Below are 57,671 nucleotides of genomic sequence, written 5' to 3'. Positions count from 1 at the left end.
CCTCGACTTATGGAAAACTCCGCCGTTCGAACCAACAATTCGCGATGAAAAGATCTACGCCCGTGGTTCTTGCGATGATAAAGGTCAATTCTATATGCACGTCAAAGCTTTCGAGCTTATGATGGAGACTAATACCTTACCCTGCAATATTAAATTTATGATAGAAGGGGAGGAAGAAGTTGGTTCTGCCAATCTGGGGATTTTTGTTGGGGAGAATAAAGAGCGGCTAAAAGCGGATGTGGTCCTGATTTCTGATACATCTATGATCAGTCTAGAACACCCTTCTTTGGAAACCGGACTGCGGGGTTTATCATATGTTGAGGTCGAGGTTACCGGGCCGAATCGTGATTTACATTCTGGTGTGTACGGCGGTGCAGTTGCAAATCCTGCCACCATCCTGGCAAAACTTATTGCCTCAATGCATGATGAAAATAATCACATTACTATCCCAGGATTTTACAAAGATGTAGCGGAGCTATCCGCACAGGAAAGAGAGGATCTTAACAAAGCTCCTTACGACGAGGCTGAATATAAAAAGGACCTGGAAGTTGATGAACTTTGGGGTGAAAAAGAGTATAGTACTTTGGAAAGAACTGGTACCCGTCCTACCCTTGAAGTAAATGGAATATGGGGAGGTTATATTGGCGAAGGGGCAAAAACCGTTTTGCCTTCGAAAGCTTACGCAAAAATTTCCATGAGGTTGGTGCCGAATCAAAATTCGGATGAAATTACCAAGCTTTTCCAGGATCATTTTGAGAAAATAGCACCAAAAAGTGTAAAAGTTAAGGTTAGCCCTCACCACGGTGGTGAACCTGTTGTAACCCCGACTGATAGTGTGGCATACAAAGCAGCACAAAAAGCAATTTTACAATCTTTCGGTAAAGAACCGATCCCAACCAGGGGTGGGGGAAGTATTCCCATTGTTGCCTTATTCGAAAAGGAACTTGGTATTAAAACAGTTTTAATGGGATTTGGACTTGATAGCGATAATTTACATTCTCCGAATGAGAAATTTGATATCGCGAATTTTTACAAGGGTATCGAAACAATTCCACTGTTTCACAAATATTTTGCTGAGCTAAGTAAGTCGTAGAGGTGAAACCTTAGAGGTGATAATAGGGAGTTGAGAGTGGAGAGTTGCGAGTGAACATACAGAGTTTAGATAACTCTCGATTCTCAACTCTCCACCTTCAACTTATACACTGAACTTTTCGCAGGTTTTCAGGAATTCCTCATCCGCGTCGGCACCGATTCCGGGATTATCAGGAAGATCCAGAAAGTACCCCTCGTAAGTGAGTCCGCCCGTTACGGGATCGACCAAATGCCCCAAAAGGCAAGTGTCAAGGTCGAAAAATTTAATATTCTTGCAGGCGTAGGCAAAATGTAAATTTGCAGTTAGGGCAATTCTGCTTTCCAGCATACTTCCGATCATGCAGGGAATACCGGCCTTAGACGCTTGGTCATGTATCTTCAAACCTTCATTAATTCCACCTGATTTAGCGAATTTTATATTGATATAATCACAGCTTGCTGAATTGATAAGTTTTCGGGCATCATGGTGGTTATAACAGCTTTCATCGGCCATGATCTTAATAGGGGTTTGCTCTCTTAATGCTGGAAGCCGGTCATCATACCAGGTTCGCATCGGCTGCTCACAAAACTCGATATTCAGGTCTTTCATCCCGTTCAGGCATTTCATAGCAGCTTCGTAATCCCAACCCTGGTTGGCATCGATTCTTAAAACCATCTCAGGTCCTACAGCTGCCCTGATCTGACGCATTCGTTCAAGGTCGTCATCAGGCTTTTTACCTAACTTGATCTTTAAGATTGTTGCACCCAGTTTTTTATATCCTAAGGCAAATTTGCTCATTTCTTCCGGAGATCCAATTCCGATTGTCATATCAGTTTCGACTGTCCTCCTTTCACCGCCTAAAAATTTATAAAGTGGCTGACCAGCAGCTTTAGATGCCAGATCATATAAGGCCATATCAAATGCGCTTTTTGCTGTGGGATTGTGGGCTGCAACATTGTGCAGATCCTGTATCCGGGCATCGATATCCGCTGCATCTTTACCTTTCCACACTTTGGCAAATTCTTTTGCCATGGTCAGGCAGGTATCTTGAGTTTCTCCAACGATCATCGGAAAGGCAGAGCACTCGCCAACGCCATAATGGCCTGTATCGGTGTAAACTCGCACGAATACATTCTGAGCATAGTCCATAATTCCGGTCGCTATAACGAATGGTTCCATCGGAATGCTAAAACGATAGATGTCAGTATGTGTAATTTTCATTATTGATTGCTTTTATTGCCCCGAAAGTAAGAGTTTAACTATTATGGATAAAAATAAACTTTACCCTTTTGTCAGGGTTACTTTTTAAACATGTGAAGCTTTCTGCGGAGTTGAGAACCTGCTTCATTACTTTTACAGAAAATATATCAATCATGTCAAACCGATTAAAAGATCAGACCTCTCCCTATCTGCTGCAGCATGCTAATAATCCTGTCGACTGGTATCCCTGGGGAGAAGAGGCACTGTTACGCGCCAAAGTGGAAAATAAGCTTATCCTGGTAAGTATCGGATATTCTGCGTGCCATTGGTGCCATGTAATGGAACATGAAAGTTTCGAAGATCAGGAGGTTGCACGGGTAATGAACGATAATTTTATTTGTGTAAAGATCGATCGTGAAGTCCGGCCTGATATTGATCAGATTTACATGAATGCCGTACAACTGATGACAGGCAGCGGTGGATGGCCTTTGAATTGCTTTTGCCTGCCTGACCAGAGGCCCATTTATGGCGGAACTTATTTTAGAAAACCAGACTGGATCAGTTTGTTGAATAATTTGGCGGATTTCTGGAAAAATAAACCTGACGAGGCCGAGGAATATGCTGTGCGGCTAACGGAGGGAATACGGCAGAGTGAACAGCTGATACCTGTCAAATCTGAAGCAGAATTTAGTGTAAAGGATATAACAGAGATTTTCGAACCCTGGAAGCGCTCCTTTGATTTGATTGAAGGCGGTTACAACCGTGCCCCTAAATTTCCCCTTCCAAATAACTGGCAATTTATGCTGCGTTATGCACATTTGATGAATGACAATTCAGCCCATGTTGCTGTTAGCATCACCCTTGAAAAGATGGCTTTTGGTGGAATTTATGATCAAATTGGCGGTGGCTTTGCCAGGTATTCCGTTGATGGGGAATGGCATGTTCCCCATTTCGAAAAGATGCTATATGATAATGCACAACTAGTTTCACTCTATTCCGAAGCCTATCAGCAAACCAGGAATGAACTTTACAAAAATGTTGTGTTTGAAACCCTGGAGTTCATAAAAAGAGAATTGACATCCGCGGATGGAGGTTTTTACTCCGCACTCGATGCAGACAGTGAGGGGGTCGAAGGCAAATTTTACACTTTTACAAAGGATCAAATAATATCCATTTTAGGTGAAGATGCTGACATATTCAACATTTATTATAATATAACAAGCGAAGGTAACTGGGACGAAGAGCACACAAATATATTTCTTAGAAAGTTTGATGATACAGAATTAGCCAATAAATTGGGAATAGGTGAGAACGAGCTCAGGCAGAAGATTGAAGAAGCACGGGGGAAAATCTTTGAGGTACGGGAGGGCCGGGTTCGTCCGGGACTCGATAATAAGGTGCTTGCAGCCTGGAATGGAATGATGTTGAAAGCTTACACGGATGCCTACCGGGTGTTTGGTGTTGATGATTATCTAAAATCTGCCCTGTTAAGTGCAGAATTTATAAGTGAAAAGCTGATGAAAAATGGTCATCTATCCCGTGTCTACGGTGCTTTTGACGCATCTGACGCCTTTCTTGACGACTACGCTTTTTCTATTGACGGACTTATCGGTCTTTATGAAACAACCTTTGATGAAAAATGGATAAAGCTCGCCCGGCAACTGACTTCTCATACGATATCAGATTTTTACGACGAACAAAGCGGGATGTTTTATTTTACGTCAGCCAGGGGAGAGGAACTGATAGCCAGAAAGCAGGAAATAACTGACAACGTTATCTCATCTTCGAATTCGACAATGGCTCACAACCTATTTAAATTAGGTCATTTTTATAGCGATGACAACTATTTAAACATTTCTGATCAGATGCTGAGAACGGTGCAGCCCCACATAGTAAGATACCCCTCGGGTTACTCCAACTGGGCTTCGTTGTTATTATTCAGAATATTTGGAATTTATGAAATTGCCATAACAGGTTCTGCAACCGAAGTTAAGCGGCTAGAGCTGGAGAAACATTATATTCCAAATAAAATTCTTTTGGGCGGAACATCAGGAACATTACCTTTGCTTCAAGATAAAAGGCATACGGAAACAAAAATATATGTATGCCGAAACAGATCGTGTTCGTTACCTGTTACAGAGGTAGTTGACGCCCTAAAACAAATCGATAACCCAAGTACAACGCCGGGAAGCCGCAATTAAGGCAATTTTCAGCACATTACTTATTATTTTAAAACAATGAACATTCAACCAAACAGCGTTGTAGCGCTGACTTATGATCTGTACACCAAAGAGAATGGTGAGGAAGTATTTGTTGAAAAGGCAGATGAGCAGAATCCCCTGGTATTCCTGTATGCCGTAGGCATGATGTTGCCCAAATTCGAAGAGAACTTGCAGGGCCTTGCAGCCGGAGATTCATATGATTTTCATCTTGTTGCAGAAGATGCATATGGCGTAAAGGATGAGAATGCAGTAGCTGAGCTTCCAATAGACATGTTCGGTGAGATGGAAAAGCCAGAGATAGGATCTGTACTTCCCTTACAGGATAATGAAGGAAATCAATTTCGTGCTAAAGTCACGGCATTGTCTGATGCTGCGGTGACTGTTGATTTAAATCATCCAATGGCGGGACAGGATCTTCATTTTATTGGAAAAATCATCTCTGTGCGCGAAGCTACAGCTGAAGAGCTCGATCATGGACATGCCCATGGTGCTGACGGTCATGCCGGACACTAAAAGGTCATAAGCAAAAAGAAGAAGGGAAGCATTTTAATGTTTCCCTTTTTTGTGCGCTGAGGTGTGAGGTCAGAAGTCGGATGCATTTCCGGCATCTTTTCCTGGATATCAAAATAGGTCTCCTGCCACTCAGACCTCCGACTTCCCTCCTCTGAATTAATTCTAAAAAATCATGTGTTCTTCATTTTGCCGAAATAATTTCAATTCAAAATTAAAAACAAGATGAAAACAAACACACACTTAAAAAATGCTGTACTTATTCTGAGCATAGCTTTACTGGGAATGACTTCCTGCGAGAAAGAAAATATTAGGGGCGATGAAGAATTAGCCAATTTAAAACTTACCGCTGTAACAATCAGTAGTACTGCCGCAGTGACGGGGGCTAAGGGTGCGACGGATAGTTTGTATGCAATGGATGTATGCAAGAAAGGCGACAAGAAAGTTGCAGTTGAATTCTCTGCCCTTCCATCCGCAATCGCCACCTATCTGACAGCAAATTATCCGGGTTACACTTTCTCCAAAGCCTTCCAGATAGCAGACAAAACAACGGCTTCAGTAGCAGGATTTGCTGTTGGAATCGAGTTTAACGGAAAACCTGTTGCAATAAAATTCGACGCATCCGGGGCATTTGTAAAGGTTCTTGAAATTCGAGAAGGAAAAAGTCTTAAAGGTAAAGGGTTTCACGCAGGCGGTTGTTTTGACAATCGTGATGGTAAACAAAGGGATACCTTAGCATTAAGCACCCTGCCGACTGCGATTAAAAGCTATTTGACTGCGACCTATTCTGGCGATACATTGCTTCATGCATTTGTGAATAAAGATCAGAGCGTTATTGTAATCAGTAAAAATGTGAACTATTTTGCAACAGCTTTCTCTTCGTCTTCAGCGTTCATTAAACGAATTCAACTGCCTGCATTCCCTGCTAAAGGCAGGTCGATTGAGGCAAGTGTTCTGCCGGCTTCTGCCACGTTATATTTAAGTACAACTTATCCTAATTATGTATTTAAGAAAGCTTTTGAGATAAAATCCAATAACATAATTAAAGGCTATTTAGTGCTTATCGATGCGAATTTGACTAAGTATGCAGTTCATTTTGATGCTAATGGACAATTTGTTTCGGTTTTGGCAATCCGATAGACAAGGGTCTTTTTATTTAAGCAGCTTCTCCAAAGGGGAAGCTGTTTTTGTTTTCAAATTGCCCTGAATTCCGGTTCATGACTTGATATCTCCCGTTAAATGCATAAATTGCCACATTAACCCACAAATAACTTTATGAAAATTACTTTCCAGGTCTTATGTTTTTTGCTGCTCTCAGTTGGGGCATATAGTCAATCATCTGATGGTGTGATATCGATAATTCCTCAACCCGTTTCTATTGTGAAAGGGACTGGCCATTTTGCGCTACCTAAAAGTGTTGTAATTCAGGCGGCCGAAATGCCTGAACTAACACATACTGTTGCTATGCTTCGAGAAAGATTGTCAGAGTCCACTGGCTACAGGGTAATTTCAGTCACCTCATCCCCTGCACCAACTATCAAGCTTCAACTTAATACACAACCCGATTCGAGATTGGGGAATGAGGGTTATAATTTATCGGTAACACCTACGCACATTGTTATTAAAGCAAATAAGGCAGCAGGACTATTTTACGGCGCTCAAAGTCTAATTCAGCTTTTTCCTGAGGAAATAGAAAGTAAGGTTCAGGTAAATAGAGCAAGCTGGTTGATTCCAGTGGCAGAGATAACAGATTATCCTAAATTAGGGTGGAGGGGACTTATGTTTGACGTAGCCCGTCATTTTTTCACGAAGGCTGAAGTCAAGCAGTACATCGACGCAATGTCGCGGTATAAATATAATCTGCTGCATCTGCATTTAACAGATGATGAGGGATGGAGAATTGAAATTAAAGGTCTTCCGAGGCTTACCGAAGTAGGTGCGTGGCGGGTGAACAGGACCGGAACCTTTGGCGATTTTATTCCACCTACACCAAATGAAGCCCGTGATTACGGAGGCTTTTATACTCAGGAAGATATCAAAGAGCTAATAAAATATGCCAAAGAACGGTTTATAGATATTATGCCGGAGATCGATGTACCCGGTCATAGCCTGGCAGCGATTGCAGCCTATCCTGATCTTTCATGTACTCCTGAAGCTGTAAATTACAAACCACGGTCGGGTGAGAAGATAATGGACTGGTCTGGTGGTGCTCCGCCAAAGGCGCTGATTGATAATACATTGTGCCCAGCCAATGAAAAAGCGTATGTGTTTATGGATACTGTTTTATCACAGATCGCAAAGTTGTTTCCTTTTGAATATATCCACCTGGGAGGTGACGAAGCGCCGATCAATTACTGGCAAAATAATGAGCAAGTGAAAGCCTTAATGGTCCGCGAAGGAATGAAAGATATAAAGGAGGTACAGGGTTATTTTACAAAGCGAGTAGAAAAGATCGTTGAGTCAAAAGGTAAAAAACTAATGGCTTGGGATGAGGTTTTGGAGGGAGGTGTTAGTCAGTCGACAGCGGTGATGAGCTGGAGAGGGATGAAATACGGAATTGAAGCCGCTCATAACAAGCATCAGGTCGTGATGAGTCCCACAACGTTTGCCTACCTTGATTATATGCAATCTGATGTGATCTCCGAACCAAAAGTGTATGCATCACTACGCCTAAATAAATCCTATGAGTTTGAGCCTGTTCCCGACGGAGTGGACCCGCAATATATCAAGGGTGGACAGGCCAACTTGTGGACTGAACAAATTTATAATATACGTCAGGCTGAGTATATGACATGGCCAAGGGGCTTTGCAATTGCGGAATCTGTTTGGTCACCAAAAAACAAAAAGAACTGGCCTGATTTCTTTAACCGGGTTGAGAGTCATTTTAAGCGTCTGGATCTTGCTGAAATCAAATATGCTCCAAGTGTATACGATCCAATATTTAAAGCTAGTAAAACTCCAGATAATCGATTGAAAATTGAATTGAGCACCGAGGTTTCTGGACTTGATATTTATTACAGCTTTGATAATTCGTTCCCGGACAAGTTCTATCCGAAATACACAACGCCGCTAATCGCACCAATTGATGCGTTTCAGATGAAATTGATAACGTATAAGAATGGAAAACCAGTAGGGAGGATGCTTACAATGCCGATTTCTGAGTTGAAGACCAGAGCTCGACTTTAAGACTAACTGACTCATAAAAAAAAGCCGCTGACGATCGTCAGCGGCTTTTTTTATGGAGTTATAACGAGTGTTTCTAGATTTTTAAACTAAGCTAACGAATATAACTCTTCACGTTGTTGTTTAACTATATCGCTATTGATATACTCATCATATGTCATCAGTTTATCGATAATGCCACCAGGAGTAAGTTCAACAATGCGATTAGCCACTGTTTCAGTAAGTTCGTGATCCCTAGAAGTAAACAAGATTACACCCTTAAAATCTTTCATTCCATTGTTCAGTGCCGTGATAGATTCAAGATCAAGGTGATTGGTAGGTTCATCAAACATTAATAAGTTTGCCTGCTGCAACATCATTCTCGAGAACATACAGCGCATTTTCTCGCCTCCCGAAAGCACTGAAGATTGCTTGAGAACTTCTTCTCCGGAGAATAACATCCGTCCTAAAAAGCCACGGATAAACTGTTCGTCTTTTTCCCCTTCAGAATACTCACGCAGCCAATCTACCAGATTCGTATCTTTTCCTTTAAAATAATCAGAATTGTCATTTGGGATGTCGGCTGTATTGATTGTAACGCCCCATTTAAACTCACCTTTATAGTCTTTGTCTCTACCTGTGAGGATATCGTAAAATGCAGTCGTAGCTAAACTGTTTTCAGAAAGTATGGCAATCTTGTCGCCTTTATTTACCATCAGGTTAATTCCTGAAAACAAGATTTCGCCATTCAATTCTTTCCGGAGGTTTTCGATTTGTAAAATCTGGTCTCCGGCTTCACGTCCCTGGTGATTGAATATAATTCCAGGGTATTTGCGGTTAGATGGCTTTATTTCATCAATATTAATCTTGTCAAGGGCTTTTTTTCTACTGGTAGCTTGTTTGGATTTAGAGGCATTCGCACTAAATCTGCGGATAAACTCCTGTAATTCCTTAACCCGCTCTTCGGTCTTTTTATTCTGATCGGCACGCTGTTTTAAAGCAAGTTGACTAGATTCATACCAGAATGTATAGTTTCCAGTATAGATTGTCATTTTATTAAAATCTATATCCAGCACGTGTGTACATACTGTGTCCAAAAAGTGCCTGTCGTGCGATACAACTAGTATAATGCCTTCATAGGAGGCGAGAAAATCCTCCAGCCAGGCAATCGTCTGAATGTCCAAATCATTGGTTGGTTCATCCAGTAGCAATATATCAGGTTTGCCAAATAAAGCCTGGGCTAATAAAACCCTTACCTTTTGATTACCATCCAGATCTTTAACGAGACTATAATGGAACTCTTCTTTTATACCAAGATTACTAAGCATGGTGGCAGCGTTATTTTCAGCATTCCATCCATCCATTTCAGCAAAAATATTCTCCAGCTCGCCGGCCCTTTCACCGTCTTGCTCGGTAAAGTCTTCCTTTGCATAGAGCGTATCTTTTTCCTTCATCACGCTATATAGCTCCTTATGTCCCATCATCACCGTTTCAATAACAGGAAATTCGTCAAAAGCATAGTGATTCTGACTCAAAACAGCCATCCGTTCACCAGGGGTGAAAGAAACTGATCCAGTTGAAGGGTCTATTTCTTTAGAAAGAATTTTCAAAAACGTAGATTTACCCGCGCCATTTGCACCAATAATTCCATAGCAATTGCCCTGCGTGAATTTTAAGTTTACCTCTTCGAAGAGTGTGCGCTTACCGAAACGTAATGATAGGTTTGATACTGTAATCATGATTCAAAATAAAGTGCAAAGGTACGGAATTACAAGGGGAGTTGAAAGTATTGGCGCAATCTGTGTTTCGCCAATCAGCTGATTTTTAAACATGAAAAAGTCATTTTTAATAGAAGAGCTATCCAAGCCGATCGGTAAAAAATCAGTAATATCCTTTGCTCAGAAACATCGTGCTAAAGCGGATGAAGTTTTAAAATTGTGTGCTTATCAAAATTATGAGGTAGCTTTTCGGGCAGCCTGGATCCTGGAAGCAATTACAGAGCTGGATACGACAGCACTAAATCCCCATATCACCAAATTTATTGACACTTATTTAAAGTTGGCAAATCATGGCGTGCAACGCCATTTTACAAAGATATTAATGGGGCTTACGCATAGCTATGATGGAAAAATTGTCCTCCCGGAGGATAAAGCGGAAGCTGTTGTGGGAATCACGTTTGAGTGGCTGATCGAGCCACAAACTCCAGTAGCGGTTAAGGTGAACTGTATGGATATCCTTTACAATTTCAAAGATAAGAATGAATGGATTGCAGACGAGCTTCGGGCACAAATCGAGTTTCAGCTTCAGAACGGATCCGCGGCACTCCAAAGTCGTGGACGAAGAATTTTAGCAAAGTTTTCTAGGAAAAAAATTAAGTCTTAACAATTCTCTTATTGTAGTGTGCAATAGTCTTTTTAATTACGCTTCTTTGCCTAATGTCCGACATTAAAGAAAAACTTCACCGAATTTGCATGGATTATGTGGACGATCGGATTGCGAGTTCACAGCAAGCAATTACCGCAGCCCGTGAGTCAGCCAACGATGACACCAAAAGCAGCGCAGGAGATAAGTATGAGACTGGAAGGGAAATGATGCAGCAGGAGATCGATCGGAACAGGAAGCAATTGGAAGAATCACAAAAGCTAAGACTCGTACTCGAACAGATTGATCCTTCAAAACCAACTCTAATAGTTCAAAACGGCAGCCTGGTAAGCACCAACTTTGGTAAGTTCTATATTAGTATTAGTAGGGGGCAGATTTCAGTAGATGACTGCCACTATTTTGCTGTTTCTTCAGTCTCACCCATTGGTGTTAAGCTGATGAAACAGACTATCGGCTTTGAATTTGATTTCAATGGCAAATCCTTCCGGATAGAAAGGGTGGAATAGCTAGTCCTCGGGAGTCTCCAGACGAGGTATGGTTTTATCAAACCAATTTTTAGCCTCTGTTGTGAGGGCTATACGACGATTTGAAAAAGCATGGTCAGTATTCCAGATCTTATAAGTAAAATCTTTTTTCTTGTTGAACTTCGTGAAGCCCTGATTATTCATATGCTCATCAATAACCAATACGGGTTTGCGGGTTTTGGAAATCATTGATTCAATATTGTATTTATCAAGATTATTGAGGATGTCTGTAAGAAATTTGTTAGGGTCACAATTCAGCATACCAAGCGTCAGAAGATATTCTTTCAAGCCCCGGAGGTTTCCTTCGGCACCCTCTCCCTGCAGCAGTGTAAACGGGTTAAAAACAGAAACTCCTATAACGCTTTTTATCCGTGGGTCTTTCATTCCCGCTATTAATGCGAATCCGGCTCCCATGCTATGGCCAAACAAAGCAATTCGTTCTTTGTCGACTTTTAGTGTGCTGCTGTTAGCTGAATCTGTGATGTAATCCAGGACTGCTCCCACATCGTCAATTGAATTTTGGAAACCGAATGTTCCTTTGCTGCCCCATGCCCCACGATAATTGAAATATATAACATTGTAGCCACCGCGGCGGATGCTTTGTGCCATATCCAGGCTGCGTTCATTACCTGGAAGTCCGTGGAGCAGGATTACCGTTGGGTGAGGGCCTTTACCGTCGGCTGTGTAAGCAAGCCCATACATATTTGAACCCGATGAAGGAATTGTCAGCTCGACCTGGCCACCGGGATAAAATTCGTCTGGCTTAAAATCGTTATTCAGGTATTTGTCGTCGGGTTTGGTTAAGTGGTCGCGGCCTGATTTGCATGAAGTGATTGAGATTATGATAAGAAGGACACTAGCAAGACAATAGCAATTAAGCTTCATAAAGGTCGAAAGGATTTAAGCAAATAATTACGCATTAAAAAAGGGCTTAAGTTCACAACCTAAGCCCTCCTAATATAATCATTTTTTTTATTGAACCTTAAATTCAACTTCTGTGTTTGCCCAGTTAAGTGATACATCTCCATCTTTCTCAATATCGAATGTCAACATCTCCGTAAACTTTTCTGCCTTTCCTGGTTTTACATTTACACGCAGTACATCTTCTTCAGCTTTGTAGATAGTTCCCCACTGATTCCATGTCTTGTTGAAAATTATTGTCCATTCTTTTTCACCGGGAATACTATAGACACTATACTTTCCGGCAGGAAGCGTTTTTCCTTCAACCTTTACATCCTTTGAAGTTTCAAAAATCGTCGCTTCGTTAGCTCCAGTGCGCCAAACTTTACCAGCGGGAGTAAGAACGTCCATAGAACGACCTTTTACTGATGGTTGACTGTAATCAATGGAAATGGTTGCACCAGAGGCGAGAGTTTGAGAAACCTTTGCCGGCGGACTAGGCCTTTTGCTTTTATCCTGCTGTGCAGATGCATTAAAACTTGTGATAAGTCCGGTGATAAGTGCTAAAATGAATATTCTTTTCATAATTGGGTTTTTAATAAACTAATATAACTGATTTGGATAATGAGATAGATGTTGAACTAAATTGTTACCTGATTAAAAACTTTTAACAATACTGTTATGCAGTGTTTTTGTGTTCCAGTAACCGCTGGCAATAATCCTGCGAACAGTAAAAAGAGGGTCATTTTCATCTCTTTTTTCAGCAAGAATAAAGGCGGAACTGAATCCTCTCTTCTTTAACTCGGGAATTGCTTCTTTATTCCATAAGCCAAACGGATAAGCAAAATATTTTATGTCTTTTCCAGTCACTTCCTTTAAAGTTTTTGTAGGTTTTTCGATTTGCGTCACCCAGTCTTCGCCTTGATATTTCTTCACATTCTGATGATCGTATGTATGCGATCCAATTACGTGACCTGCATCAGACATTTGCTTTACCTGATCTTTGCTGAGATAGTTTGGTCTTCCAAGCGATACAGTCATAATAAAAAAAACGCCTTTGAAGCCATATTTTTTCATTTCTGGGATGGCGACAGTCCATTGATCCAGCTTGGTATCATCAAATGTTAGCATTATAGGCTTTTTTGGCAATTTAGCTCCATAGGCGAGGTAGTTGTATAATTGATCCGGAAGAATCGTGTTATACCCACTGTCAGCAAGCATTTTCATTTGAGACTTAAATTCAGCCGTTGGCACTATATAATCCTTGCCAACTTTTCCATCTGATGCCGTCCAGTTCCTGATCTGGTGATAACAAAGGATTGGCACCTGCGGCCTGGCAAGTATCTCAGCCGCACTTGCAACTTTTCCGTTTTGTTGCGGGGCAGTTGCTTCCGTGTTTTCATCCTGTATGGCAGGTTCATCAACAGTCTCAACATTGAGGCTATCGGCATTTGATTTCGATTTTGAGTTAGATTGGCAGGCGGAAATAAGAACGGCTGCGGCAAGAAACAGAGGGAATATTCTTTTGATCATGTTTGAAAACGTAAGTATTTGAGGTTTGTTTTTCAGTGAGCGAAAATAAATAAAATGTATTCGATTTTAAGCGACTACCTTTGCCTTATGGTAGAGAAATTTTTGAGAAATCTAAAGATTGCTGAACTCAATGAGATGCAGCGGGCGGCAATTAAAGCTGCCTCAAAAAACGATATAATTCTTCTCTCACCAACAGGATCCGGAAAAACAATTGCCTTTCTTCTGCCAATACTTTCGAACTTAAACGTGGATATATCCGGTGTACAAGCTATGATGCTGGTTCCGTCACGGGAACTTGCTCTTCAAATTGAGCAGGTATTCAAAACCATGGCCACTGGTTTTAAGGTTAATTGTTGTTATGGAGGACATCCGGTTAAGACCGAGAAAAATAATCTTGTTCAGCCCCCGGCTGTCTTAATCGGAACACCAGGACGCATTGCATATCACCTACGTAACGAGAACCTTAATCCAGATTCAGTGCACTCCCTTGTGCTTGACGAATTTGATAAAGCCCTGGAATTTGGTTTTGCCGAGGATATGGAATTCATTATTCGGCGAATGAAAAATTTGAGGCACCGGATACTTACTTCCGCTACAAAAATGCAGGAAATCCCATCCTTTGCAGGAATGCAAAAGCAGGTTGAAGTGGATTTCTTAATGGATAAGACAGTTATCCCTGATCTTAAAATAAGGAAAGTAGTTTCGGAAGCAGCCGACAAGGTTGATACTCTTTTCTCCCTAATATGTAAGATAGGGGATAAGGCAACGTTAGTCTTTTGCAATCACCGCGAGGCTGTTGACCGGATCAGTGAAGTATTATGGGATATGGGTTTAGATCATGGAATTTTCCACGGAGGTATGGAGCAGGAGGATCGGGAAAAGGCTTTGTTGAAATTCAGAAATGGAAGTTACAGAATTCTAATAACAACCGATCTGGCATCAAGAGGTTTGGATATTCCAGAGATTGAGAATGTAGTTCATTATCAGCTCCCTCATAATGAAGAAGCATTTTTACACCGCAATGGGCGAACGGCCAGGATGAATGCAAAAGGAACATCGTATGTAATTCTCACCGAAGAAGAAAATCCTGCATTCCTAACCAACAAGACCGAACTGGTGGAGCTTTCTCCAAATGGTGTAGTTCCTGAAAACACACAATGGGTCACGTTGTATATTGGTGCTGGCAAAAAGGATAAGATAAACAAAATAGACATTGTCGGTCTTTTATTGCAGAAAGGGAAACTTCAAAAAGATGAACTTGGATTGATTGAAGTTCAGGACTTTTCCTCCTACGCTGCAGTAAGAAGGTTGAAAGTAGAAAATACGTTAAAGCTTATTAAGAACGAAAAATTAAAGAATAAACGTGTTAAAATAGAAATTTCAAGATAAGATGAGTAACAACGATATCATGAAAAAGCTTCGAGTAGCTCTTAAGCTAAACGATCAGGAGATAGTAGATATATTAAAGTTGGTTGATTTTGCGATCACTAAATCTGAACTTGCAGCTATATTCCGTAATAAAGAACATGAAAACTTTAAGCCCTGTGGCGATCAGATCCTGCGTAATTTCTTAAACGGACTTATTATTTATAAACGAGGCCCCAAACCTTAAAACTTCTATAGATACCTTCCTTGAACAATACTGAACTTTATCTGTTGTATTGATATAAACTTTAAGATCATGGCAACAGAAGATAAAAACAACGGATTTACAGAAAATAATTCTGACAACTCAAGGAATAATAACGGAACCATTGGCGGCGCTGGTGGAGTTGAAAATGAACCCAAAGGAAGCCTTCATGAGATGACAGAACGGGCAAAGGTTCCAGAAGCGAACGAGCGTGGCATCCGTGAAAACGAAGAAAACCACATGATTGGAGATCAAAAGTATGAAGGCGGATCATATGCTAAAAATGAAATTGATCCCAATAAACCCGGCAGCCAGAACCCGGAGGGTAAGACTATCAGATATCCAAAAGACAGCTATAACCACCTTGATAACCCAGGTGGCACATCCGAAGAAGATTTGGACAACAATAACTGATTTCCAAACACAATTATTTTAAGGCTATTTCCACTACAGGAAATAGCCTTTTCTTTTACTGGAATCTCAGATCGGTGGATTTATTGACATACCCGCCAACTCGCATAATATTCGCAGGAATTTTTTCATTGTCAAAGGTTTTGCTACCTTCCTTTCATTAATTAATTAAGATTGATATAATTTCTCCGTAGAAGTGGCTCTTTTTAATCCCAAGCAGATCAAAGGCACAAGCTTGCAGATCGGAATCTATTCCGCAATCACTGTTTTCCTGACATATACCATGGTTTTCGGTTTTAGAAAATCATTTACGGTTGCAACATTTGATGGTTACGAAATAGCAGGATACAGTTATAAGACGATCCTGGTACTGAGCCAGATGCTGGGTTATATGCTGGCAAAATTTTATGGCATAAAATATATTTCGGAATTGAAACGGAGCGGGCGTGGGAAGATCATCTTGCTGCTTACAGGTATATCCTGGCTCAGCTGGTTGTTCTTTGCAATAGTCCCACCCCCATTCAATGTAGCATTCTTATTCATAAATGGGTTTCCCCTCGGGATGCTATGGGGAGTGGTTTTTTCATATGTTGAAGGTCGGAGAAGCACGGATTTTATAGGAGCAACACTTGCTGTTAGTTTCATCTTTGCGTCCGGTTTCGTTAAAACGGTTGGTGCCTGGCTGCTGGTCAAATTTAATATTTCTGAGTTTTGGGTCCCGTTCTATACTGGCCTGGTATTCGCAGGCCCGCTGCTGATCTTCGTATATATGATGGAAAAAATTCCTCATCCTGACCGGGAGGACATTGCGGCTAGAACACACCGGGAGCCAATGTCTGCAGAAGACCGGAAAGCGTTCATACGAATGTTTCTGCCTGGTTTGGCTGCTTGTATATTAATCTATTGTTTCGCGACGATCTTCCGCGATATCCGTGATAATTTTGGTGCGGAAATGTGGAAGGAAATGGGCTTTTTCGATAAGCCGGAGCTATTCGCACAGACTGAAATCCCAATCACAATTATCGTTCTAGTATTAGTCGGGAGCATGGTACTTATTAAAAACAGTTATAAAGCATTTATGCTTTCTCATATATTTATTTCGCTGGGATTTATTTGCGCTGGAATATCATCTTACTTGTTTGTCGGGGGAAATCTTGCACCAGTCTGGTGGATGACACTGGTAGGATTGGGCTTATACATGGTGTATATTCCTTTCAACTCCGTGTTTTTCGACAGGCTTATTGCAACTTTCAAACATGTCGGAAACGTGGGATTTTTGATTTACCTGGCGGACTCATTCGGATATATTGGTAGTGTTGGAGTTTTGATGAGCAAGGAAATATTTAAGGTAAAATTGAACTGGGTGACATTTTTTTCAAATAGTGTAATTGTACTATCACTTGCAGGATTGGCTCTGACTATCTTTTCAGCGGTATATTTTATGGGTAAACACCGCGCGATGCTTGACGCGCCGGAGATTAAGAAAGCGTAGATTAATTTTGTTTATGAGAGGATTTAAATGAGTAGTACGGTAGAAAAAGTAGCAGAGAAGTATGGTTATAGTCCGGATCAAATTCAATCGCAAAAATTTGGTACCGGGCATATTAACTCAACGTACCTGCTCTCAGTTGACGGAGAGGATAAAAAGTTTATTCTCCAAAGTATTAATCAAAACGTTTTTAAAGATCCGCTTATCATCGCTCAGAATGTCCGGCTGGTCGGGGAGTACTTAAAGAAAAACTACCCTGAATATCTATTTGTCGGCTCAATCCCTGCACTTAGTGGGGAGGAAATGCCGCTTGTTGATGGAGTTTATTGGCGAATGTCCCGCTTTATTCCAAACTCTGTTGCATACGATACGCTGAGTGATCCTAAACAGGCATTCGAAGCTGCCGAACAGTTCGGGCGGCTTAGTAAACTTCTTAGCAGGTTTGATCCCTCTTTGCTTCGACCAAGTATTCCGGGATTTCACGATCTTAATCTTCGTTACGATCAATTTAAAGAAGCCCATGCAAATGCTGAGGAAGGACTTAAATTAAAGGCTTCCCATCAAATTGAAACAGCTTTGAGCCATAGTTTTATTGTGGACTTTTTCAATTCTTATAAAAATTCGCCCGATTTCCCGGATCGTGCCATGCATCACGATACCAAGATCAGTAACATGCTTTTCGACAAAACTACAAATGAAGGGCTTTGCGTAATTGATCTCGACACGCTGATGGCGGGAAAATTCATTTCAGATCTTGGAGATATGATGCGTACCTATGTATGTGCATTCTCTGAAAATGAAGCTGACATGGACAAAATATTCATCAGGGTTGAGTATTTTGAAGCGATCATAAACGGATACTTAAAGGAGATGGGTTCGATTCTGACAAATACAGAAAAAGACCTTATCTTATTTTCAGGAAAGTATTTGATATATATGCAGGCCCTTAGATTTCTAACGGATTATCTGAACGGAAACGTCTACTATCCAATCAGCTATCCTGAGCAAAATCTTGTGAGAACGGTCAATCAATTCAAATTACTTTCGGAGTTTTTCAGTAAGGAAAAGATTCTCCAAAGCATCGTGGATAAATGCCTGCATAGTTGATGTGAACCCCTACACCCGATCATCTAATTTCCCAGGTCATTTCTTTTTTTATTAAAATCCACTCGGCATATAATAATTATCAATTTTATATATTTAGATATTGCAATTAATTAACTAATTTGCATAAAACACTTAAACTATTTTAATAACTAAACAATTAATTTAATGGAAACCGGTACAGTAAAATTTTTCAACGAGTCCAAAGGATTCGGATTTATTACACAAGAAGATGGCAAAGAAATTTTCGTTCACGTTAGTGGACTAAAACAGGATATAAGACAAAATGATAAAGTAGAATTCGAAGTAGAAGAAGGCAAAAAAGGCCTTAGCGCTGTTAATGTAAGGCTAGCATAATTCTAAAGACTTTAAAAGATTAGATCCTAAAAAGGAAAAAGCAGCTCTGATTTCTTCAAAGCTGCTTTTTTTTGTCCTTAGCCCAGCTTACTCCCCGGAGTCAGTACTATTTGTATTTAGGAATACAAATTGATTGTCAAACATATCAAGCTTAATTTTGCTGTCTTTATCAACTTTTCCGGAAAGGATATCCTTCGAAAGTTCATTCAGGATCTTTTTCTGGATCACTCGTTTCAACGGTCGTGCGCCAAACTGTGGATCATAACCAAGTTGAGCGAGCCAGTCGAGAGCTTCTTCGGATGCTTCGATCTCGACCCCCATTTCAGCAAGAGTATCCTGTACACCTTTGAACTGAAGTGAAACAATATCCCTTAATTCATCCCGATTCAGGGGAGTAAACATGATCAGTTCATCGATACGGTTCAGGAATTCAGGCCTTATTGTTTGTTTAAGAAGGTCAAAAAGCTCGTTCTTCGTTCTTGCTATAACTTCTTCCCGATTACCCTCATCCAACTCTTTAAAGTTTTCCTGGATAAGATGAGAACCGATATTGGAAGTCATAATGATGATGGTATTTTTGAAATCAACCACACGACCTTTATTGTCAGTCAGTCGGCCGTCATCCAGCACTTGTAGCAAAATATTAAATACATCGGGATGTGCTTTTTCAATCTCATCCAGCAAGATAACAGAATACGGCTTTCTGCGTACAGCTTCCGTAAGTTGACCTCCCTCGTCGTACCCCACGTACCCCGGGGGCGCTCCGATAAGCCTTGATACCGCATGTCTTTCCTGATATTCACTCATGTCGATGCGGATCATTGCATGCTCATCATTAAATAGATAATCTGCCAAAGCTTTCGCCAACTCCGTTTTACCTACCCCGGTAGTACCGAGGAAAATGAATGAACCGATTGGCTTGCGTTTGTCCTGAAGTCCTGCCCTCGAACGCCTGATGGCGTCGGAGATTGCTTCGATTGCTTCATGCTGGCCAGCAACTCTCTTGTGCAGTTCAGTCTCCATATGAAGCAGTTTTTCGCGTTCACTCTGGATCATCTTAGTAATTGGAATTCCTGTCCAGCGGGAGACCACACCTGCTATATCATCTGACGTAACTTCTTCTTTCAACATCCGGTTATCGGACTGCGTTTCTTCCAGTTGTTTTTTAAGTTCCTCCGATTTATCCTGCGCCTCTTTGATTTTTCCATAACGGAGTTCAGCGACCTTTCCATAATCTCCTGCACGTTCAGCCTGATCTGCTTCAAGTTTATAAGTTTCTATTAATTCACTCTGAGTATTAATGGAGTCAACCAGATCTTTTTCGGCTTGCCACAAGGCTTTCAGCGAATCACGTTCGCCCGACATGTTAGCAATCTCCTCCGAAAGCTCTTTCACTTTTTTGTCATCATTCTCCCGTTTGATTGCTTCCCTTTCAATTTCAAGCTGCATGATCTTCCGGTTTAGTTCATCCACGGCTTCTGGCACAGAGTCCATTTCAAGCCTCAATTTGGAAGCTGCTTCATCCATCAGGTCGATGGCCTTGTCGGGAAGAAAACGGTCTGAAATATACCTTTGAGATAGCTCAACCGCAGCAATGATCGCTTCGTCTTTGATCCGTACCTTATGGTGGGTTTCATAGCGTTCCTTCAAGCCACGCAGGATAGAGATAGCATCCTGGGTACTTGGTTCATCAACCATGACTTTCTGGAAGCGGCGCTCTAAAGCTTTATCCTTTTCAAAGTATTTTTGGTACTCATTTAAGGTAGTTGCACCAATCGCACGTAATTCCCCTCTGGCCAATGCCGGCTTCAATATATTTGCAGCATCCATGGCACCTTCACCACCTCCAGCTCCAACAAGCGTATGGATCTCATCGATGAAAAGAATGATCTCTCCATCACTCTGGGTCACTTCCTTAATTACTGCTTTCAGGCGCTCTTCGAACTCTCCTTTATATTTTGCTCCTGCAATCAATGCACCCATATCGAGTGAATAAACAGTCTTAGATTTTAGATTTTCCGGAACATCCCCCTGGATCACACGGAAGGCGATCCCCTCTGCAATTGCAGTTTTACCAACTCCAGGTTCACCAATCAGAATTGGGTTATTCTTGGTTCGACGCGAAAGTATCTGTATGACCCGCCTTATTTCTTCGTCGCGCCCAATTACCGGATCAAGTTTGCCAGATTCAGCATATTCATTAAGGTTGCGGGCATATTTGTTTAAAGCATTATAGGTAGCTTCGGCATTTTGGTCAGTTACCCTGGTATTGCCCCGCAACTCAACGATCGCCTTTTTAAGATCCTTTTCATTTACGCCAGCGTCTTTGAGGATTGAACTAACCTTGTCGCCGGTTGCAAGCAAACCTAACAGGATGTGCTCAACGGACACAAATTCATCTTTGAATTCTTTAAGAAAGGATTGCGCCTTTTGAAGCGCACTATTTCCTCCCGATGACAGATAAATCTCGCTTCCGCTGACCTTTGGAAAACTCTGGATTTGTGCATCAACCACTTCAGTGATGCGATTTACATTTATATTTAATTTTTTAAGAAGATAACTAATAACGTTCTCATCGACAGTTAAAAGCCCTTTTAATATATGAGCAGTCTCAATAGCTTGCTGCTGATTGCCGGCTGCTATCTCGGAAGCTTTTTGAATCGCTTCCTGCGCTTTGATGGTAAAATTGTTAAGATTCATATGATCTAAAGTATCAAAACACAGACCATTTGCGTTTAGTTCTTCTTCACCTGCTATAATGTCGTGCCACCTCAGCTTGTTTCTGAATAAATGGCTGAAAGTAAGAGTTTTAACCTGAAATTTTGTCTGCTATGACGGGTTTATCTTATAAGAGATGAATACAGCAATTGATATCATTAGGCTAATAATGCATTGACTTACTACAAATATTAGAGCGCCCTTCAGCCTTGTTTTAAGTGTGTAGTCATTCAAATACTGGCTGCAAGCCCAACTTAGATACAACATAAAAATCGCCAAATAACTGTACACTATCAAATACCAGTAATCTTTAAATATAACACCTAAAGGGAGTACCACGAACGCAAAAAACAGAGATCGCTCACCTGAGACATATGAAATCAATACGAGACCTTCTGCAAAGTTTATGCGCTTTCGGAAGAATAGTGAAGTAAAGTAAGCCATTAACGGGATTCCAAACAATACCACTACATTGAAATGTTTATCGAGAAAATTTGTTACCAGCTTGACCTGATATGGTTGACCGTCTCCGGTTGGCATACTCATGAAATTATTATAGGCAACCAGAATTGTGCTCACCGCGACAATCAGTAATAAGAATGTGAATGGGCTGAAATACGTTTTACGTTTTCCCTCATTGTAATCCCGTGCTACAATACCTGGTTTTGTAAGTAATTGGGGGATAAGATCAAAAAAGCCTTTGTCAGTATGTGTAAACGCATGAAAGAACTGATGAACTGCATGCTCTGTACTCATACGTGCCGTGGATGTGTTTTGCCCGCAAGCAGAACAATAGTTATCTGAGGTTGTAAATTCTTTTCCGCAGTTAAGGCATTCCATTGAAGAGAGTTAGGTTACCTGAAAGATAGGTGCGAATTAGCAAATTAGCAAATTTGGGAATTAGCTAAGTCAGAGTGGTTAATGATTTGAGTAGGACGTTATAAATCTTGCTTTTTTATGAACCCTGATTCAGACGATAATCCCAATCAATATTCAATAACCCTAATCACATCTCTGATCAACGGATATGTGTTTTCGTGCACAAGCATAAAATCTCCTGCGGCAAGCCATCTTGCATCAGTAATCCCTTCTTCGATCTGTGGAGTAAGATCAGGCTGGTTGTTAGCTCTCATCCAATACCATACCGTTTTTTTTATCACCGGCTCCCCGTATACTTCGTAAATATGATAGGTTTTGCAAACTTTTTCCCCGCTGCTATCTATTGAAATCCCGCATTCCTCCTCAACCTCCCGGACTGCTGCTACTCTGAATGATTCGCCTTTGTCAAGCTTACCTTTCGGTAAATCCCATTTACCCTTCCTGAAAATGAACAAATATTTATTTTCTTCATTACTTACCAGCCCACCGCCAGCCTTGATTATTTGCATAGATTTCTTTATCTTTTTAAAGATCTCTTTGAAATCACTGGCTAATAGTAAAAAAGTTTTTGGTGTAGCCTGATCCTTAATGCTAGCATAGAACTTCGGAAATTTAAAGCCTTTTGGTTTAAGTTCCTGATAATCTTCCACATCTGTGGGTATGGAATCTGAGATGATTAAAACGGTTTCATTGATATATATTTTATAAATTTGGGCCATGACTAACAAGGGTGAGATAGAACAAAAAGTAGCAGAATTTCTTCTGCAAATTAAAGCAATTAAATTACAACCGAATAATCCATTTACATGGGCATCTGGATGGAAATCTCCTATCTATTGTGATAACCGTATTACACTCTCTCACCCGTCTATCAGGACATACATTCGTCAAAAATTAACTCAATTAGTTCAGGAAGAGTTTGGGTCGGTTTCAGTTGTGGCAGGCGTTGCTACCGCAGGAATTCCGCAGGGAGCGTTAGTTGCACAGGAATTAGGTCTGCCTTTCATTTACGTGCGTTCAAAAGCAAAGGAACATGGAACAGGAAGCCTGATCGAAGGCGAATTTTCTCCGGGTCAGCGGGTTGTTGTTGTGGAAGATTTAATCTCCACCGGGAAAAGCAGTCTGCAGGCAGTTAATGCTTTGCGCGATGCAGGGTGTGAAGTTGCTGGATTGGTTGCGATCTTTAATTATGGATTCGACGCTGCAGAAGAAAACTTCAAAAAAGCCAAGTGTCCTTTCTTTACATTATCAAACTATAATGCACTTATTGAATACGCTCAGAAGCACAATTTTGTGCTGGAGGAAGATTTAAAACTACTGCGTAAATGGCGCGAGGATCCGCAAGGTTGGGGAGACACTTTAAAAGCTAAGGTATGACCATCATCGAAAGCAAGATTACAGTAAATAAGCCCGTAGCTGAAGTCTACGAATTTTTGGCAGATCTGAATAATCATCAACAGCTGATGCCTGAAAATATTTACAACTGGTCGTCAACGGAGGATGAAGCAAAGTTCACCATTCAAAATATGGCAAAGCTGGCTCTTAAAATTTCTTCGCGGAAAAAGAATGAGGAGATTGTTGCTATTCCTTCAGAGGAGGCACCCTTTGCTTTAGAACTTAAGTGGTCGCTTAGTGATAAAGGTGACGGAAAAACCGTGGCCTTGCATTCGATTTCAGCAGAACTCAACATGATGATGAAGATGCTTGCGTCCGGACCATTGCAAAAGCTGGTAGATCACCAGACGGCTACTTTAAAAAAGGTCCTGGAAAAGTAGATCTCTAAAGCAGATCAAATGCTTCCTTAGGTAAAAATTGCCGTACATCGCCATTATTCCTCATAATATCCCGCACTATCGTCGAGCTTATAGAAGAGTATCCAGGCTTGCTAACAATAAAAATGCTTTCTATTTCAGGAACCAAAGCATGATTCATTTGGGCAATTGCTTTTTCATATTCAAAATCTGAAACTGTACGTATTCCACGAATCATGTACGCTGCCCCAATTTTTTTGCAAAACTCTACGGTCAGCCCTTCGTAGGTTGCTACTTCTACTTTACTGTCATCAGAAAAAACCGCTTCCAGCATTTCTTTCCTGCGTTCAATATTTAAGAAGGCCGCTTTTGTGCTATTCAGACCAATACCGATGACAACCTTATCAAATAATGGGATTGCGCGACGCAGAATATCAACATGAGCTTTTGTTACGGGATCAAAGGAACCTGGGAATAGGGCGATCTTCATACTATAAAGTTAAGGGATAAAAGAGCTATACGCAAAAGTGGGTGTAATAAATAACAACTATTGATGGGTAAAAAAGCTGAACGATGAAGAACCATATTTACGTTGTTCTTTGAAATGTGGGTCGTTGTCAATCTTTTTCATGCTGTGATGTTCGACGATAAGCACGCCATCTGCTTTCAGAATATTTCTTCGGAAGACAATCGGCGCGATTTGATTCATCTGAGGGAGGTCATAGGGAGGATCAACAAAAATCAGATCATACTGATCTGTTTCAACTTCCAAATACTTAAGTACATCGGCTTTCACCGGTTTTACAGAATCTAACGAATATTGTTTAGCAACAGATTTTAAATAATTGTAGCAACCAAAATCACGGTCTACTGATGTAATCGAAGGAACACCCCGTGATGCGAACTCAAGAGAAATATTGCCGGTGCCACTAAATAAATCAAGAACTTTCAGACTTTCAAAGTCAAATTGATTATAAAGAATATTAAAAAGGGCTTCCTTTGCACTATCAGTGGTGGGTCTGACTGGTAATTTTCCGGGAGGATTTAAGCGCAGGCCCTTCAGCCTACCACCTATTATTCGCATAGCTGAAGACTGAATAATGTGAAAAAGGCATTTGGCTTATCCTTTCCCATTTGGTCAGAATATTTGGACAAATCGTTTGATTCGATAAACCGTATATCGCTGAAATATTTTTCCAGCCTTTGATGCACGTCGTCCGTCGATGACACCTTACCGGTTAAAATAATTGGTGTTTTTTCTGTGTCAATATTAGCAGAATCAATCAGGTGCAGCAGGTAGTAATTGAATTCATCCGGATTTGCATATTCAAATGAATTATAAAATTCTAAGTTAAAGTGTTTGTAAACTGCAACCTGAAATTGTTTAGGCTGAATATCAAAGAAGCAAGCCGTTTCGTCTTCCCGATTAAGGTATTTCTGCACACCTTCAATGAAAGGATATGCCTGATTGTAGATTCTAGGCCTGTGAAATATCTTGTTCAAGCCTGAATTTAAGTCAGAATCAATGGCAACGATATTTTTTATTTCAGCTGACGCGATATTGTTGACCAAAAGCTCAGAACTACCTGTTGGATTCAAGTATTTTCCATATTCTTCGCGGATGCCTTCCTGATAAAGATCTGCTGGGATAAACGTGAAATCCGACGAATTGAAAGCTATTTTTACTGAGTTGAAAGCAAATTTAAATTGCCGGTTAGCTTCTGGAAGTCCTTCTATCGCTTTTATGATGTCTTTATTTTGCGCCGGCAGGGTCAACTCATATTCTGCCAGTACCTTAACTTGATTGATCTGCTTATCGATTATAGCATATTGAAAAGTTTCAAGTCCAATCTGTACGAGGAGGTCATACCGGGCTGCCAGCTGCGATTGAAGGTCATCATCAGAAAGATAAAGCAGTTTATTCATCTCTCACAAAAGTATGTTTTCTGTTTAACATTTGTCATTAAATAAAATCAGTTTTTGGAGCAGATTTTCACTACTAGATGCTATGAATCCAATTTCACGTCTAATTTATTTTCATTGTTTTGAAGCTTCAGGGTTCGAAATACTAAGAGATTTCGCAAATTGCAGCGATGAACATCAGGGACCTGCTGGAACAGAATTTTGGGAAAACACCCACTTTACAACAGCAAGAAGTATTCCGTCTGCTTGAAGATTTTTTGCCAATGGGTTCGGGTGAGGAATGCTTTCTGCTTCGAGGATACGCAGGTACGGGTAAAACTACCTTGATAAGCGCACTTGTGAAGGTTTTGTCCCGCGTCAAACTCAAGTCGGTATTGCTGGCTCCTACGGGCCGGGCGGCAAAGGTAATCAGCAATTACTCGGGAAAGAAGGCATTCACAATCCATAAAAGGATATACAGGAAGAAAGTTGCAGCCAGTCCGGATATGAACTTTGTGCTGGCTGATAACTTATCAGAAAACACTATTTTCATCGTGGATGAGGCTTCCATGATCTCAGATCAGATACATGATTACAGCAGGCAAAGTTTGCTTCAGGACCTGATAAGCTATGTATATAATGGTAAGAACTGTAAGCTGATGCTTGTAGGTGATACGGCCCAATTGCCGCCTGTCGGTTCAGAAAAAAGTCCGGCATTGGATATTAAAGTGCTAAATGACAATTTCGGCCTGCATTTATTCAGTTATGAACTTACTGATGTTGTACGCCAGGAGAAAGAGTCAGGAATCCTTTATAATGCTACGGAATTACGAGAGCTCATCAGGAAAAACAAGAACGTTTTCCCTCGTTTCAAGCTGCAAGGTTTCAGGGACATCTTTAAGATGACGGGTGAGAAGCTCGTTGAAGGCCTTAGCTATGCTTACGACAAATACGGCATTGAAAATTCTATTGTTATCTGCCGATCTAACAAAAGTGCAAACGCTTATAACCAGAATATCAGGAACCGAATATTATATCGTGAGGAAGAGATAACAGGAGGAGATTTCATAATGGTGGTGCGAAACAATTATTTCTGGCTGCAGGGTGAGGATAATAGTAGTGGATTTATTGCTAACGGGGATATTGCAAAGATCAGAAAGGTTAGGAGAATAGAAGAACAGTATGGCTTTCGGTTCGCCGAAGTCGTTATCGAACTGTTGGATTATCCTGATGAAGAGCCCTTGACCTGTAAAGTTTTGCTAGACACCTTGTATGCCGAAACTCCAAGCTTGTCTGGGGCAGATAGCAAGCGATTATTTGACGCTGTTCAGGAGGATTATAGCCATTTTGAAAATAAGCAAATCAGGATGGAGGAAATGAAGAAGGACCCTTACTATAATGCCCTACAAATCAAATTCGCGTTCGCAGTTACCTGTCACAAAGCTCAGGGAGGGCAATGGCCTGCTGTTTTCATTGATCAGGGCTATCTTACAGATGAGATGCTTAACACAGAATTTTTAAGATGGCTTTATACTGGAATTACACGCTCCACGAATGAATTGTTCCTGGTAAATTTCAGTGATAAATTTTTCGGAATTCAACACCAACGTGTCTCATAGGCAAGATAATTGCTTCATATCGAAAAAACACAATATGAAACGATTAATGATATTATTTGCTGGAACTTTAAGTATGGCAGCATGCACGTCCCAGCCGGAAAAAACCACAGAGTCGTCCGACACAACAGTTAACGTCAATACGGATGTAAAGGTAACTGAAGAGCCCATGGTAGAAACTCTTTGTTTTCAAAAGCTTGCCGGAACAGCTAATCAGGATACCACTTCATTGAAACTTACCCTGGATGGTGATAATGTAACCGGTGATTTCGGTCATTATCCTAAAGAAAAGGATAGGAGAGTTGGAAGGATTAATGCAACACGAGATGGTGATCTTATTAAAGGAACCTGGGTCTACATGCAGGAGGGTACGAATGATACCCTGCAGGTTGAATTTAAGTTAAGTGGTGATAAGCTTGTTCAGAAAAACTATACAATCGATCCCAAAACTGGAAGAGAGGTCTTTTCGGATGCCTCGGTTTTCAATATAGAATTTGACAAGGTAGACTGTAAAAATTAATCATTCTTCACCTAATTGCCAGCCTGGAAACATAAATTTCCGGGCTTTTTTCGTTTTGATGGAGAGGACTTCTTTAACGCTCAATTGTCGACGGTCCAGAGTATTTCCTTAATACGTTCTTTTGCTCTACACTTTTTCTCCGCTGATTGTCCGCTCATATTGCACTTTTGTCAGATAGTTGCCCGCTTGGTGCTCCTGGGGGTACCTCTTTAGTACCGGGTTAAGTTCAGCAGAACAGACGATAACTATGCAATAAAACCTTATTCCTGAATTTATTAATTATTTATTCCATATTTATAAGTAAGTACTTACGAATAAAAAGAAATAATTTACCTTTTAACATAATTTAACAAACCGCATTATTACCTTTGCATAGTCATTAAGTAATAGTATGAAATCTTTTTCGTTAAATTCATTTATAGCAATTATTTGTGTAAGCGTTTACATAAGTTCCGCTTTAGCACAGGAGACATCTTCATTTCAAATAAAAGGAACATTATCTGCGTCTGGAAATCAAAAGACAGATGATGTTACAATGCACCTACTAAAGGCTGAAGATAAAAAGCTGATAAAGATGGAGTTTCCTGATGATGCGGGAAACTTTGTGTTTGACCGCATCCCGGCCAGCAAATATCTCCTCATAACGCAAAGCATGAATTTTGAGAAATATCAGTCTGACACGATCAGCCTGCGGCAGAATATCGATCTTGGCAAAATTAATTTGATCCGGGCGGAGAATTCTTTAAAAGAAGTTGTGGTCACTGCAGCGCGGCCGCTCATTCAACAGCAATATGATAAAACGGTTATCAATGTTGCAAGTTCACTCACTGCTGTGGGAAGTACAGCATTGGAAGTCCTTGAAAAGGCGCCTGGGATCACGGTTGACCAGAATGATAATATAGCAATGCGGGGCAGGCAGGGTGTTCTTGTCATGATTGACGGCAAATTGGTGCCTATGTCCGGGCAGGACCTGGCAAATATGCTTCGAAGCATGTCTGCAGAACAGATCGAAAAGATTGACCTGATCACAAACCCCTCGGCCAAATACGATGCGTCTGGAAACTCGGGTATCATTGACATCAGGTTAAAAAAGGGAAACAATGTTGGAACAAATGGAAGTTTGTCGTTGAGCTACGGCCAGGGAGTATATTCCAAACTTAACCCCTCACTAAATTTTAACAGCCGATCCAAAAAGCTGAATGTGTTTGGTTCGTATAATTATGGATATCGTGAAGACTTTAACGACCTTACTATATTCCGAAATTTCTACACACCATCGAATCAATTAACCGGTGGCAATAACTATGTTAACTACTTTCAGTTCGCATTTAATAATCATAATTTGCGACTTGGAGCAGACTATAACCTTGGTAAAAAAGCTATATTAGGTTTTACTGTCAACGGCATCTCAAACAAGGGGAATGTTGATGCTGATAGCCGTGCAAAATCTTTCAATGCTACAAATCAAGCTACTGGTTCTTTTAATACTGTTGGAACGAATTCTCCAGAACGTACCAACACCAGCTATAACCTGAATTACAAGCACACCCTGGATTCTGGCGGAAAGGAGCTAAGTGCTGACCTTGACTACGCAAGATTTCGTTCTGATGAGATTCAGAATTATACAACAAATTATTATGGTTTAAATGATGTTCCTTCCCGTACACCGTACAAGCTATTGGGTGATCTTTCAGGACTTCTGGATATTCGGTCGTTTAAAATAGACTACAACCAACCATTAAAGGCATGGAACGGTCGTTTTGAAGCAGGCTTGAAAAGTAGTTGGGTAGAGTCAGATAACAATGTGGCATTCTATGATCGCAGTAACGGAAGCGATATTCTGGATGCGGGCAAGAGCAATCACTTTATATACAATGAGAATATAAATGCGGCATATGTTAACACCTCAGGTAAGTGGAAGAAATTAAATATTCAATTAGGTTTACGATTGGAGAATACGGTAGCAGAAGGCGTTCAGTTAAAAGACAACTCTAATTTCGATCGGAATTATACCCAACTATTTCCGAGCGGATATCTTGGATACAGATTTAGTGAAAACAATGATCTTGGGATATCGCTTAGCCGCCGTATTAACAGACCTTCTTACAGGCAGCTCAATCCATTTAAGGTATTCCTGGATCCTGCAACTTCATCAGCAGGAAATCCATTCCTGAAACCAGAGTTGACAAACTCATTTGAACTGACGCATACTCTGAAACAGAAGTTCATTACTAAAATTGGTTACAGCAGAACTACCGATAATATTTTAAGTGTACTCTCACCCGATACCGAGCCTAATACCGTCCTGCAAACAGGCCGTAACCTGGCGAAGTTTGATTACTATAATTTTAGCTTCGGGTTCCCAATAAGCGTTGGCAAGTGGTTAAACAGTACAAACAATGCACTTCTGTATTATGGCAGATACAGCGGAAACCTGGTTAATACTAATCTTAACGCGGGCCGGACAACTTTTACCTTCAATAGCAACAATAATTTTGTTGTGAATAATACAGTTACGGCAGAGTTTATTGGTAATTATCAGGGTAAATCAACTTATGGTTTCTTAGAAATAGATCCAATTTGGTCAATGGGACTGGGGGTTCAGAAGCAGCTTTTCGATAAGAAAGCTTCACTAAAACTAAACGTTAGTGATGTATTCTTCACAAACGGGATAGATGCGTTCACTCTGCTGAGCGGATATGGCGAGCACTTCCTTCAAACGAGGGATACACGTGTAGGAACCTTGAGCTTTACATATCGTTTCGGAAAAACGCAGGTTCCGGGTTCCAGAAGGAGAAGCGGGGGCGCCGAGGATGAGAAGAGAAGGGCGGGGTAGATAAGTTGAAAGGTGATAGTTGAGAGTGGAAAGTGGAGAGTTGAGAATGGAGAAGTGAAAGAGGAAAGGTGAAAGTGGAGAGTCGAAAAGATTAGCAAAACGGATAATCAATTATTTGAAATGAGATCCTGGATAAAGTCACAAATGAGAAATGGGAGCAGATTTCTGAAGATGTTTCAGATCAGTTTTATATGCATTTATATATTTAGTTTTATAAGCATGAATTTAATCAATGATTTGGGAGAATTGGCGATCGCTACGCGCCTGAAAAGGTTGAGTGAGCGGCTTTCGCAGGATGTCAGCAAAATCTATAAGGAATCGGATGTCGATTTTGAAGCCAAATGGTACCTTGTGCTGGAGTTGCTTAATCGTGAAAAGATCCTTGCTATTACCGAGATCTCTGAATCATTAGAGCTTAGCCATCCAGCAGTCGTGCAGTTTGTTGATCAGCTCGTTGATCGGAAACTTGTAAAAACAAGCACCGATAAAAAGGATGCCCGAAAGCGCATGATCTCATTGAGCCCCGGCGGCAAAAAGATTCTTTCCCAACTTCAGCCAATTCTGGATGTCATTAAAGACGAGAACAGAAAGTGGATTGCCGAGGCTGATGTGAATATTTTAGGCATCCTCGATCAGCTTGAAAGTGCCCTTGACAAGAAAAGCATGTATCAGCGGGTAAAGATTTGTCTGCTGGAACAGCCTCAATCAAAAAAGTCCAAGGGTTAAAACATTCAACGTTACAACACGTCAATACGAGATCATCTCACGTTGGCAGCTCCCATCTTCATAAAACTCAAACAGCGCATAGGCAGGACCAAATTCATAGTACGGGCCTTTCCAGAGATTACCGCTTATAGCTCCGTTGCAAAAGTATTCAATGTTGTTATAGTCGACTTTATCCTGCAGGTGAATGTGGCCACTCAGGCAGTTTTTAATATTCGGATACTTATTGAACAGGTCTTTTATCTTAAAAAAGTCTGTATGCATGAGCATATACTGAATTCTTAGATCTCCATTAGGGTCGTTCTTACCAAAGTAGAGCCCGGCGCAGATAGACAGAATTGGGATATGTGAAATGATGCTGATAAAATGGTCAGATGGTATGTCGTCGAGCTTTCTTTCAAGCCACTTAAACTGTGCTTCATCAAGCTTCGCAATATAACCGCCTTCATTGCGCTCCTGAGTGCTGTCGAGGACTATGAAATCCCACTTGCCTTTGTTAAAATGGTAATAAGGCGTTGACAGACCTAGTTCTTTCAAGGCCCAGGCCTTGCCGTAAAGGGGATCGCCTGTGTCCTTGGGTATATTGTACCAGCCGAAAATATCATGGTTGCCAATGCAATTATAAACGGGCAGGCTATTATTCTTTTGAAGAATAGATTGATAAAGATCCCATTGTTGTTTGGTGTATTCCTTCGTAGCCTTAAGAGAATCGTAAATTGCGTCGCCGCCCATTACAATAAAATTTGCCTTTGGCTTTAATTTTTGAATATGCTGTAAGGCTTTCGCCATTCCTTCCTCAGCAACTCGCTCAGGTTTAACATGTATATCCGAAATGAAAGCAAAGCGGAACGATCGCTTAGCCGCAGAGGTTCTAGCAGCTGCCAGTTCCGGGACCGCAGAAAGGCCAGCCGCAGCTATTGATGCTTTCAGGAAATCTTTTCTTTTCATATCCATAGTAAGCAATTTAGAAACTCTTTGATTAACCGCAAAGTGCACAAGCATCTTGCAAAGCGAAGTTGATTTAATCGCATGCTATTTGCAAGCCCGATGCTTTGGAACTTTGCGGTTCAGAATCATTAATCAGCACAATCAGGTATTCAGAAATGGGTAATCTGTGTATCCTTTTTCACCGGGTGTGTAAAATGAATTATAATCGGGCTGATTTAATTCAGCACCAACCTCCATACGTTTAACAAGATCAGGGTTTGTAAGAAACGGTACTCCGAAAGCGATTAGGTCGGCGATTCCTTGTTTTAGTTCCTCCTCAGCCTTTTCTTTGTTAAATCCACCGCAGAATATAAGTATGTTTTGAAAGCGGGATCTAATTATATCCTTCACCCGGGTTATATCCGGCGAACTGTTTCCGGCAGAGTGATCAAGGACGTGGATGTAAAGGATTTCAAGTTCATTTAGTTTTTCTGCCAGGTAGGTATAAGTTTCATCCACTGCATCATATGCTGGCATATCGTTGAATGCTCCATATGGTGAAAAGCGGACACCAACTTTGTCCTTTCCGATTACTTTCACCGTTTGCTCAACTATTTCCAGCAGGAAGCGGCTTCTGTTTTCAATACTACCGCCATACTGATCGTCTCGAGTATTTGTTCCGGGATTTAAAAACTGTTCGATGAGATAGCCATTTGCAGCGTGCAGCTCAATGCCGTCAAATCCGGCATCAATCGAATTTTTAGCAGCTGTCACGTACTCTTCGATTGTACTTTGGACTTCCTCAGTTGAAAATGCACGGGGCTCAGGATGGTCCTGCATTCCCTCTTTTACTGTAAACATTTGGCCGGCAGCCTTTACAGCTGAAGGAGCTAGTATTTCAGCTCCTTCTGGAAGATTGAGTGGATGACCAATACGGCCAGTATGCATCAATTGTATAACGATTTTCCCACCGCCCTGATGAACAGCGTCAGTGACCTTCTTCCAACCCGCTACCTGCTCTGCGTTGAAAATCCCTGGAATACTTGAATACCCCAGGCCGTTAGGAGAGGGGGAAGTACCTTCAGTAATTATCAACCCGGCGGTAGCACGTTGCTGATAATAATTGGTCATTATATCAGTAGGTATGTTATTTGATGTAGCACGGCTGCGGGTCATGGGAGCCATGACTGTCCTATTCTTAAGTTCTAACGAACCTGAGTTATAAGGTAAAAGAAGTTTGTCGCTCATTATTTTATATGTTTAAACAAATAACACAAATGCAGCTTTTATGTTGGTCATAAGAAAGACATATCCATCACATATGACTTTTATACGACCTTCAAACCTCAAGCCTCCATTACCGTTTTTATTTATTTTTATACGATATTGCCCCTTCTAAAATTGCCCCTAATGAGAATAGCTACCTACAATGTGAATGGTGTTAACGGACGATTGCCCGTGCTGCTTCGCTGGCTTGAAGAGACCCGGCCTGACATTGTTTGCCTGCAGGAATTGAAGGCCCCAGAAGAGAAGTTTCCTGTACAGGCAATCAACGATGCCGGTTATAATGCTATATGGCATGGACAAAAAAGTTGGAATGGGGTTGCTATCCTTGCACGGGATATGGAGATTAAAGAATTGAGAAGGGTACTCCCTGGTGACCCGGAAGACTTGCATAGCAGATATATAGAAGCATGGATAAATGATATTGTTGTCGGATGCCTCTACCTTCCCAACGGTAATCCTGCACCCGGCCCTAAGTTCGATTATAAGCTGCAGTGGTTTGAGAGGCTGAGAATCCATGCGGCTGAGCTTCTTGCGAGCGGACTGCCAGTAGTTTTAACCGGCGATTATAACGTAATGCCAACTGAGCTGGACGTGTATAAACCGGAGCGCTGGGTTGATGATGCTTTATTCCGACCAGAGACGCGCGCAGCATTCGGTAATATTATGGAGCAGGGCTGGACGGACGCTATCCGCAAATTATATCCCGATCAGAAGATCTACACATTTTGGGATTATTTTCGCAATGCTTATGGGCGTGACGCGGGTTTAAGGATCGATCACTTTCTGTTGAGCCCATCAATTGAAGCTCGTTTGAAAGCAGCTGGTGTGGACCGACATGTGCGGGGCTGGGAGAAGAGCAGCGATCACGGACCAGTATGGATAGAGCTCGCTGACTGATATTAGAAGAGCGAAGTATATTTCAATTTATTTCGTTCAAGTATATTTCTATTTTTGAGCGTCTAATAATCAAGCTAAATCAACATTCGTGAACAAACCAAAAGTGTTAATTACCGGAGCAAGTAAGGGTTTGGGTTTAGCGATGGCACGCAGACTGGATCAGGATTTTTGCCTTATCCTGCACGCTTCAAAAGATGAAAATATCAGCGAGCTAAAGGAAGGAAACTTCGTGTTAACGGCTAATCTGAATAATCCCGATGAACTAAAGGAATTCTGTAAAAAGCTTAAATCGGAACACGGAGATGATCTTTTCGCGGTGATCAATAACGCTGGGGTATCATTTGATAAACCTTTGGCTTTTCAACCAGAAAGTGACATCGATACGATGATGATGGTTAACTTAAAAGCTCCAATCATGATCTCTAAAACAGCTTTTAAGATCTTCGGACTGAAGAATAAGGGGATCATCATCAATGTCAGCTCATGTGTTGCCGAAACCGGGAATGCTTTTCAATCCGTCTATGCTGCCACCAAGGCAGGATTAATTGCATTTTCTAAATCTCTGGCCAAAGAAGCGGCTGCTTTAAACCATGACCATCAGATCAGGGTGCTCAGTATTTCACCTGGATTTATCGAAACCCCAATGACAGACGCGATTCCGCAAGCTGAAAGAGATAAATATTTGAAGATGATCCCAGCTCAGCGTTTTGGCAAGGCAGAAGAGATCGCTGATACCATAGCTTTTTTACTGTCAGACAAAGCATCGTACATTAACGGTAGTAATATTGAAATAAATGGCGGATTATTCTGAGATCAATAATCTTGTGGGGTATGAGCCTTCTGAGATGCTATTGCATGGGCCAACAAAGCGTCTTTTAGATGCCTTCCACTGGCATTCCCCGCAGGCAGGAATCATTGCAAGCTATACTCCCAAAGCTAGAGATGTTGATGACCATTTTGGGGTGTTTCGCGGAGTAGATCAGATCGAAGCTTTTGCACAAGCAACTATTGTCTCTTGTGGTACCTTCCTGGAATGTAAGAAACTGAATTGCACCCCCATGGAATTAAAAGATCGATTTGTTCCGGCTTTTATAAGTGTTGGAAATGTAAACTTCCATAATTACCTGGCTGAGGGAGAAACCTTTATCAGCGTTGGAAAGATAAAGTTTTACAAGTTCAGGCAAATGGTAAGTGATGGGAGGATATATAAAGTGCCGGCTGGTTTGGATCTGAACGGTTATTTTGCTGATTTTAATGAGTCAAAGCTCGATAATTACGAAATTAGCAAAGACTTTAGTCTGGTGGCTGAACTTTATGACATTACCGGGAGAGCATTAAAAAAAGAAACTTTTACAACAAATAAATAATGGAAAGACAAGAAATAATCGATGGGCTGGTAGAAATACTAAGAACGGTACGGACTATCGACCCGCAGAAGCTCAACAATGTCACAGAAGAGACTGATTTTATTGCGGATCTGAACACGCCATCAACCGAGCTAATTAATATCGCTGCCAAAGCAGAACAAAAATTCGACGTTGAGTTTGATGATGATGATATCGATGATATGGGGTCCAAGGTTAAAGATATTGTCGACTTGGTTATAAAAGTTAAAGCAAGGGCTTAAATGGAAAATCAGGGAAGGAAAGTTGCTGTGGTAGGTATGGGCGGGGCGTTTCCGACTTGTGCGGATCTGAACGACTTTTCTGAAAAGCTTTTTTCAAATAAGAGCCTTATAAGAGTGTGGGACGAGGCGGTTTCCTTCGATAAACAGGTCCGGTCAAAGGTGTCGGGTTACATTACCGACGCCGAAATGAATCTCGAGACAATTTATTCCACCATTGTCGCCAATTATCCAGAAGTGTATGTGGATCTTTTAAACAGGATTCCAACATCGAACCTCGCCACGGCCGATATGGGAAGTATATGGGCAATGCTTGCCACCAAGGAAGCGATCAAAATGGCTGGATGGTCTGAAAAGGAGGTCCAATCCGAAGGAACTGGAGTTATTATCGGATCAGGGGGCTGCGGACATGCGATATTACGCCCCGCGTGGCACCATGTTTTTCAACTAGGAGGGAAATCCCGCTCCCCGGGGGCGCATACAGTTGATCGCGGGATGGTTTACCGTGAAGCAGCTAACGTCTCATGCTTAATTAAGAACAGGGGCGTAGTGGAGACAATAGTTTCTGCTTGTGCGACCGGGTTGGGCAACATTGGTCATGCCTATCGTTTGATTAAATTTGGCGCGCAGGACCGGGTCATTACCGGGGGCGTTGAAACTACTTCAATTGAATCCCTTTTTGGATTTGATTCTATGGCGGTACTAAGCCGCGGTTTTGCACCCGAAGAAAGTTCTCGGCCATTTGATGTCAATCGCAATGGCTTTGTATGTTCATTCGGAGCAGGGCTCGTATGCCTTGAAGAATATGAAATGGCAAAAAACCGGGGAGCTAAGATTCTTGGAGTGATTGATAATTATTTTAACAACTCTGATGGAGACGGTGATATGTTCTATCCTTCTTTTGGAGGTCAGCGAAGACTTTGGAAAGGATTACTGGGCGATTCAGGCATCAGGCCTGATGTGGTCAAGGTACATGGAACGTCTACACCTGCCGGAGATCCGATCGAGCTATTTAGTGTAGTAGATGTGTTGGGCGACAGTGGCTATCATATATCTGCACCTAAGTCGCAGTTTGGCCACATGCTGGGTGCAGCCGGAGCAGTTGAATTTATAACAGCCATATTGATGCTGCAAAAGCAGATGGTTTTACCTTGTCTAAATGCAAATGACCTCAATGCTGAGTTGGAAAACATTCAAAAATCACCTGACTGGAACGGCCCGGTAGAACCTATGAATAGCTACAGGCATTTGCTACCACAACAGAGCTTTCAAAAGGAAGTAAATACCGTCGCTTGTCTAAACTATGGCTTTGGTGGTACAAATAGCGCAATGTTGGTATCAAAAGATGTTTCATGATCAATAATCAGGATAAGATAGCAGTAGTTTTCGGGGTAAGAAATGAAAGCTCGATAGCATTTCACGTAGCATTGAAGTTGCATCAATCGGGTTGCAAAGTCGTACTGAATTACGTGGCCGAAACTCGCGACGAAGTACTATTTCTACTGGAGTCGAACGGTATGAGTGCAGAATACGCTATGGAAGTGGATGTACGCGATGAGTCTGCTATTAAAAATTTTCTGGAAAAGATTTATAATGGGCTTGGCTCGATAGATTATATCCTGCATGGTGTGGCTTTTGGAAGTCAGGATGTGATGTGCTACAGCTTGCCTGGAAGTACACAACCAGCACCATCATATATAGACATTCCGTTTGAGGATTTAATGGATTCGTTTAATATAAGTGCATATTCTTTGCTTAGAATTTGCAGGGCAGCTGAGTCAATGATGGCGAAAAATGCATCGGTCCTTACCCTAACCTATAATGCGTCGCAACGGGTTTTTCCGGCATACGCTGGTATGGCTATTAACAAAGCTGCATTGGAGAATATAATGCTCTATCTCGCAAGTTACTTCCGTAAGAGCGGAATTCGGGTAAATGCTGTTTCGGCCGGACTGGTGATGACAACCTCCTCTGGTGGAATAAACGGCGTGAGAAAGCTTCGTAAGATCGGTAAGGCAACGGCTCCGCTGGGAAATGTGTCGGCAGAGAATGTAGCAGATACTGCATTATATTATTTCTCGGATCTATCACTGAAAGTCACGGGAAACATTCATTTCGTCGATGGGGGATTTAATATCATGGGGATTGGAATTGATGAAGATTAATATTGGCAAAGCAATAATGGACTTGAACGTGAATGAGTTCGCAGTGGGGAATGATTTAGTTTATCTTCCGGATTTTGTGGCGTCATGTACTGACCTTTTTAAAACCAAAGTGTTTACCTCTCGCGAAATAGATTACTGCAATAGCTTCGACCAGCCAATGCTGCGTTATGCATCAACCTGGGCCGCAAAAGAAGCAGTATACAAAGCGGTCAAGCAACTCTACAAACAAGCTTTGCCTTTTAAGAAAATTGAAGTTATAAGATCAAAGATTGCCGGGATACCAAAAATCAATTTGCCAGCTAATCTTTCCGGACTCGATATCAGCCTAAGCATTACCCACGACGGTGATTATGCCTTTGCCATCGCAATCGTTAAGAAAACGTATGACTGATCATTATTTCTCGAATGACCTGGTTGTTATGCACTACTATAAGTTCGGTGCCGGGCCAAAGAACATGTTCTGCTTTCACGGCTATGGTATGCACGGGCGACAGTTCCGGGTGCTTGAAGAAACATTGGGTGATAAGTACACGTTTTACGGATTCGATCTCTTTTTCCATAAGGGTACATTACTCAAAGATCAGAGTGTAGCAGCCGTAAAAAAAGGTATCACGAAACAGCAGCTTGCAGAATTATTCAGGGACTTTTGTAGTTCCACTCAAGTTGATAATTTTTCAATTATAGCATATTCCATGGGATCGCACTATGCAACCAGCTTGATAGAGGAAATGGCGGAGCAGATACAGGAGCTTTTCATTGCTGCGCCTTCAAGCCTGAAGCCGGGTAGGTTACTTACGTTCCTGAGTTCGAACTCGCTCGGCAACAAAGTGCTTGAACGGATGGCATTAAGTAATAATGGCATGACGCGTATGCTATCAGTGTTGCGAAGAACAAGGATCATAGATCAGAAAGGCTATGATATCCTGTTTAAAGAAGTCTCGAGCCCCGACCAGCGATTTAGTTTTTACGCTTGCGCAAGTTATATGCGGTTTTTGAAGCTTGATGCCGTAAAGTTTGTCAGTATGCTGAACAAGCATGAGATTAAAAGCGTGTTCATATTTGGGGAGCGAGACCGGAATTATCCCCCAAAAATTGGACAGGCCGTTATTCCTAAGATCAATTTTGCCCGCCAACTGGTAATCAATGAAAATCACGACATGATCAATCGTAACTTTGCAAATGAATTATCGGTTCTTCTAAATGATTATTAAAGCAAGGCAAAACCACCTGTTAATTAAGACTGCGGGCAAATTCTTGAACTGGTTTTTGCGGCGCCGGTTCAATAAATTGATCATTAATCACGTTAATATCAAACCTGGCCATTCTTATATATTAATGTCCAATCATTTTAGTTTCTGGGATGGTTTTCTTGCCGCTTATCTTGCGTTCAATGCGATCCATAAGACGCGTGGTTTGAACGGCTTTTACATTATGGTTCTAAAGAAACAGATGCAGATGAACCCGTGGCTCAAGTATTTTGGATGTTTTTCCATTTCTCCGGGAACAGCATCGGTAAATGAGAGTCTTGAGTATGCAGCCGAAATCTTAAATACCCCTGGTAATTTGCTTCTAATGTTTCCACAGGGAAACCTGGAGTCGCATCATATCCGCACAATCCTAATGAAAGATGGGATAAGTCATATTGTTCCTCAGATCCGGAATGATTGTCAGCTGCTCTGGAGTAGCACTATCATAGAATATTTTGAGAGCTTAAAGCCATCAACCTATTTCCATATGCTCGATTGCGGAACCAATCACGATTTTGATTTTGAGGAACTGGGAAAGAAGATAAATGCGCATCATAAAGAGGCTATTCAAAAGCAAGTGCGGTTTACGGACGAGTAGTCAGCTCAATCACTAAAATATGCCGCTGTTAGGGTCGAAAAAACTGGATTGGAGCAGCACGGTGATGCGTGACTCTGTTTCAATATCCCGTTCTTTTCAATCCATCTTTTGCTTTCGATTCGATACTATTTTCGTATTCATGGTCCTTCATGGCAATTGCCTGTTTATAGTAAGAAGCTGCTTTAGCTTTATCACCTTTCTTCTCGTATATGCTACCAATACTCAGGGCCGCATTTGCAGCATAATAGTAAGAGCTCAACTTTCCTGAATTAATAGCTTTTTGGTAGCTGACGACAGCGTCTGAATCGCGGCCCGATTCATCGTAGATACGACCTAGCCTGTAATATAACTCAATCTGGTCACGCTTCAACTTGAAATCTCCAGCGTCCTTTCCTGTTAATTCAGCTAAAGCTTTTGGATAATATCCGCCATCGAAATAAAGACGTGCCTTTAAAAGGTCCATATCCGGCGCAGCATCATTTGCCTCTTTCAAAGCCTGCTTATCTTTTTCATCGTAGAGACTTCCATGAGTTTTTACCATTTTCAAAAAGGTATTATACTTCGCGTTATCGCCGCGCAGATAGAAATAATAAGCAAGCTTCAGGTAGGCATCTTTGACGTAGTTGATCCCTTTGTACTCCTTCAAAAAGTTGATTAAGTAGATATTCGCGTCAGCGTCACCGCGATTTAATTTAGCATTTCCCAGGTGGTAGTTCAGCACAGGGAAGTTGAGATATTCGCTCCCTTTGGGTCTTTTTTGAAGATATTCAATCGCGTTGTCGTTTCTCGCGCTCCGTGCAGATACATAACCCTGGAGATAAGACTTCAGCAAACTGGAATCGTCCATTGTGTTTGTGTAGCCCATGATCTTGCTGTAATTCGCTTTGTTATGCACCAGGTCTGTCTCAATATAGCAGAGAAAGAACACTACCTCGTCGGTGTAAAACTTATATGAAGACCTTGGAAGGCTAGACACCAGCGATTCTAAAGAACGTATTCCAACAGCTGCATTTCCTTTAATCCCAAGAGTTGAAAAAATCCCTTTCATATTTGAAGGTATTGATCCAAAAATTACATCGATAAGACCGGCGCTCTTTTTGTTCGGCAAGAACGAGGGGTGCTTGGCAATATTGGCCGTTAGTAAGTTATCAGCCTTTTTAATGTCCATCCCTGAGGAGAAGTAGTCCTGAAATCTGCTTTTTAGCATACCCCATTGCAAATTAACTTCAGCCTGGGCAAAAAGATAGTACGGCGAATTTTTATCCTGCTTTTCTAATGCACTTAAGCGCGTCGCCTTATTGTTTTTCAAGCGCTCATAGTCTGATTTGTTTTCTGAAGCAAGCAGGGTGAAATAGTCGATATAATTATCAAGAAGTATAGTTATTCCATTATTAGGGTTCTGTTTCTTCTCGTTTTGGATCAGAGCTTTTGCGTCATTTAAGCGCAGGTCAAATATGGCCTGATAGGCTTTTATGCAATTGCTGTTGAAGTCGAAGTTTGCTTTAGAAGGGAGACTGAGGCCGAAAGACAGGAGGGTTATCAGGAGTAGTTTTTTGATCATTAGGAAACTGGTATGCTGTATAGAGAAAATATCCTTTTGTTCAGGATGGTCGCTTAAAAGCAATAAAAATACCAAAATTTATGGTAGGTAGGAGGAGGAGGGTTTTGGACTTGGTGTGTTTGAGATTAGCAGCGCTGATCTCTCCCAACCCGTGCAGGGGATCAAAAAGCAGCCTCGCTGTGCTCGGGCATCCTTCGGTGCACAAAAAAACCAAGCTTGTTGTACTTGGCTGAGGTGTGCTTGAGATTAGCTGGCGCTGATCTCTCCTAACCCGTGCAGGGGATCAAAAAGCAGCCTCGCTGTGCTCGGGCATCCTTCGGTGCACAAAAAAACCAAGCCCTGCGGGACTTGGTTTCTTTTGCTTTTGCTCAGGCTGCTGCCTGCTTTTTAATCATCAAGTGGACCCGGAGAGATTCGAACTCTCGTCCAAACATGGGACAAATTATGCTTTCTACGTGCTTAGCAGTTATTTTATTGTCGGGAAGGGGAAGGCCAACCGCTCGCCTGTACCTTCTTCCGTAGGTGTCTTATCTTGCCGGGTTATCACACCATTAAACCCTGGCCAGCTTTGTTGTTCGATGCCCCTGGTGCTAAGCTACAAAGCGGAACCTAGCGGGACAAAAGCTATGCTAATTCTAAATTAGGCAGCTAAGGCGTAGTTATTTTCGCCAATTGTGGTTTGAGAGTTCAGATTTAAGCGCTAGTCTCACAACGCGCTGCATGCTTACATACCTATCTCCATCCTGTCAATTCCGGTCGGGCCCGTTAATTTTTGGTGGTAAAGTATATACAAAGATACGAAATCCCACCCATATCCTTGCCAGATTAGCTCTTACGTCCTGGATACGCTTCTAAAGCTTTCTCCAGGCAGGTCATTGCTTTCTCCAGATCTTCAACATTCAAAACGTATGCCAGACGCACTTCATTGCTTCCGGTGCCTGCAGAACTGTAAAAACCTGTCGCAGGAGCCATCATTACTGTCTGATTGTCATATTCGAATTCCTCCAGCATCCACTGGCAGAACTTATCGGCGTTATCAATCGGGAACTTGGCTACCACATAGAAGGCTCCACCCGGATTAGGACAGAATACCCCGTCAATACTGTTCAAGCGTTTTACTAATGTATCCCGGCGAAGGGTATATTCTTTATTAACCTTTTCAAAATAGCTGTCGGGAGTGTCTACTGCCGCAGCAGCTGCAATTTGCTCCACCATTCCAGGACTTAGTCTTGCCTGGGCGAATTTAAGTCCGGCCGCAATAACTTCTTTGTTTTTAGTGATCAAACAGCCTAATCGCGCACCACAAGCGCTATAACGCTTCGACACGGTATCAAGAACAATCACATTTTCTTCAAGTCCTTCAAGGTGCATAGGAGAAATGAATTCACGACCATCATAGCAGAATTCTCTGTATGCTTCATCTGAAAAGAGGAAAAGATTGTATTTTAAACACAACACTTTAAGTGCTTCAAGTTCCTCACGCGAATAAAGATAACCCGTTGGATTATTCGGATTGCAAATGATAATCGCTTTAGTCTTGGGCGTTATCAGTTTTTCAAATTCACTGATTGCTGGTAAAGCAAAACCATTTTCAATAAATGAAAGTATTGGCTTGACCACTACATTACTCATGCAAGCAAAGCCATTATAGTTGGCGTAAAAGGGTTCTGGTATTATAATCTCATCACCCTCGTTTACACAGGCCTGCATGGCGATAGTAATTGCCTCAGAACCACCCACAGTTACTAATATCTGCGAAGGGTCTATATCATATTCTAGCTTATTATAATATTCTGCAAGCTTCGTGCGATAGGCTAAAGTCCCTTCAGATGGGGTATAAGCCCACACCTTAAAATCAATATCCTTAATGGCATTTAGCATGCCTTCCGGAGTTTCAATATCTGGCTGACCAATATTTAAATGAAATACTTTTTTACCATCACGTTTTGCTTTATCGGCAAACGGAGTGAGTTTACGAATAGGGGAAGCCGGCATTTGCCTGCCTTTACTTGATATTTCTGGCATGGCGCAAAAATAAAAAAACCTCTTCGGTTGGGGAGAGGTTTTATGCATAAATATTTTGCTATTACCTGCTGCTCGATGCTACCACTTCTCCTTTAATATAAAGGACTTTAACCGGCGTACGTGCATTCGATTTGATAGTTACCGCTTTAGTGAATCCGGGTTGTACAGCTGCTGCGTTAAAAGTGACGGTGATAGTCCCTTGTCCGCCTTTCTGCACCGGATTGGTGGTATATTTAGGAACTGTACATCCACAGGTTGATTCCACATTGGAGATGATCAATGGTTCTTCGCCCACATTAGTGAAGACGAAGTCAACGCTTACAGGTTTACCCTGAGCAATTTTGCCGAAATCGTGAGTTTCTTTCTCAAACTTAAAATCAGCCTTAGTACCATCCTGCATGGCAGTGAAACCAATAAAGGCTATGATCACCGCGCATAATTTCATAAAATGTCTCATATCATGATTTAGTTTACCAAATATAAACTAATATACATATTTCAATAATCATTCCAACAAGCGGAATATCACTAGTTTAGCATGTGGTATAATTTTAAATTTGGCAGGCTAGTTAAAAATCCAACTAATATTTTGTAAACCGATTATCTTTTCCTGCTGTCTTTTGTTATTTTTGACCCACAAGCTGTGCTATGAAAGGAACCCAGGTGGTAGAGAACAATTTGCAGGATCAGGAAGAACTAAGCTTTGAAGATTTCAGGGGCATTATAATTAATGATTATAAGATTGCCTATGAAAGTCGTCAGGCTAGTCTTTTAGGTCGCAAAGAAGTTCTTACGGGCAAAGCAAAGTTTGGAATATTTGGCGACGGTAAAGAAGTTGCTCAACTAGCAATGGCAAAGGCATTCAAGGCCGGCGACTGGCGTTCAGGCTATTACCGTGATCAGACCTTTATGCTTGCTGCAGGAATGCTTACCATGCCTGAATTCTTCGCTCAGCTATACGCAAACACCGATATTGATGCTGATCCTGCTTCCGGCGGGCGTCAGATGAACTGTCATTTCGCTACCCGAACGCTTGATGAGGATGGGGATTGGATGGACCTTACCGCGCAAAAGAACTCTTCTGCAGATATTTCGCCAACTGGTGGTCAGATGGGGCGCCTTGTGGGCCTGGCTCTTGCTTCCAAAATGTTCCGGAATAACCCTGCTCTAAAAGACTTAAAGAAATTTTCAGTTGCCGGCAATGAAGTTGCTTTCGGTACAATAGGAAATGCTTCGACATCTGAAGGGATATTTTTTGAAGCTATAAATGCTGCAGGTGTTCTACAAGTTCCAATGGCTATCTCAATTTGGGATGATGCCTATGGAATTTCCGTTCCTGCGGAATATCAGACTACAAAACAGGACATATCCGAGATTCTCAAAGGATTTCAGCGAGATGAAGTGGGCGAGGGGTATGAGATCTTCAAAGTTAGAGGCTGGGATTACCCCGGATTGTGTGAAACTTATGAGCGAGCGATTAAGATCTGCCGCGAGAAGCATATACCTGTTATGATCCATGTTACCGAGATGACGCAGCCGCAAGGCCACTCGACTTCCGGATCACACGAAAGATATAAAGACAAGTCCCGGATCGACTGGGAAAATGAATACGATTGCATGCTTCAGATGCGTAAGTGGATGATTGAATCTGCTGTTGCATCTGATGAAGAATTGCTTGAGCTGGAAAATACAGCCAAGACTTATATCAGAAATTGCCAGAAGCAGGCATGGGCCGACTTCAATGCTGAGATGCGGAAGGAACTCGACCTTGCAGCTAGCTTAATTGAAAAGACTGGCAATGATAGTTTAATTGCCGATGCCAGAGCCCTGGCTGCTAGTACGGAGCCATCCCGTAAGGATGTGATCAGCCTGGTTCGCTTAGCCGCCAGGAAATTGAACAGTGTTCAATCTGAAGCGAAAGACAATTTATTAAACTGGTATAAAGAACAGCACGACAGTAATTATGACCGCTACAACTCTAAGCTGTTTACCGGTTCAGCTGATTCACCTTTCAACGTTCCGGTAGTTAAAGCAGAGTATGCCGCAGAGGCTCGGAAAGTTGATGGGCGGGAGATTCTAAATGCCTGCTTCGAGGCGAACTTCACCCGTGACGAGCGTGTTGTTGCTTTCGGCGAAGATGTGGGAGCTATTGGAGATGTTAACCAGGGTTTTGCAGGCTTGCAGGCCAAGTTTGGTAAGCTGCGTATTTCCGATACAGGAATCCGGGAAATGACGATCATAGGCCAGGGGATAGGTCTTGCCATGCGTGGACTGCGTCCAATTGCCGAGATACAATATTTGGATTATGTTCTATATGCACTAAATATACTCAGCGACGACCTTGCGACCTTAAGCTACCGTACCAAAGGCAGACAAAAAGCTCCGTTGATCGTTCGTACCAGGGGACATCGTCTGGAAGGGATCTGGCATTCCGGTTCACCAATGGGAGTTATAATAAATTCCTTACGCGGCGTGCATGTATGCGTGCCACGAAATATGACTCAGGCTGCTGGTATGTATAACACGCTTCTAAGAGGCGATGAGCCGGCATTAGTTATCGAGTGTTTGAATGGCTACAGGCTGAAAGAAGAACTTCCCTCAAACCCAGGTGAATTTACGGTCCCTTTAGGTAAAGTTGAAATTCTTAGAGAAGGTACCGATCTAACCCTGGTTTCTTATGGATCTACCCTTCGTATTGCCCAGGAAGCTGCTGAGGAGCTTGAGGGGATGGGAATCTCAACCGAAATTGTAGACATACAAACCTTCCTGCCTTTTGATCTTGAACACCGCTGTGTCCAGTCGCTAAGAAAAACCAATAAACTTCTGGTTGTTGGTGAAGATGTGCCTGGTGGTTCATCAGCATTTATCATGCAGCAGATTTTAGAGGTTCAAAACGGCTATCAGTTTCTCGACGGCAAGCCTCGTACCCTAACCGCCAAACCTCATCGGCCGCCCTACGGCTCGGACGGCGACTATTTTACTAAGCCTTCCCTGGACGATATTATCGAGATCGTTTATGAAATGATGAATGACAGTAATCCGGAGAGGTTTCCGGGCTTGTATTGATTAGTGCAAATATTCTGACAGCTCCCCTGCGAAGGGGAGCTGCACTCGTACACACCGCCAGTGCCTCCTCGCAATGACACTGCAAATGCTGGTGCAGCGAAGCAATCTATAATCTTGTCACCCTATTCCTCAACCAATGATCCGCCAATACCAATGCCGCCATGGATTCAACGATTGCTACAGCGCGGGGGACCACACATGGATCATGACGGCCTTTGCCCTGAACGCTAGCGGCGTTGCCGGAAGAATCGAGGCTGTCTTGGTTTTGCATGATGGTTGCTACGGGCTTAAAGGCTACGCGGAACGTTATGTCCATACCATTGGAGATGCCACCCTGGATACCGCCTGAGAAATTGGTGAGGGTTTGGAATTTGTTTTCATTATTGCTGCCGGGAGGAACGAACAGATCGTTATGTTCTGAACCTCTCATTTCTGATCCGGAAAAACCTGAGCCGTAGTCGAAGCCGTGCACGGCATTGATGCTTAGCATAGCTTTACCAAGATCAGCATGGAGTTTATCAAATACAGGGTCTCCCAAACCAACAGGACAATTCCTGATGACGCAGGAAATTTTTCCGCCTACGGTGTCACCTTCCTTTCTGATTGAATCAATCAATTCTATCATTTGATTTGCTGTAGCCGGGTCGGCGCAACGGACGATATTACTTTCCCTAACTTCCAGCAACTCGCTTAATGAGCCCAGATCCAGGTTTGGGGAATCAATCTGCCCTACAGAGGAAACATGCGCGAAGATTTCTATTCCCGCCTGTTTTAACAGCAGTTTAGCGATAGCGCCTGAAGCTACGCGGGCTGCGGTTTCCCTTGCGGATGATCTACCACCGCCGCGATGGTCGCGATGACCGTATTTGGCATCGTAAGTATAATCTGCGTGCGAAGGTCGGTAGGCATCCTTTATATGTGAATAATCCTTTGATCGCTGATCTTCGTTAGGGATGATCATTGCAATGGGAGTACCCGTGGTTTTCCCTTCAAAGATCCCGGAAAGAATCTTTACCGTATCGCTTTCCTTGCGCTGGGTCGTTATTTTCGACTGTCCCGGTTTGCGTTTATCCAATTCCGACTGAATAAACTCCAGGTCTACCTCCAGGTTTGAAGGACAACCATCGATAATTACACCGATGGCTTCACCGTGAGATTCGCCGAAGGTTGTGACGCGGAAGAGTTGTCCGAATGAGTTACCAGCCATGCTTCTTAAGTTGAGAGTTGAAAATTGAGAGTTGAGAGTTGCGTGTTGACATTTGACGGGGATATCACTATTTGCTATTTAATACCTCGATGTTGTATCCTATACTCTCCAGGTCTTTCCAGAAGTGGGGGTATGATTTTTCTACTACGCGGTGGTCTTCGATTTGCATTTCATTCAATACCAGTGCCAGAGGGGCGAAGGCCATAGCCATTCGATGGTCGTCGTAGGTATTCACCGTTATTGATTTGCTTAGATCCCTTTCGGAGCAATCGAGCTTGTAGGTCATGTTTTTCTCGATCAGCTTAACGCCGATCTTAGCAAGCTCTACCTGAAGCGCGTTTACACGATCTGTTTCCTTGATCTTTAAGGTTTCCAGGCCGGTAAAGGTCGCATCATGTCCCAGCGCAGCACAAACAACAACAACCGTCTGCGCAAGATCAGGGCATTCCTTGAAATCGAAGATCTTGCGTTCAACTGTTTTAGGTTCTTTCTTCAGGAACACACCGCCGTCTTTAAACTGCGACGTAATTCCAAAATTAGCCATGATCTCGGTGATCTTGCTGTCGCCCTGAAGGCTATACCCATTTAATCCCGGCAGGAATAATTCCGCTTCGTCGGCAAGAGCTGCAATGGCATACCAGTAAGAAGCTGCACTCCAATCCGGTTCAACGCTGATCTCACAATTAGCATAAGGCTGATTGGGAATGTGAATAGTATTCGCATCCCAGGTATACCGAATCCCTGCCTGAGAAAGCATGGCCAGCGTCATCTCAACATAAGGCTTAGAAGTCAGCTCACCTTCAATATCCAGGTACAATCCTTTTTCCAGTAAAGGTGCTGCAAGTAATAAGGATGAAATATATTGGCTACTAATGTCGCCCTTTATAGAAACCCGTTCAGATTTCTGCTTTAAAGGACCTTTGATCCTGATCGGAGGGTAGCCATCATTTTCAGTATAATCGATTTCAGCACCCAGTTCACGTAAAGCATCAACCAGTATCCCGATCGGGCGTTGCTTCATCCTGGCTGATCCGGTAAGTGTTACTTCACCGTCCTGTAAGGTATAGTAAGCGGTAAGGAAGCGCATGGCGGTGCCGGCGGGGCCGATGTCGATGGGATGTGAGATGCGAGAAGCGAGATCCGAGCTCTGATCCCTTGGCTCGCTTTCAGTTGTCACCTTTCCTTCCTTCGCTGAAGCTTCGGTGGGCAATGAAGGTTGCAAGATGCCAAGTAAAGTCACCGTATCCGCTGCTTCAGAAACATTCGTAACGGTAACAGCGCCCTTGCTCATGGCTTGCATGATCAGAGCACGGTTACTTTCGCTTTTGGAACCTGTCAGGTGAATGGTGCCCGACAGCTTTTTAGTTTCTGCTGAAATCTTTATAGCTGCTGAACTCATTTTTCTTCAACAACCGGTTTATCGTTCATGATTTCGGTTTGCTTGCGGATGGATTCGCTGTGAATAAGCTCAAGGAATTTTCCGGTGAAGTTCAGATCAAGCTTCAATGCACTTGCAAAAGCACTTCTCTTGTGCATGATCTGGTCCCAACGGTTTACCTGAAGGATGGTCACACCGTTATCTCTTTTGTATTCACCGATTTTCTGCACTACCTGCATACGCTCGGCAATCTTTTGAATGATCTGATCATCCAGCTTGTCGATATTCTCTCTAAGAGAAGCCAGCTTATCAGTAAATTCTTTATCCCTGATCTCTGGTTTACGCAAGGTAAGGTGATCCATTAGTTCAGAAAGAGCTGAAGGAGTCAATTGTTGCTTAGCGTCGGTCCAGGCTACAGAAGGATCCAGGTGCGACTCGATCATCAGTCCCTGCATATCCATATCCAAAGCTTTCTGAGAAATGTAAGGAATCAATTCCCTGTTTCCACAAATATGACTCGGATCGTTGATGATCGGTAGCTCTGGGCAAAGGGTTTTAAGCTGAATAGCAATTTCCCACATTGGTTCATTACGGAAAGCTGTCTTTTCGAATGATGAGAACCCACGGTGAATTGCACCAAGCTTGGTGATACCAGCATTGTTGATACGCTCAAGGGCACCAATCCATAACTGCAGATCAGGGTTAACCGGGTTTTTTACTAATACCGGCACGTCAACACCCTTTAAAGCATCAGCAATTTCCTGTACTGTGAACGGATTTACTGTAGAACGTGCGCCAACCCAAAGGATATCTACACCCGCTGCCAAAGCTTCTTCCACGTGTTTCGCAGTAGCTACCTCAACAGCAGTAGGTAATCCGGTTTCTTCTTTTGCACGTTTCAGCCATTCCAGACCAATGCTGCCAATTCCTTCAAATTCTCCCGGACGGGTACGCGGTTTCCATATACCAGCTCTCAGGACTGAAGCCTTGCCTGTCTTCGCAATTAAATGAGCTGTCGCTAATAATTGATCTTCTGTTTCTGCACTACAAGGTCCTGCAATTAATAATGGCTCGCTTGTTTTTTTAAGCCATGTATCAATTGGCTGTAGTTTTAAGTTAAGTTTCATTTTTTTGAGTTGTAAGTTCTACGTGGTACGTTATACGTGCACGTCGTTTGTTATATGTTTAGCTATTCTTAATTTTTAATTCGTAATTCTTATTTCCTGTTCTATCCGTCCGGCAACTTTCCACTCTCCGCTGTCAACCGTCAACTCTCCACTGTCAACATTTCTCAAACTTTGTCGTTCTTCACGTATTCTCCCATAATGGTAAAGTTCACTGTATGCTTTAAAACCTTCCGGATGGCAGCATCATAATCAGGCTGGTTTTTCCATTCGATATCTACGTAGAAGTTGTATTCGTTTCTCTTACCGAGTACCGGCATCGACTGGATCTTGCTCAGGTTGATATTGTGCTCAGACAGGATGTTCAATACCTGCGCTAATGATCCTACTGAATTGCCGACCTGGAAACTGAGCGAGGCTTTATTGTACGTTGCCGTTTCATTCGCCTTGTTTGTCAGGATCAAAAAGCGGGTGTAATTCTTCTTATTGGATTCGATCCTGCGTTCCATAACCTCAAGACCGTATAATTCAGCGGCAAGATTATTTGCGATGGCTACTGTGTCGATAAGGTTTTCTTCACGGATCTTCTTTGCACAGGCTGCGGTATCTGAGCTTTCGATCACCTGCAGTTGTGGGAAATCATCCAGGAAATCACTGCACTGGCGAATAGCGATCGGGTGGGAGGTCACGTATTTTATGTCTTCGAACTTCACTCCGGGCAATGCCAAAAGATGCAGCTGGATGGCAAGGTAGACTTCACCCACAATCGGGAAGTTGTATTCACGAAGGAGGGTGTAGTTCGGCAGTAAGCTCCCGGCAATGGAGTTTTCGATAGCCATGACCACGTAATCGGCTTGTTTCTGCTTCAAAACGTCGCATGTTTTTTTGAATGACTCGCATTCGATCGTCTCTATGTCGGTACCAAAGAACTTGAAAGCCGCTTCTTCGTGGAAAGAGGCTCTTGTTCCCTGGATTGCTACGCGTTTCTTCTGCATCTTAATGGTCATAAAAAAAGTCCCTGCTTTTGGCAGGGACTTTTTGCTAATTTCTTTATAGATTATTGCATATTCTCCCCGCTCTTACTGTGGATAGTAAAAATAAGCGAAGTAATATGTGCTGTTAATGTTCATTTTTTGTTCTGTGATCCAAATGTACAAAGAAAAATGACTTTGTCAAGGGGAAAGAATATTTTTTTATACCGAAGGCTGATTTGGTATTCAGGATATAATGCGTACACACCGCAGTTTAAACGCAAAGAGCGCAAAGTACACGCAGAGAGCGCAGAGCTGGGAGGAAACAGAGTTTGCCTCGCTATGCTCAATGACAGGCGACCACTGCCCTCACGTTACCCGTGTTGGCTGTCTTTGCGAGGAGGCACGGCGAAGCAATCTCTGTATTTAAATTGCTATGCTCTTTGCGTCCTCTGCGGTTAAAAAATATGCGTTCAGAAAATTACTTCCAGTTACAAACCCCGATAATAATCCAAACTCTCATAAATCTCCTCCTCAGTACAAAACTGATCAAAGCTGCATGTGCCAATTTCGGTTAATAAGGAAAAGCTGATTTGGCCGCCGCTATTCTTTTTGTCGTTCTTCATTACTTCAAGAAGAGCCGGATAGCTAGCTTTTTTAACATTGTATTGCGGGTAGACTTCTTTTATAGCAGCTACAGTTTCGTTGAGGTCTGATTCGCTTAGCCCGTTTTTCTTAAAGGAGAGATAGGCTTCGCAGATAAATCCGATTGCAATGGCTTCACCGTGAAGCAGTGGGTTGCTGTCGTTTGTAAGGGAATAGCTTTCAACTGCGTGGCCAATGGTATGCCCGAAATTAAGGATCTTTCGAAGACCTTTTTCAAACGGATCTTCTTTTACCACTTCGTTCTTAATTTCAACAGAACGGTAGACTATCTCGTCGGTTAGACCTGAAGGACCGGCTTTTTTTACCTGGTCGAACAGCGGGCGGTCGTAGATAAGACCATGCTTAATGACTTCAGCAAAGCCGGATCGTATTTCACGCTCATCGAGAGTTTTCAGGAAGCCGGTGTTAATAAAAACGGCTTTTGGCTGAGTGAATGTCCCTATGATATTTTTTACGCTATCCATGTCGATGCCGGTTTTGCCGCCAACAGATGCATCTACCTGCGAAAGAAGAGTGGTAGGTACTTGGACGAAATCAATTCCCCTTTTAAATGTAGAAGCAGCAAATCCACCCATATCTGTAATCACGCCGCCACCAAGATTGATCATCAAGCTGCTGCGCTCTGCCCCAAAATCAAGCAGCATGCGCCAGATGCCAATGCAGAAGTCGATGTTTTTATTCTCTTCACCCGGAGTTACTTCTATCAGATCGTAATCAAGATCGCCAAGTACTTCCTGCACGGCGGGCAGGCAGTGGGTTTCTGTATTACTGTCGACGAGAATGAAGGCTTTGCTGTATTTGCTTTCAGTAATGAATTTGCTTAATTCCTGCAGGCTATTCTCAAAAAAGATAGGGTAACTAATACTGTTAATGGGGTTCATTGTACGTTTATTTTTGTGCCGTTATATTCAACTGTATCTCCGCGCCGAACTTTCAGGCGTTTGCGAAGGTCCACTTCTCCGTTGCACTTTACCAATCCGTCCAGCACCACTAACTGCGCCTCGCCACCGCTCGCCACCAGGTTTGTAGCCTTGAGCAATGCGATAAGTTGGATATATTCACCTTCTAGTTTGAAATCAAGCATAGGACAAACTTACGGAATTTGCTGCGCAAGAGTATCAAGAATCAAGGAGCAAGTATCAAGAATCAAGAATCAAGTATCAAGTATCAAAATACGGGGAGTTTACAACGAAATATGGGTGTTATGAAAACAAGATACACTTCGAATTGTGCTAGAAAACCGGAATCGTATCATGAACGGTGAGTTCCCCGCCTTCGCGGGGATGGCAAGCGTTTTTCTTGTGTGGGGGAGGATATGGTTGCCTTCAGCCACCATATCCCTCCCCCTAAATGCCCAGAACGATCGTCATCCCCGCGAAAGCGGGGACCTCCATTAAGCGCCCAGTCTTGATACTTGATACTTGCTACTTGATACTAGTTACGTTACCTTTGCCTCATGCACAATCCTGATGCTAACCAATTGAAGCCTGTCCGGAAGGCTCTAGATTTTAATAACACAGAAATAGCCTTCAGAGGGAATTCGAATTCTGATCTGGAGCGGGCGTATTGGCTGTTTAAAATAATCAGCGTACGGCTGCTGACGAAGATCGGTCCGCCGATAACGAAGTTCGCTATGGCTATCGGTTTACCGATAAAACCTTTAATCAAAACAACCATATTTGAACATTTCTGCGGCGGAGAAACCATTGAAGAATGTGAAAAAACCATAAGCCGGCTTGACAAGGGAGGTGTGGGGTCTATCCTGGACTATTCTGTTGAGGGTGAAGATGAGGAAAAAGTCTTCGATGAAACCTGCGAGGAGATTATGCGGACGATCAGGCGCGCAGACGGTGACAATCGCATCCCGCTAACGGTATTTAAAGTAACTGGCTTGGGCAGGTTTGATCTCATCGCTAAAAAAGATGCGAAGGAAAGTCTGAATGCAGAAGAAACGGCTGAATTTCAACGGATCTCTAATCGCATTAATAAGATCTGTGCACTGGCACATGAGCGGTCGGTGAGGGTGATGATCGATGCTGAGGAGAGCTGGATCCAGGATAGTATTGATCAGCTGGCATTAGAGATGATGCGGAGATATAACCAGAACAACCCAATTGTGTATAACACCTATCAGCTGTACCGGAATAATGTATTGGAATGTCTCAGACAGGACAAGAAGACGGCCTTTACAGAAGGATTCATACTAGGAGCTAAACTGGTTCGCGGTGCCTATATGGAGAAAGAGCGGAAACGGGCAGAGCAGAAAGGCTATCCATCTCCGATCAATGCAACGAAAGAAGAAACGGATGCGCATTATAATGATGGCCTGCGGTTCTGCGTAAGTAATTTAAATACCGTTGCTTTTGTAGCGGGTACTCATAACGAGGAAAGCTGCCGTCTTTTGGCAGAGCTGTTAGACAGTAAGAATATTAAGCATAACCATGATCATGTCTATTTCTCCCAGCTGCTGGGAATGAGCGATAATCTAAGCTTTAACCTGGCAGAGTCGGGCTATAATGTTGCTAAATACGTTCCTTATGGTCCGGTGAAGGCTGTAATGCCGTATTTGTTCAGACGGGCGGAGGAGAATACTTCTGTGGCGGGACAAATGGGGAGGGAGTTGAAGTTGATTGTTAAGGAAAAGAGGAGACGTTCATTGGAGCAAGGAGCAAAGAGCAAAGAATAAAGACTTTCTGCCCAGCCGGCTGGCGACTTTCCTTAAACCTTCCTTGCGGCAGGCAGATGCATTGTTAACCGTAATGGACGCGGAGGACACGCAAATAGCGCAAAGATCTATCGCTTTTAATTACTAAACGCTGTGTTATTTTTACCACAAATAAAACATAGAAAGACACAGAGAGCCAAAGGTATTTCTAAACGCTGTGTTTGAGTTTCCCGCGAAAGCGGGAAACTCGATTATACGTCCAGTCTTGATACTTGATACTCGCTACTTAATACTCTACTCAGGTACCGGAGTATCCAGCTGCCTCAGTAAATCATCAGCATTGTCATCTGCATACGTACCATATGCATTGATCAAGGTCCCTTTTACATCGTGATGCAGTGACTTAATCGCATAAAGTACAGAGTTATCATCCGGATCGCTTGCGCCTTCAAAGCGATACACTTTTACAATCTCAAATTCTTTCGGGCTTAGAGTGATATCACCACTCTTAAGCTGGTTATTGTGGATGTTGAAGTCATGGGTAAAGCCCTCATCTTTCAACTTATTTAAGGTGCCCACAAGTGTCGGTTTTTCTATTGGATTTGCCATACCTCGTTAACAGGGGAGGGATGGGAATTGTTTTTTTGAGTTGAAAGGGAAAAGGGGGAAGGGGAAAGCTGGAAACTGAAAATGAGCCAGGAACCAGGAACCAGGAATCAGGACTTCCACCCGGCGGACTTTGCTCCCAGCGGCGTTGCATCAGATATCAACTTTCTTAGAGAGACAATCTCCCATTCCAAGGTCTTGATTCTTGGCTCTTGATTCTTGATACTACAATAATCCGCTCCCATATAAAAACCCCTCCAGCGTCTCATCTGCAGTTAATAAGTGGGTGTGCATACCAAGTTCACCGGCGGTTTTCAGGTGCTGCGGACTATCATCAATGAAGAGTGTTTCTTCAGGCTTGAGGTCGTGGGCATCGAGTACAAACTGAAATATGTCGGGATTGGGTTTGCGCATTTTCATGAGATGGGAATAGTAGTCCTTTTCAAAGAATACCTCATTTGAAGGCAGATTGAATTCGTTCTTGAGATATTCCATGATCCATTTGTAGTGAATCTCGTTGTTATTGCTCAGGAGGAAAGTGCGATACTTTTTCTTTGCCTTCAGGAGAACATCGTGTGTACCATCCGGCACGCCGATCAACAGGGTATTCCAGGCATTGTCGATTTGCTCATTTGTTAATGAGGGTTGCTCGGTGATGCGCCTGATACCGTCACGGAATTCATCAGAAGTGATAAGCCCTTTTTCGAACTCATCAAAAAGCGGATCGTGACCGGTATGAGCAAAGAAGCGCTCGACATTTTTAATTCCGAGCTCGGTAAAGCTATGCTGTGTTCTTTTGAAATCAATACGGAAGATCACATTGCCGTAGTCGAAGATTATATTTTTAACAGTTGAATACATTCTGGTTTTTTTGGATTGAGCTTAATTTAACAGCGCGCAAAGTTATGACTTTGGGCCAGCAACTTCCATACTGGTTATGAAAAGATAAAGCGAAAAACCATCGGAACTAGATTCAGACTGGGGACCTGGAACCAAGAATTAGTCAGGGACCTCAAGATGACTGAAGTGGAAGGAACCTGTTACGTTAATCGCAGGAAGGGAATCGCAGGCTGGTATACGACTACCTGGCCACTTGCGCTGCGGATGGTATTGATCATGATTAGAAGGATATTCAGACCATACAGTCCCATGAGGGAGAAAATGATGTATTCGGGATTGCCGAAGTTTTCAGGGAACAATTTAAGCCTTAGGCTTATTAATCCAAGCGCATATGCATAATGGAAACATAATAGGATGTACCAGGTAATTTGAAAATTCAAAAGCTTTTGTGCGTTTTTAGACAGGTTCTTGACCTTGCCCTTTTTTAGGATCCAAAAGACAAGAGGAACCAGAGCACCAAGAAATGGAATCAATAGAAACGAAAGGGCTGAAACATTCATTTAGGCAGTATAGCTCTTGTCCTCATGTTCAGGTTGGTCGAATAGTTCTGTTACAGGGACGTTCAATACACCGGCCAGACGGTTTAGTGAGTCGCCGCGAGGAGCAGACTCGCCGTTTTCAATTCGCTGTACTGTGCGCAGGCTGAGCTGACATTTTTCAGCAAGAAGTTCCTGGCTAAGGCCGGCCTGGTTTCTTAATTCTTTTATTTTTTCGGCTAAATCTGTGTTTTTCATATCGGACATTTACCCAAATGTATTGCAATGCGCTGAATTAATATTACGACTTTTCTGCGTCATTTTTATGGCATTCCGATGTTCCCCGACTAGATCGGGGATCTCGTCACGGCACGCGGCACCAGCCGCACGTGTCAGTCAGACTTGTCGTCAGCAAAAAACTGCACATTTTCATGCGCTCCACTGTAGACTAGAACCTGGGTTAATATTACATTAGTAGAGGACGCGAGAATTAATATTCTTTCATCGTCCTTTTGCTGCAGGTGACCGTTGCACAACATGATGATATTTTAGGCAAGCGCGTAATAAAAGTCGGGTTTGTATTTCGCTTAATTGAAGTTTTCATATTGTAGTTTGATTGGATCTGACTAACAACTTAAAAAACAATGTGTAACGGGTTATGGGGCATGGAATTGCGTGCTTTAGTCGGTCATTTGCTCTCTCAGAACTGTGTTTTAGTAGCTTCTTCAGATTGTAAGCTATTGCTGCCATGGTCACGCATTTATTCGCCTGAGATCTTCCAATAGTGTTCACCCGTTTCATTCCTAAGAAGTTTACAAGAGTACCAATGACTGGCTCAAC

At 42.3% G+C, this 57,671-nt stretch carries 57 protein-coding genes and 1 other RNA gene (1 of these 58 running past the window's edge); 30 read left to right on the top strand and 28 right to left on the bottom strand.

The annotated features are described in order from the left end of the window. Positions 1-1,093, top strand: the 3' portion of a protein-coding gene (locus B5X60_RS17090) for a dipeptidase (protein WP_079703956.1). It extends 281 nt beyond the left edge of the window; the window shows 1,093 of its 1,374 coding nt (coding positions 282-1,374); its start codon lies beyond the left edge, outside the window; its stop codon occupies positions 1,091-1,093. A 102-nt stretch (positions 1,094-1,195) separates the two neighbouring features. Here B5X60_RS17090 and B5X60_RS17085 read toward each other — a convergent pair whose 3' ends face one another. Further along, the gene (locus tag B5X60_RS17085) at positions 1,196-2,293 is read right to left on the bottom strand and encodes a mandelate racemase/muconate lactonizing enzyme family protein (RefSeq protein ID WP_079703955.1); all 1,098 of its coding nucleotides are present in this window, start codon (positions 2,291-2,293) and stop codon (positions 1,196-1,198) included. A 152-nt stretch (positions 2,294-2,445) separates the two neighbouring features. Here B5X60_RS17085 and B5X60_RS17080 point away from each other — a divergent pair, with 152 nt between their 5' ends. From B5X60_RS17080 to B5X60_RS17065, 4 genes are all read left to right on the top strand, one after another. Continuing rightward, a complete protein-coding gene (locus B5X60_RS17080) occupies positions 2,446-4,473 on the top strand; it encodes a thioredoxin domain-containing protein (RefSeq protein ID WP_079703954.1) in 2,028 nt (675 codons plus the stop codon). Between the two features lie 36 nt (positions 4,474-4,509). Next, positions 4,510-5,007 (top strand): FKBP-type peptidyl-prolyl cis-trans isomerase, encoded by a 498-nt coding sequence (locus B5X60_RS17075; protein ID WP_079703953.1) that lies wholly within the window; start codon positions 4,510-4,512, stop codon positions 5,005-5,007. Positions 5,008-5,229: 222 nt separating this feature from the next. Then, positions 5,230-6,144, top strand: a complete 915-nt coding sequence (locus tag B5X60_RS17070) for a PepSY-like domain-containing protein (protein WP_079703952.1) — start codon at positions 5,230-5,232, stop codon at positions 6,142-6,144. A gap of 135 nt (positions 6,145-6,279) precedes the next feature. Then, complete coding sequence (locus B5X60_RS17065) at positions 6,280-8,190, top strand: beta-N-acetylhexosaminidase (RefSeq protein WP_079703951.1); 1,911 nt, start codon at positions 6,280-6,282, stop codon at positions 8,188-8,190. Between the two features lie 86 nt (positions 8,191-8,276). On the opposite strand, the gene B5X60_RS17060 is transcribed toward B5X60_RS17065, so the two are convergent. Then, positions 8,277-9,905, bottom strand: a complete 1,629-nt coding sequence (locus B5X60_RS17060; protein WP_079703950.1) for an ABC-F family ATP-binding cassette domain-containing protein — start codon at positions 9,903-9,905, stop codon at positions 8,277-8,279. 91 nt (positions 9,906-9,996) lie between these two features. Here B5X60_RS17060 and B5X60_RS17055 point away from each other — a divergent pair, with 91 nt between their 5' ends. Further along, on the top strand, positions 9,997-10,548 hold the full coding sequence (locus B5X60_RS17055) for a hypothetical protein (RefSeq protein WP_079703949.1): 552 nt from the start codon (positions 9,997-9,999) through the stop codon (positions 10,546-10,548). Positions 10,549-10,601: 53 nt separating this feature from the next. Continuing rightward, the gene (locus tag B5X60_RS17050; RefSeq protein ID WP_079703948.1) at positions 10,602-11,054 is read left to right on the top strand and encodes a 3-oxoacyl-ACP synthase; all 453 of its coding nucleotides are present in this window, start codon (positions 10,602-10,604) and stop codon (positions 11,052-11,054) included. Here B5X60_RS17050 and B5X60_RS17045 read toward each other — a convergent pair whose 3' ends face one another. The 3 genes from B5X60_RS17045 to B5X60_RS17035 form a co-directional block, all read right to left on the bottom strand. Then, complete coding sequence (locus tag B5X60_RS17045) at positions 11,055-11,957, bottom strand: alpha/beta hydrolase family protein (protein ID WP_079703947.1); 903 nt, start codon at positions 11,955-11,957, stop codon at positions 11,055-11,057. Positions 11,958-12,044: 87 nt separating this feature from the next. Next, positions 12,045-12,557: a DUF2911 domain-containing protein gene (locus B5X60_RS17040; protein WP_079703946.1), complete on the bottom strand. Its 513-nt coding sequence runs from the start codon at positions 12,555-12,557 to the stop codon at positions 12,045-12,047. A gap of 72 nt (positions 12,558-12,629) precedes the next feature. Then, positions 12,630-13,505 carry a polysaccharide deacetylase family protein gene (locus B5X60_RS17035; RefSeq protein ID WP_079703945.1) on the bottom strand — a complete coding sequence of 292 codons (876 nt, stop codon included), beginning with the start codon at positions 13,503-13,505 and terminating at the stop codon, positions 12,630-12,632. A 54-nt stretch (positions 13,506-13,559) separates the two neighbouring features. Between B5X60_RS17035 and B5X60_RS17030 the strand changes: the two genes are divergently transcribed. The 6 genes from B5X60_RS17030 (at position 13,560) to B5X60_RS17005 (ending at position 18,496) form a co-directional block, all read left to right on the top strand. After that, the gene (locus B5X60_RS17030) at positions 13,560-14,894 is read left to right on the top strand and encodes a DEAD/DEAH box helicase (protein ID WP_245803557.1); all 1,335 of its coding nucleotides are present in this window, start codon (positions 13,560-13,562) and stop codon (positions 14,892-14,894) included. Between the two features lie 19 nt (positions 14,895-14,913). Continuing rightward, positions 14,914-15,117 (top strand): DUF1456 family protein, encoded by a 204-nt coding sequence (locus B5X60_RS17025; protein ID WP_245803556.1) that lies wholly within the window; start codon positions 14,914-14,916, stop codon positions 15,115-15,117. A gap of 69 nt (positions 15,118-15,186) precedes the next feature. Continuing rightward, positions 15,187-15,549: a hypothetical protein gene (locus tag B5X60_RS17020; RefSeq protein WP_079703942.1), complete on the top strand. Its 363-nt coding sequence runs from the start codon at positions 15,187-15,189 to the stop codon at positions 15,547-15,549. A 232-nt stretch (positions 15,550-15,781) separates the two neighbouring features. Further along, positions 15,782-17,038 (top strand): DUF5690 family protein, encoded by a 1,257-nt coding sequence (locus B5X60_RS17015; protein ID WP_245803555.1) that lies wholly within the window; start codon positions 15,782-15,784, stop codon positions 17,036-17,038. A 27-nt stretch (positions 17,039-17,065) separates the two neighbouring features. Continuing rightward, positions 17,066-18,142: a phosphotransferase enzyme family protein gene (locus B5X60_RS17010; RefSeq protein WP_079703940.1), complete on the top strand. Its 1,077-nt coding sequence runs from the start codon at positions 17,066-17,068 to the stop codon at positions 18,140-18,142. Positions 18,143-18,307: 165 nt separating this feature from the next. Then, the gene (locus tag B5X60_RS17005; protein ID WP_079703939.1) at positions 18,308-18,496 is read left to right on the top strand and encodes a cold-shock protein; all 189 of its coding nucleotides are present in this window, start codon (positions 18,308-18,310) and stop codon (positions 18,494-18,496) included. A gap of 87 nt (positions 18,497-18,583) precedes the next feature. On the opposite strand, the gene clpB is transcribed toward B5X60_RS17005, so the two are convergent. The 3 genes from clpB to B5X60_RS16990 form a co-directional block, all read right to left on the bottom strand. Further along, entirely contained in the window at positions 18,584-21,196 is a 2,613-nt protein-coding gene (clpB, locus tag B5X60_RS17000; protein WP_079703938.1) for an ATP-dependent chaperone ClpB, read from the bottom strand. Between the two features lie 129 nt (positions 21,197-21,325). Then, entirely contained in the window at positions 21,326-22,054 is a 729-nt protein-coding gene (locus B5X60_RS16995; RefSeq protein WP_079703937.1) for a DUF3667 domain-containing protein, read from the bottom strand. 146 nt (positions 22,055-22,200) lie between these two features. Continuing rightward, on the bottom strand, positions 22,201-22,812 hold the full coding sequence (locus B5X60_RS16990) for an NUDIX hydrolase (protein WP_079703936.1): 612 nt from the start codon (positions 22,810-22,812) through the stop codon (positions 22,201-22,203). On the opposite strand from B5X60_RS16990, the gene pyrE reads away from it, so the two are divergent. Continuing rightward, on the top strand, positions 22,811-23,470 hold the full coding sequence (gene pyrE, locus B5X60_RS16985; protein ID WP_079703935.1) for an orotate phosphoribosyltransferase: 660 nt from the start codon (positions 22,811-22,813) through the stop codon (positions 23,468-23,470). The genes B5X60_RS16990 and pyrE overlap by 2 nt on opposite strands. Further along, entirely contained in the window at positions 23,467-23,868 is a 402-nt protein-coding gene (locus B5X60_RS16980; RefSeq protein ID WP_079703934.1) for an SRPBCC family protein, read from the top strand. Before pyrE ends, B5X60_RS16980 begins: the two co-directional genes overlap by 4 nt. 4 nt (positions 23,869-23,872) lie before the next feature. Here the strand turns inward: B5X60_RS16980 and coaD are convergent, their stop codons facing one another. From coaD to B5X60_RS16965, 3 genes are read right to left on the bottom strand one after another with little or no spacing between them, the layout of a single operon-like run. Next, a complete protein-coding gene (coaD, locus tag B5X60_RS16975) occupies positions 23,873-24,334 on the bottom strand; it encodes a pantetheine-phosphate adenylyltransferase (protein ID WP_079703933.1) in 462 nt (153 codons plus the stop codon). Positions 24,335-24,391: 57 nt separating this feature from the next. Next, positions 24,392-24,928: an RsmD family RNA methyltransferase gene (locus tag B5X60_RS16970; protein ID WP_079703932.1), complete on the bottom strand. Its 537-nt coding sequence runs from the start codon at positions 24,926-24,928 to the stop codon at positions 24,392-24,394. Next, the gene (locus B5X60_RS16965) at positions 24,919-25,770 is read right to left on the bottom strand and encodes a DUF3822 family protein (protein ID WP_079703931.1); all 852 of its coding nucleotides are present in this window, start codon (positions 25,768-25,770) and stop codon (positions 24,919-24,921) included. The genes B5X60_RS16970 and B5X60_RS16965 overlap by 10 nt, the downstream gene beginning before the upstream one ends. A gap of 167 nt (positions 25,771-25,937) precedes the next feature. Between B5X60_RS16965 and B5X60_RS16960 the strand changes: the two genes are divergently transcribed. The 4 genes from B5X60_RS16960 to B5X60_RS16945 all read left to right on the top strand — a co-directional run bounded on the left by B5X60_RS16960 (position 25,938) and on the right by B5X60_RS16945 (position 31,444). Then, positions 25,938-27,365, top strand: coding sequence for an ATP-dependent DNA helicase (locus B5X60_RS16960; protein WP_079703930.1), 1,428 nt, complete (start codon positions 25,938-25,940; stop codon positions 27,363-27,365). Positions 27,366-27,399: 34 nt separating this feature from the next. Then, positions 27,400-27,882: a putative periplasmic lipoprotein gene (locus B5X60_RS16955; RefSeq protein ID WP_079703929.1), complete on the top strand. Its 483-nt coding sequence runs from the start codon at positions 27,400-27,402 to the stop codon at positions 27,880-27,882. A 391-nt stretch (positions 27,883-28,273) separates the two neighbouring features. After that, positions 28,274-30,718, top strand: a complete 2,445-nt coding sequence (locus B5X60_RS16950) for a TonB-dependent receptor domain-containing protein (RefSeq protein ID WP_079703928.1) — start codon at positions 28,274-28,276, stop codon at positions 30,716-30,718. 219 nt (positions 30,719-30,937) lie between these two features. After that, positions 30,938-31,444, top strand: coding sequence for a MarR family winged helix-turn-helix transcriptional regulator (locus tag B5X60_RS16945; RefSeq protein ID WP_170878485.1), 507 nt, complete (start codon positions 30,938-30,940; stop codon positions 31,442-31,444). A gap of 21 nt (positions 31,445-31,465) precedes the next feature. On the opposite strand, the gene B5X60_RS16940 is transcribed toward B5X60_RS16945, so the two are convergent. After that, positions 31,466-32,395, bottom strand: a complete 930-nt coding sequence (locus B5X60_RS16940; RefSeq protein ID WP_221406272.1) for a metallophosphoesterase family protein — start codon at positions 32,393-32,395, stop codon at positions 31,466-31,468. A gap of 135 nt (positions 32,396-32,530) precedes the next feature. Further along, positions 32,531-33,616, bottom strand: a complete 1,086-nt coding sequence (locus B5X60_RS16935) for an alkene reductase (protein WP_079703925.1) — start codon at positions 33,614-33,616, stop codon at positions 32,531-32,533. A 162-nt stretch (positions 33,617-33,778) separates the two neighbouring features. Here B5X60_RS16935 and xth point away from each other — a divergent pair, with 162 nt between their 5' ends. The 9 genes from xth (at position 33,779) to B5X60_RS16890 (ending at position 40,186) form a co-directional block, all read left to right on the top strand. Next, positions 33,779-34,552 (top strand): exodeoxyribonuclease III, encoded by a 774-nt coding sequence (gene xth, locus B5X60_RS16930; protein ID WP_079703924.1) that lies wholly within the window; start codon positions 33,779-33,781, stop codon positions 34,550-34,552. Between the two features lie 88 nt (positions 34,553-34,640). After that, entirely contained in the window at positions 34,641-35,363 is a 723-nt protein-coding gene (locus tag B5X60_RS16925) for an SDR family NAD(P)-dependent oxidoreductase (RefSeq protein WP_079703923.1), read from the top strand. Beyond that, positions 35,347-35,919 carry a hypothetical protein gene (locus B5X60_RS16920; RefSeq protein ID WP_245803554.1) on the top strand — a complete coding sequence of 191 codons (573 nt, stop codon included), beginning with the start codon at positions 35,347-35,349 and terminating at the stop codon, positions 35,917-35,919. The genes B5X60_RS16925 and B5X60_RS16920 overlap by 17 nt, the downstream gene beginning before the upstream one ends. After that, positions 35,919-36,179: an acyl carrier protein gene (locus tag B5X60_RS16915; RefSeq protein WP_079703922.1), complete on the top strand. Its 261-nt coding sequence runs from the start codon at positions 35,919-35,921 to the stop codon at positions 36,177-36,179. The genes B5X60_RS16920 and B5X60_RS16915 overlap by 1 nt, the downstream gene beginning before the upstream one ends. Next, positions 36,180-37,532, top strand: coding sequence for a beta-ketoacyl-[acyl-carrier-protein] synthase family protein (locus B5X60_RS16910; RefSeq protein WP_079703921.1), 1,353 nt, complete (start codon positions 36,180-36,182; stop codon positions 37,530-37,532). Then, a complete protein-coding gene (locus tag B5X60_RS16905) occupies positions 37,529-38,341 on the top strand; it encodes an enoyl-ACP reductase FabI (RefSeq protein WP_079703920.1) in 813 nt (270 codons plus the stop codon). Before B5X60_RS16910 ends, B5X60_RS16905 begins: the two co-directional genes overlap by 4 nt. Then, positions 38,331-38,732 (top strand): holo-ACP synthase, encoded by a 402-nt coding sequence (locus B5X60_RS16900; RefSeq protein WP_079703919.1) that lies wholly within the window; start codon positions 38,331-38,333, stop codon positions 38,730-38,732. Before B5X60_RS16905 ends, B5X60_RS16900 begins: the two co-directional genes overlap by 11 nt. Continuing rightward, positions 38,725-39,552: an alpha/beta fold hydrolase gene (locus B5X60_RS16895; RefSeq protein ID WP_079703918.1), complete on the top strand. Its 828-nt coding sequence runs from the start codon at positions 38,725-38,727 to the stop codon at positions 39,550-39,552. The genes B5X60_RS16900 and B5X60_RS16895 overlap by 8 nt, the downstream gene beginning before the upstream one ends. Beyond that, positions 39,542-40,186 (top strand): 1-acyl-sn-glycerol-3-phosphate acyltransferase, encoded by a 645-nt coding sequence (locus B5X60_RS16890; RefSeq protein WP_079703917.1) that lies wholly within the window; start codon positions 39,542-39,544, stop codon positions 40,184-40,186. Before B5X60_RS16895 ends, B5X60_RS16890 begins: the two co-directional genes overlap by 11 nt. 79 nt (positions 40,187-40,265) lie before the next feature. Here B5X60_RS16890 and B5X60_RS16885 read toward each other — a convergent pair whose 3' ends face one another. The 4 genes from B5X60_RS16885 to B5X60_RS16870 all read right to left on the bottom strand — a co-directional run bounded on the left by B5X60_RS16885 (position 40,266) and on the right by B5X60_RS16870 (position 44,229). Then, on the bottom strand, positions 40,266-41,747 hold the full coding sequence (locus B5X60_RS16885; protein WP_079703916.1) for a tetratricopeptide repeat protein: 1,482 nt from the start codon (positions 41,745-41,747) through the stop codon (positions 40,266-40,268). Between the two features lie 396 nt (positions 41,748-42,143). Beyond that, positions 42,144-42,511, bottom strand: a transfer-messenger RNA (tmRNA) gene (ssrA, locus tag B5X60_RS16880). 61 nt (positions 42,512-42,572) lie between these two features. After that, positions 42,573-43,772, bottom strand: a complete 1,200-nt coding sequence (locus B5X60_RS16875; protein ID WP_079703915.1) for a pyridoxal phosphate-dependent aminotransferase — start codon at positions 43,770-43,772, stop codon at positions 42,573-42,575. 61 nt (positions 43,773-43,833) lie between these two features. Beyond that, on the bottom strand, positions 43,834-44,229 hold the full coding sequence (locus tag B5X60_RS16870; protein WP_079703914.1) for a DUF1573 domain-containing protein: 396 nt from the start codon (positions 44,227-44,229) through the stop codon (positions 43,834-43,836). A 191-nt stretch (positions 44,230-44,420) separates the two neighbouring features. Here B5X60_RS16870 and B5X60_RS16865 point away from each other — a divergent pair, with 191 nt between their 5' ends. After that, positions 44,421-46,838, top strand: coding sequence for an alpha-ketoacid dehydrogenase subunit alpha/beta (locus B5X60_RS16865; protein ID WP_079703913.1), 2,418 nt, complete (start codon positions 44,421-44,423; stop codon positions 46,836-46,838). 106 nt (positions 46,839-46,944) lie between these two features. On the opposite strand, the gene aroC is transcribed toward B5X60_RS16865, so the two are convergent. The 6 genes from aroC to B5X60_RS16835 form a co-directional block, all read right to left on the bottom strand. After that, positions 46,945-48,045: a chorismate synthase gene (gene aroC, locus B5X60_RS16860; RefSeq protein ID WP_079703912.1), complete on the bottom strand. Its 1,101-nt coding sequence runs from the start codon at positions 48,043-48,045 to the stop codon at positions 46,945-46,947. Between the two features lie 67 nt (positions 48,046-48,112). Next, on the bottom strand, positions 48,113-49,444 hold the full coding sequence (gene aroA / locus B5X60_RS16855; RefSeq protein ID WP_079703911.1) for a 3-phosphoshikimate 1-carboxyvinyltransferase: 1,332 nt from the start codon (positions 49,442-49,444) through the stop codon (positions 48,113-48,115). Next, complete coding sequence (locus B5X60_RS16850; protein ID WP_079703910.1) at positions 49,441-50,550, bottom strand: chorismate mutase; 1,110 nt, start codon at positions 50,548-50,550, stop codon at positions 49,441-49,443. The genes aroA and B5X60_RS16850 overlap by 4 nt, the downstream gene beginning before the upstream one ends. Positions 50,551-50,714: 164 nt before the next feature. Beyond that, complete coding sequence (locus tag B5X60_RS16845) at positions 50,715-51,542, bottom strand: prephenate dehydratase (protein WP_079704023.1); 828 nt, start codon at positions 51,540-51,542, stop codon at positions 50,715-50,717. A gap of 467 nt (positions 51,543-52,009) precedes the next feature. After that, positions 52,010-53,065: a 3-dehydroquinate synthase gene (gene aroB / locus B5X60_RS16840; protein WP_079703909.1), complete on the bottom strand. Its 1,056-nt coding sequence runs from the start codon at positions 53,063-53,065 to the stop codon at positions 52,010-52,012. Further along, entirely contained in the window at positions 53,062-53,268 is a 207-nt protein-coding gene (locus B5X60_RS16835) for an RNA-binding S4 domain-containing protein (RefSeq protein WP_079703908.1), read from the bottom strand. Before B5X60_RS16835 ends, aroB begins: the two co-directional genes overlap by 4 nt. A 372-nt stretch (positions 53,269-53,640) precedes the next feature. Here B5X60_RS16835 and B5X60_RS16830 point away from each other — a divergent pair, with 372 nt between their 5' ends. Then, the gene (locus B5X60_RS16830; RefSeq protein ID WP_079703907.1) at positions 53,641-54,870 is read left to right on the top strand and encodes a proline dehydrogenase family protein; all 1,230 of its coding nucleotides are present in this window, start codon (positions 53,641-53,643) and stop codon (positions 54,868-54,870) included. Between the two features lie 273 nt (positions 54,871-55,143). On the opposite strand, the gene B5X60_RS16825 is transcribed toward B5X60_RS16830, so the two are convergent. The 5 genes from B5X60_RS16825 to B5X60_RS18405 form a co-directional block, all read right to left on the bottom strand. Further along, positions 55,144-55,458 (bottom strand): hypothetical protein, encoded by a 315-nt coding sequence (locus tag B5X60_RS16825; protein ID WP_079703906.1) that lies wholly within the window; start codon positions 55,456-55,458, stop codon positions 55,144-55,146. A 222-nt stretch (positions 55,459-55,680) separates the two neighbouring features. Further along, positions 55,681-56,316 (bottom strand): HAD family hydrolase, encoded by a 636-nt coding sequence (locus B5X60_RS16820; RefSeq protein WP_079703905.1) that lies wholly within the window; start codon positions 56,314-56,316, stop codon positions 55,681-55,683. 179 nt (positions 56,317-56,495) lie between these two features. Then, positions 56,496-56,855 carry a DUF4870 domain-containing protein gene (locus B5X60_RS16815; RefSeq protein ID WP_079703904.1) on the bottom strand — a complete coding sequence of 120 codons (360 nt, stop codon included), beginning with the start codon at positions 56,853-56,855 and terminating at the stop codon, positions 56,496-56,498. After that, positions 56,856-57,089: a helix-turn-helix domain-containing protein gene (locus tag B5X60_RS16810; RefSeq protein WP_139377518.1), complete on the bottom strand. Its 234-nt coding sequence runs from the start codon at positions 57,087-57,089 to the stop codon at positions 56,856-56,858. It lies immediately after the preceding gene. A 342-nt stretch (positions 57,090-57,431) separates the two neighbouring features. After that, positions 57,432-57,671: hypothetical protein (locus B5X60_RS18405; protein WP_079703902.1), on the bottom strand; the 240-nt coding region annotated here is incomplete at its 5' end.

Origin of the sequence: Daejeonella lutea (assembly GCF_900168015.1) — a bacterium.
Lineage (GTDB): Bacteria > Bacteroidota > Bacteroidia > Sphingobacteriales > Sphingobacteriaceae > Daejeonella > Daejeonella lutea.
Note: the sequence above shows the minus strand (reverse complement) of the source record. Positions and strands in the feature narration are given on the sequence as shown.

Excerpts from the sequence above, each read along its gene's own strand:
- B5X60_RS17085 (WP_079703955.1), bottom strand. The coding sequence starts at position 2,293 with ATGAAAATTACACATACTGACATCTATCGTTTTAGCATTCCGATGGAA.
- B5X60_RS16910 (WP_079703921.1), top strand. The coding sequence starts at position 36,180 with ATGGAAAATCAGGGAAGGAAAGTTGCTGTGGTAGGTATGGGCGGGGCG.
- B5X60_RS16835 (WP_079703908.1), bottom strand. The coding sequence starts at position 53,268 with ATGCTTGATTTCAAACTAGAAGGTGAATATATCCAACTTATCGCATTG.
- B5X60_RS17020 (WP_079703942.1), top strand. The coding sequence starts at position 15,187 with ATGGCAACAGAAGATAAAAACAACGGATTTACAGAAAATAATTCTGAC.
- B5X60_RS16905 (WP_079703920.1), top strand. The coding sequence starts at position 37,529 with ATGATCAATAATCAGGATAAGATAGCAGTAGTTTTCGGGGTAAGAAAT.
- B5X60_RS16825 (WP_079703906.1), bottom strand. The coding sequence starts at position 55,458 with ATGGCAAATCCAATAGAAAAACCGACACTTGTGGGCACCTTAAATAAG.
- B5X60_RS16970 (WP_079703932.1), bottom strand. The coding sequence starts at position 24,928 with ATGCGAATAATAGGTGGTAGGCTGAAGGGCCTGCGCTTAAATCCTCCC.
- B5X60_RS17025 (WP_245803556.1), top strand. The coding sequence starts at position 14,914 with ATGAAAAAGCTTCGAGTAGCTCTTAAGCTAAACGATCAGGAGATAGTA.
- xth (WP_079703924.1), top strand. The coding sequence starts at position 33,779 with ATGAGAATAGCTACCTACAATGTGAATGGTGTTAACGGACGATTGCCC.
- pyrE (WP_079703935.1), top strand. The coding sequence starts at position 22,811 with ATGACTAACAAGGGTGAGATAGAACAAAAAGTAGCAGAATTTCTTCTG.
- B5X60_RS16990 (WP_079703936.1), bottom strand. The coding sequence starts at position 22,812 with ATGGCCCAAATTTATAAAATATATATCAATGAAACCGTTTTAATCATC.
- B5X60_RS16810 (WP_139377518.1), bottom strand. The coding sequence starts at position 57,089 with ATGAAAAACACAGATTTAGCCGAAAAAATAAAAGAATTAAGAAACCAG.
- B5X60_RS16965 (WP_079703931.1), bottom strand. The coding sequence starts at position 25,770 with ATGAATAAACTGCTTTATCTTTCTGATGATGACCTTCAATCGCAGCTG.
- B5X60_RS16955 (WP_079703929.1), top strand. The coding sequence starts at position 27,400 with ATGAAACGATTAATGATATTATTTGCTGGAACTTTAAGTATGGCAGCA.
- B5X60_RS16945 (WP_170878485.1), top strand. The coding sequence starts at position 30,938 with ATGAATTTAATCAATGATTTGGGAGAATTGGCGATCGCTACGCGCCTG.
- B5X60_RS16940 (WP_221406272.1), bottom strand. The coding sequence starts at position 32,395 with ATGGATATGAAAAGAAAAGATTTCCTGAAAGCATCAATAGCTGCGGCT.
- B5X60_RS16900 (WP_079703919.1), top strand. The coding sequence starts at position 38,331 with ATGAAGATTAATATTGGCAAAGCAATAATGGACTTGAACGTGAATGAG.
- coaD (WP_079703933.1), bottom strand. The coding sequence starts at position 24,334 with ATGAAGATCGCCCTATTCCCAGGTTCCTTTGATCCCGTAACAAAAGCT.
- aroA (WP_079703911.1), bottom strand. The coding sequence starts at position 49,444 with ATGAGTTCAGCAGCTATAAAGATTTCAGCAGAAACTAAAAAGCTGTCG.
- B5X60_RS17045 (WP_079703947.1), bottom strand. The coding sequence starts at position 11,957 with ATGAAGCTTAATTGCTATTGTCTTGCTAGTGTCCTTCTTATCATAATC.
- B5X60_RS16995 (WP_079703937.1), bottom strand. The coding sequence starts at position 22,054 with ATGGAATGCCTTAACTGCGGAAAAGAATTTACAACCTCAGATAACTAT.
- B5X60_RS16870 (WP_079703914.1), bottom strand. The coding sequence starts at position 44,229 with ATGAGACATTTTATGAAATTATGCGCGGTGATCATAGCCTTTATTGGT.
- B5X60_RS17030 (WP_245803557.1), top strand. The coding sequence starts at position 13,560 with ATGTATTCGATTTTAAGCGACTACCTTTGCCTTATGGTAGAGAAATTT.
- B5X60_RS17075 (WP_079703953.1), top strand. The coding sequence starts at position 4,510 with ATGAACATTCAACCAAACAGCGTTGTAGCGCTGACTTATGATCTGTAC.
- B5X60_RS17005 (WP_079703939.1), top strand. The coding sequence starts at position 18,308 with ATGGAAACCGGTACAGTAAAATTTTTCAACGAGTCCAAAGGATTCGGA.
- B5X60_RS16890 (WP_079703917.1), top strand. The coding sequence starts at position 39,542 with ATGATTATTAAAGCAAGGCAAAACCACCTGTTAATTAAGACTGCGGGC.
- B5X60_RS16850 (WP_079703910.1), bottom strand. The coding sequence starts at position 50,550 with ATGAAACTTAACTTAAAACTACAGCCAATTGATACATGGCTTAAAAAA.
- B5X60_RS16950 (WP_079703928.1), top strand. The coding sequence starts at position 28,274 with ATGAAATCTTTTTCGTTAAATTCATTTATAGCAATTATTTGTGTAAGC.
- B5X60_RS16960 (WP_079703930.1), top strand. The coding sequence starts at position 25,938 with ATGAACATCAGGGACCTGCTGGAACAGAATTTTGGGAAAACACCCACT.
- B5X60_RS16820 (WP_079703905.1), bottom strand. The coding sequence starts at position 56,316 with ATGTATTCAACTGTTAAAAATATAATCTTCGACTACGGCAATGTGATC.
- B5X60_RS16875 (WP_079703915.1), bottom strand. The coding sequence starts at position 43,772 with ATGCCAGAAATATCAAGTAAAGGCAGGCAAATGCCGGCTTCCCCTATT.
- aroB (WP_079703909.1), bottom strand. The coding sequence starts at position 53,065 with ATGAACCCCATTAACAGTATTAGTTACCCTATCTTTTTTGAGAATAGC.
- B5X60_RS16920 (WP_245803554.1), top strand. The coding sequence starts at position 35,347 with ATGGCGGATTATTCTGAGATCAATAATCTTGTGGGGTATGAGCCTTCT.
- B5X60_RS16915 (WP_079703922.1), top strand. The coding sequence starts at position 35,919 with ATGGAAAGACAAGAAATAATCGATGGGCTGGTAGAAATACTAAGAACG.
- B5X60_RS17070 (WP_079703952.1), top strand. The coding sequence starts at position 5,230 with ATGAAAACAAACACACACTTAAAAAATGCTGTACTTATTCTGAGCATA.
- B5X60_RS16885 (WP_079703916.1), bottom strand. The coding sequence starts at position 41,747 with ATGATCAAAAAACTACTCCTGATAACCCTCCTGTCTTTCGGCCTCAGT.
- B5X60_RS16815 (WP_079703904.1), bottom strand. The coding sequence starts at position 56,855 with ATGAATGTTTCAGCCCTTTCGTTTCTATTGATTCCATTTCTTGGTGCT.
- aroC (WP_079703912.1), bottom strand. The coding sequence starts at position 48,045 with ATGGCTGGTAACTCATTCGGACAACTCTTCCGCGTCACAACCTTCGGC.
- B5X60_RS17035 (WP_079703945.1), bottom strand. The coding sequence starts at position 13,505 with ATGATCAAAAGAATATTCCCTCTGTTTCTTGCCGCAGCCGTTCTTATT.
- B5X60_RS16830 (WP_079703907.1), top strand. The coding sequence starts at position 53,641 with ATGCACAATCCTGATGCTAACCAATTGAAGCCTGTCCGGAAGGCTCTA.
- B5X60_RS16895 (WP_079703918.1), top strand. The coding sequence starts at position 38,725 with ATGACTGATCATTATTTCTCGAATGACCTGGTTGTTATGCACTACTAT.
- B5X60_RS17065 (WP_079703951.1), top strand. The coding sequence starts at position 6,280 with ATGAAAATTACTTTCCAGGTCTTATGTTTTTTGCTGCTCTCAGTTGGG.
- B5X60_RS16845 (WP_079704023.1), bottom strand. The coding sequence starts at position 51,542 with ATGCAGAAGAAACGCGTAGCAATCCAGGGAACAAGAGCCTCTTTCCAC.
- B5X60_RS17010 (WP_079703940.1), top strand. The coding sequence starts at position 17,066 with ATGAGTAGTACGGTAGAAAAAGTAGCAGAGAAGTATGGTTATAGTCCG.
- B5X60_RS17060 (WP_079703950.1), bottom strand. The coding sequence starts at position 9,905 with ATGATTACAGTATCAAACCTATCATTACGTTTCGGTAAGCGCACACTC.
- B5X60_RS17050 (WP_079703948.1), top strand. The coding sequence starts at position 10,602 with ATGTCCGACATTAAAGAAAAACTTCACCGAATTTGCATGGATTATGTG.
- B5X60_RS16935 (WP_079703925.1), bottom strand. The coding sequence starts at position 33,616 with ATGAGCGACAAACTTCTTTTACCTTATAACTCAGGTTCGTTAGAACTT.
- B5X60_RS17080 (WP_079703954.1), top strand. The coding sequence starts at position 2,446 with ATGTCAAACCGATTAAAAGATCAGACCTCTCCCTATCTGCTGCAGCAT.
- clpB (WP_079703938.1), bottom strand. The coding sequence starts at position 21,196 with ATGAATCTTAACAATTTTACCATCAAAGCGCAGGAAGCGATTCAAAAA.
- B5X60_RS16865 (WP_079703913.1), top strand. The coding sequence starts at position 44,421 with ATGAAAGGAACCCAGGTGGTAGAGAACAATTTGCAGGATCAGGAAGAA.
- B5X60_RS17040 (WP_079703946.1), bottom strand. The coding sequence starts at position 12,557 with ATGAAAAGAATATTCATTTTAGCACTTATCACCGGACTTATCACAAGT.
- B5X60_RS17055 (WP_079703949.1), top strand. The coding sequence starts at position 9,997 with ATGAAAAAGTCATTTTTAATAGAAGAGCTATCCAAGCCGATCGGTAAA.
- B5X60_RS16980 (WP_079703934.1), top strand. The coding sequence starts at position 23,467 with ATGACCATCATCGAAAGCAAGATTACAGTAAATAAGCCCGTAGCTGAA.